Raw genomic sequence first — 56,365 nt, 5'->3', positions numbered from 1 at the left:
TTACCTGCGCCAGATCGCCACCGCGGCGGACGATCTCGGCTACGACGGCCTGCTGATCCCGACCGGCAGCGGCTGCCTCGACCCCTGGGTGGTGGCGGGCAGCGTCGCCCAGGCGACGCGCAAGCTGAAGCTGCTGGTGGCCCTGCGCACCGCGCTGACCAAGCCGGCCGCCGCCGCGCGCATGGCAGCCACGCTCGACCAGGCCACCGGCGGGCGCCTGCTGCTGAACGTGGTGGCGGGCGGCGACTCGTCCGAACTGGCCGGCGACGGCATCTTCCTCGGCCACGATGCGCGCTACGACGAAGCCGACGAATTCCTCTCCATCTGGCGCCGCCTGCTGCAAGGCGAGACGGTCGACCATGAAGGCGAGCACCATCGCGTGCACGGCGCCCGGCTGCTGTTCCCGGCGGTGCAGAAGCCCTATCCGCCGCTGTACTTCGGCGGCTCCTCGGACGCCGCCCACGAGCTCGCTGCCGAGCACGTCGACGCCTACCTGACCTGGGGCGAACCGCCCGCCGCGGTGGCGGAGAAGATCGCCGACGTGCGCGCCCGTGCCGCCCGGCGCGGGCGCAAGCTGCGCTTCGGCGTGCGCCTGCACGTGATCGTGCGCGAAACCAACGAGGAAGCCTGGGCCGCCGCCGACAAGCTCATCAGCCGGCTGGACGACGACACCATCGCCAAGGTGCAGGCCCGCTTCGCCTCGATGGACTCCGAAGGCCAGCGCCGCATGGCCGCGCTGCACGGTGGCAGCCGCGACAAGCTCGAAGTCAGCCCCAACCTGTGGGCGGGCGTGGGCCTGGTGCGCGGCGGCGCAGGCACGGCGCTGGTCGGCGACCCGCAGACCGTCGCCGCGCGGCTGAAGGAATACGCCGACCTCGGCGTCGACACCTTCGTGCTGTCGGGCTATCCGCACCTGGAAGAAGCCTGGCGCTTCGCCGAGCTGGTGTTCCCGCTGCTGCCGGGCAAGAAGCCGGTGACGATCCAGGACCAGGTGATCACCGGCGGTCCCTTCGACACCAGCACGATAAAAGTACCCGCTGAAGCAGCCGCTTGAGCGACACCGGCTCGCCTGGCCAGCATCACCGTTCGTCTCCACCCGCGGCAATTCCGACCCTCCCCCTCGCTTTGCCGCCTTCCCCCTCGTGCCCGGCACGAGGGGATTTTCTTGCCGGTACGGCCCTCCCGAAGGACAGCCCCATGTCACGACTGCCCCTGCAAACGCTCGAAACCGCCCCTGAAGCAAGCAAGCCGTTCATCGAGCGAGCCCTCGCCAACAACGGCTTCGTGCCGAACCTGATCGGCGTGCTGGCGAATGCCCCGGCCGCGGTGGAAACCTATTTCACCGTCGGCGAGATCAACGGCCGCGGCAGCCTGACGCTGGCCGAACGCGAAGTCGTGCAGATCACCGCCGCCAGCGTGCATGGCTGCGAATTCTGCGTCAGCGGCCATTCAGCGCTCGCGCTGAAGAAAGCCGGGCTGGACCGCAGCACCGTCATCACGCTGCAGCAGCGCGGCACCACCGGCAATGCGCGCTACGACGCCCTCGTCGCCTTCACCCGTGCCCTCATCGCCAGCCGCGGCGCGGTCGGCGATGGTGAGCTGAAGGCTTTCGTCGACGCCGGCTTCACCCCGGCGCAGGCGCTGGACGTCGTGCTCGGCATCAGCCTGGCAACGCTGTGCAACTTCGCCAACAACCTGGCCAGGAGCGAAATCAATCCGGAGCTTCTGGATTTCCGCCCCGGAGTGCTGCAGCCATGAGTGCAGATACCGGCAAGCACATCGACACTTCCTGGCTCGTGGACGATGCCGAAGACCATGATCGCGGCACGACCGACGCCGATCGCCTGCTGACCGCGCTTGGCGAACGCGGCCTGTTTCGCATCGGCGTGCCGCAAAGCCAGGGAGGTTCCGGCGGCGGCACCTATGACGGCGTGGAAGCCATTGCCGCCATCGCCGAACGCTCGTTGACCGCCGCCTTCGTCTTCTGGGGTCAGCGCACCTTCATCGAATACCTGCTGCAGTCAGCCAACACGACGCTGCGCGAGCGCTGGCTGCCCGCGCTGCTGGCGGGCGAATTCGCCGGCGCCACCGGCCTGTCGAATGCGATGAAATTCCTGTCGGGCATCGAATCGCTGCAGATCACCGCAACGCCATGCGATGGCCGCTGGTGGCTGGACGGTTACCTGCCCTGGGTCACGAATCTGCGCAAGGCCGGCTTCGTCTTCGCAGCCGCGGTGGCGAACGCCGGCGACGCTTCGCCGATGGTGGTCGCCATCTCCGACGATCAGGCCGGCGTCATCCGCGGTGACGATCTCGATCTGATCGCACTGCGCGGCAGCAACACCGCCGCGATCGACGTCCAGGCCGTCGACATCGGCCCCGAACACATCCTGCACGAAGATGCGCGCATTTTCTGCCCCGAGCTGCGGCCGGCCTTCCTGTCGCTGCAACTCGGCATGTCGATCGGGCTTGCACGCGTTGCGCTGCGCTCTGCTTCCACACAGGGTCAGGGCGCACGCCGCATCCTGCTGCCGCGCATCGACGGCATCTCGAGGGAACTGGAAAATCTGGCCGGCGCCCTGCGCAGCGGCCTGGCGGACCGCCGCTTCGCCACCGACCCGGCAGCGCTGTTCCGCATCCGCATCCGCCTCGCCGAGATCGTGCAGATCGCGCTCGGCCTGGAACTCGAGGCCAGCGGCGGCAGCGCCTACCTGCGCGACAAGAGCCTCGGCTTTGCCCGCCGCTGGGTGGAAGGTGCATTCATTCCGGTGATCACACCCAGCCTGACCCAGTTGCAGGGCGAACTCGCCAGGCATGTCGGAGCCTGCACCGCATGAGCGTCCGCCCGGCGGCCGCAGCCGCGCCCGACATGGTGCTCAGCGCCGAAGGCCTGTCCTTCGCCTATGCGACGTCGGGCACGACCTTCTCCGGCGTTTCGCTCGGCATCCGCCGGCGGGAGATCGTCAGCCTGCTTGGTGGCAGCGGCTGCGGCAAATCGACCCTGCTGCGCGTGCTCGCCGGTCTCGAGCCGGCGAGCAGCGGCACGCTGAGCTTCCTCGGCCAGCCGCTCGGCCGGCCCCACCCGCGCAGTGCGCTGGTGTTCCAGCAGGCGAGCCTGCTGCCCTGGCTGAACGTATTCGACAACGCCGGCTTCGGGCTCGATTTCAGGCACCAGCCCCGGATCGATGCGCACGCACGCAAGATCCGCGTGGAAGACGCACTGGCAGCCGTCGGCCTGGGCGGACGCGAACACGCCTGGCCGGCCGAGCTGTCCGGCGGACAGGCGCAACGGGTGACGCTCGCACGGGCATTGGCGCGCGAGCCGGAACTGCTGTTCGCCGACGAGCCGTTTTCCGCCCTCGACGCCATCACCCGTGCCGAGATGCAGATCTTGCTGGTGGACCTGGTGCATCGCTGGCACACCGCGGTGCTGCTCGTCACCCACGACATCGACGAAGCCATCCTGGTCGCCGACCGCATCCTGCTGATGGCCGGCAGGCCCGGCCGCATCCAGCGCGAGTGGAACGTCGCAATCCCCCATCCGCGCGAAGAGCACCCCGAAGCCGTCACCGCACTACGACTGCAGATACTGGCCGCGCTGCGCGACACGCGTGCCGACGCCGCTGCAACATCCCCTTCCTGAACAGGAGCAAGCATGGATTCCAGACCCGTCTCCCGCCCGCACATCTGCCAGTCGCCCGCTTGCGGCTGCGGCCTGAACCGCCGCGACTTCCTGCGCCTGTCCGCACTGACCGGCGCCAGCCTGGCGGTGCCGATGCTGCGCGCCGGCGACGCCGCGGCACAGAGCGCCAGAGGCGACGACGTGCCGGTGAAGATCGGCTACCTGCCGATCACCGACGCCACGCCGCTGCTCATCGCCCACGCGCGCGGGCTGTTCGAGGCCGAGGGCCTGCGCACCGAAGCACCGCGCCTGTTCCGCAGCTGGGCGCAGATCGTCGAGGCCTTCGTCGCCGGCCAGGTGAACGTCATCCACCTGCTGTCGCCGACCACGCTGTGGGTGCGCTACGGCACGAAATTCCCGGCCAAGGTCGTGGCCTGGAACCACATGAACGGCTCGGCGCTGACCGTCGCCCACGACATCGGCAGCGTGGCCGATCTCGGCGGCAAGACGGTGGCGGTGCCGTTCTGGTACTCGATCCACAACATCCTGCTGCAGAAGCTGCTCGTCGCCAGCGGCCTGACGCCCGTCACCCGGCCGCGCAATACGGCGATTGCCGCCACCGAGGTGAACCTGATCGTGCTGCCGCCGGCGGAAATGGTCTCGGCACTGGCCGGCAAGGGCATCGCCGGCTTCATCGTCGCCGACCCGTTCAATGCCGCCGCCGAACTCAACGGCATCGGCAAGATCCTGCGCTTCTCCGGCGACGTGTGGAAGGACCACGCCTGCTGCGTGACCTTCCTCGCCGAGCGCGACATCGCCGAACGGCCGCAATGGGCGCAGCGCGTCACCGACGCCATCGTCAAGGCCCAGTTGTGGACGCGCGGCAACCAGCTCGACGCCGCCAAGCTGCTCGCCGCCACCGGCGACAAGCGCTACACGCCGCATTCGGTCGAAGTGCTGGCGAAGGTGCTGTCCGCCACCGACTACGCCGGCTACGAAGCGAGCGGCGTGGCCCGCAACAAGGGCTGGCACCAGCGCCGCATCGACTTCCAGCCCTATCCCTTCCCGTCCTACACCGAGGAGCTGGTGCGCAGCCTGCTCACCACCAAGGTCGAAGGCGACGCGTCCTTCCTGTCCAGTCTCGATCCGGCCTTCGTCGCCCGCGACCTGGTCGACGACCGCTTCGTGCGCGAGGCGATCGCCAAGCTCGGCGGCCCGCGCGTCTTCGGCCTGCCCGACGATCTGCTGCGGCAGGAAACCATCGTCGTCTGAAACCCGTGCCTGCCAAGCTCATCCTGCCCGCGCTCGGGCTCGGGCTGGCCGCCGCGCTGTGGGCGGTCGCCACGCTGCTGCTGGCGCACGAGACGCCGATCCTGGCCAACTTCGCGCCCGCCGAGGCCTTCCGCGCCCTGTCGCGGCTGGCCGTCGATCCGTTGATGTGGGAACACATCGGCACCAGCCTGCAGCGGGTGGCCGTCGGCCTCGCCGCAGCGCTGGCGATCGGCGTGCCGGCGGGCGTGCTGACCGGGGTGTCGCGCGTGTTTGCGCAGACGACGACGCCGCTGTTCCAGTTCCTGCGCATGATTTCGCCGCTGTCGTGGATGCCGATCGCGGTGATGGTGCTCGGCGTCGGCGACGCCCCGGTGTATTTCCTGCTCGCCTTCGCCGCGGTATGGCCGATCCTGCTCAACACCGCCGCCGGCGTCACCCAGCTCGACCGCAACTGGCTGATGCTCGCCCGCAGCCTGTCGGCGACGCGCGGCGAAACCCTGCTGCGCGTGGTGCTGCCGGGCATCGTCGCCCACATCCTCAGCGGCGTGCGGCTGGCGATCGGCATCATCTGGATCATCCTGGTGCCGGCAGAGATGCTCGGCGTATCCGCCGGACTCGGCTATTTCATCCTCGACGCCCGCGACCGCCTCGCCTACCCCGAGCTGATGGCCGCGATCCTCATCATCGGCGCGCTGGGATTCCTGCTCGATTACGCTGCGCGCTGGCTGTACCAGCGGTGGCTGCATGCGCGTTGAGCGTAGCCGCACCAGCGGTAGAGCGCCACGAAGTGCCATCGCATCTGCTATCCTTCTGACCAATTAGTCACGAGAGCAGAATCATGCGAACGCTCACACTTGCGGAAACGAAGTCACATTTCTCCGCCGTCGTCGACCAGGTCGTCGCCGGCGAGGAAATCGTCATCACCCGCCGCGGCCAACCTGTCGCCCGCATCATCCCCGAGCGCAGGAAATCACCGCCCGAAGTGGCGGCGATCGTCGAGGAGTTGCGCGCCTTCCTCGCAGCCCAGCCTGCCCAATCCCGCCCGGCCACGGAGCTGGTGCGCGAAGTACGGGACAGCGAGCGCTACTGATGGTCTGGTATGCGGACACCTGTGTCCTGCTGTCCCTTCTTTTTCAGGATCGGGGTAGTCAGGCCGCGCTGGCCTGGCTCGAAGCTGCGGGTAGCGAAACGATCGCGATCACACCCTGGACGCGCACCGAGTTCGCCAGTGCGGCGGGCATCATGGCGCGCAGGGGAGACATTTCCGCCGGCCTTCATCGCGACGGACTCGCACGCTTCGACCGTCTGATCGACACTCGACTCGCCGTGGAAGCAATCGACACCACGGATTTCGATCGGGCCAGAGCATGGCTTGCCGACTACCGCTCCGGCCTGCGGGCGGGCGATGCGCTTCATCTTGCCGCATGCGTCCGCCTAAACGCCCTGCTCTGCACAGCCGACGAAACCCTCGCCAGGACGGGGCTCGCCGTCGGCGTGGCGGTTCACATGCTGCGGACGCCGGACTGACGTCCCTGCGCACCCCAGCCACTCAGCCCGCAGCCGTCCCGAACCGCTTCGCCACCCGATTGGCACACAGCTCCAGCGTCGAGCAGAAGACGTAATACACCAGCGCGACGAACAGGAAGATTTCGGTCGGGTAGACCATCTCGCGGTTGCTGACCTGGGTGGCGACGAAGGACAGTTCGCCGACGCCGATGACGTAGGCGAGCGAGGTGTCCTTGATCAGCGCCACCCACTGGTTGATGAAGGACGGCACCATGATCGGCAGCGCCTGCGGCAGGATCACCAGGCGCAGCGCCTGGCCGCGGCTCAGGCCGAGCGCGGCGGCGGCCTGCCACTGGCCCGGCGGCAGGCTGGCGATGCCGGCGTGCACCGAATGCGCCAGATAGCTGCCGCCGATCAGCGACAGCGCCACCACCACGGTGCCGGTGCCCGGTACGTCGATGCCGAACAGGATCGGCAGCAGGAAATAGGTCCAGAAGATCAGCATGATCACCGGGATGGCGCGGAAGAAGCCCAGCCCCATCAACAGCACGCTGTGCGCGGCGCCGCGCGTCATCGCCAGCGCGACGCCGAACACCAGCCCGAGCACGCCCGAAGCAATCGCCGACACCACGCTCAGCACCAGCGTCAGCGCGGCGCCGCCGAGCGGGCCGTTGGGCCAGGCGCCCAGCATGAAATAGCTGAAATTGTTGGCGACGACGCTGAAGTCCATGATGCGGAACCGCTCTCAGTGACTGGCGCCGGGTGCGGGCTTCCTGCGCTGCAGCCACTGCCCGGCGAGTTCGATGACGATGATGGTGAGGATGTACAGCGTGGTGGCGATACCGAAGGCCTGGAAGGTCTTGAAGGTTTCGGTTTCGACCTGGCGCGAGGCGTAGGACAGTTCGGCCAGCCCGATCGCCATCGTCAGCGAGGAGTTCTTGACCGCGTTCATGTACTGGCCGAGCAGCGGCGGCAGCGAGATGCGGAAAGCCTGCGGCATCACCACGTTCAGCCACACCTGCAGCGGTGTGAAGCCCAGCGCCTGCGCGGCGGCGATCTGGCCGGCGGGCACGCCGCGCACGCCGGAACGGAATTCCTCGGCGATGAAGGCCGCGGTGTACAGCGTCAGGCCGAAGAAGCCGGCGATGTATTCGAACGAGGGCCAGCGCACGCCGAACAGCTTCAGGTCCCAGACGTGCGGCGTGTTCAGCCAGATCAGCAGCTTCTCCGGCATCAGCGCACTGGCGCCGAAATACCAGAAGAACAGCTGCACCAGCAGCGGCGTGTTGCGGAACACCGACAGCCAGGCACGCGCCGGCCACGACCACAGCGGCGACTGCGCGACGCGGGCCAGGCACAGGCCAAGGCCGAGCACGGTGGCGGCGACCGACACCAGCGCCGACAGCAGCAGCGTGACGCCGAAACCTTCGATCAGCCAGCCCAGGTATTTCGGTGCGAGCAGTTCATCGAGCATGGTCGGCAGTCATGGCGAAACGGGTACGGACAATGGAAATGCCCCCGCCGGCCGGCGAGGCGGGCGGGGGCCGAAGCAGAAACGGCAGCAGCTTACCTGTCACCGATACGGAAGATGCGCGTCAGCGGCGTCCTGGAATCGGGGCCGAACCAGGTGTCGTAGATCGCCTGCGCCCGGCCGCTGGCTTCCAGCTCGCGCAGCGAATCATTGACGAACTCGGTCAGGCGCTGCTCGCCCTTGGGCAGGCCGGCGCCGATCAGGTCGTCGGAGATCGAGAACGGCGGAATCTCGTACTTGTCCCGATCCGGCACGTTGGCGAGCAGGCCGACCAGCTTCGGCCCGTCCTGGGTGATCGCCTGCACGTTGCCGTTGCGCAGCGCGGTGAAGGCGAACGGCGTGTCATCGTAGGCGACCAGCTTGGCGCTCGGGTACTTCTCTCGCAGCACGATCTCGTTGGTCGTGCCCTTGTCCACGCCGATGCGCAGGCTGCCGAGCTGCTCCGGCGAACTCAGCGTGCCCTTGCGGGCGATGAACTGCTGGCCCGAAGCAAAATAGGGAATGCTGAAATTGACCTGCTTGGCGCGCTCTTCGGTGATGGTGAAGTTGGCCAGCACGACGTCGACCTTGTTGGCGGTCAGCAGCGGGATGCGGTTGGCCGGATTGGTCGGAACCAGTTCGAGCTTCACGCCGAGGCGGTCCGCCAATTCCTTGGCGTAATCGACGTCCAGGCCGGCGATCTGGCGGGTCTGCGGATCGATGAAGCCGAAGGGCGGGTTGCTGTCGAAGGCGGCCACGCGCAGCACGCCGTTCTTCTTGATGTCGTCCAGGCGATCGGCCTGGGCGAGGCCGGACAGCAGGGACAGGGCGAGCAGGGTCGCCAGGCGCAGTTTCTTCATGTCGGGGACTCCGGATACGGTGGAAACATTCGGTCCGTCGGCCGTACATGGCCGAGGAGAGGCGCCGAGATTAATCGGCGCACTCCGGATATCCAACGAACAAGAAGTGATATGGATATGCGCGCCGACGCTTTCAGCCCGCCAGCGCCTGGCGCAGGTCGGCCAGCAGGTCGTCTGCCGGCTCGATGCCCACCGACAGCCGCAGCAGATCGGACGGGCAGCGCGTGCCCTCGCCCTCGACACTGGCACGGTGCTCGATGAGGCTTTCCACCGAACCGAGCGAGGTCGCGCGCTTGAACACTTGCACACGGGCGGCAACGTCGCGGGCCTTGGCCTCGCCGTCCTTCAGGCGGATCGACAGCATGCCGCCGAAGCCGCCGCTCATCTGCGCCGCGGCCACCGCATGGCCCGGATGCGAGGGCAGCCCGGGATAAAGCACCTGCGAGATGGCTGGGTGGGCTTCGAGCTCGGTGGCGAGCCGCAGCGCATTGGCGCAGGCGGCGCGCACACGCAGATGCAGGGTGCGCATGCCGCGCAGCAACAGCCAGGCCTCGAAAGGCCCGAGGATGCCGCCGCCGAGGTTGCGCATGGCGCGGATGCGCTGCCACAGCGGCGAATCCTCGCGCGTGGCCAGCGCACCGGCGACGACGTCGGAGTGGCCGTTGAGGTACTTGGTCGCCGAGTGCATGACGATGTCGGCACCGAGCGCCAGCGGCTGGCACAGCACCGGCGTCGCCACGGTCGAATCGACCACCGTCATCGCCCCATGCTCACGGGCGAGCGCCACCGCCGCACGAATGTCGGTGACTTCCCAGGTCGGGTTGGCCGGCGTCTCGATCCACAGCAGGCGGGTCGGCGCGGCGGCGAGTTGGGCACGCAGGCCATCCAGGTCGGTGTTGTCGTAGAAGGCGAGCTGAATGTAGCCGTGCTCGGCCCGGTCCAGCAGCCACTTGCGCAGTGCCCAGTACATCGAATGCGGCGCGACCACGCGCTCACCCGCATCCAGCGCCTGCAGCACCGCCGTCGCCGCCGCATGGCCGGACGCGAACAGCAGCGCCTGCGTACCGCCTTCGAGCTGGCGCAGCACCTCTTCCGCTTCGATGTAAGCCGGGCTGCCGTCACGCGCGTACAGCCGCCCGCCCGGATAGCTGCCGTCGGCCGCGCGCTCGAAGGTGGTGGCGAGGTGGATGGGCGGCACGATGTCGCGGTAAGGCTCGGCGACCTGACCGAGGCCATGCACGGTGAGCGTTTCGAGTGAGCGCATGTCGGGTTCCTGTCGGTAGGGCTGCGGCACGCGGCCGCGAACCCGGAAGGCTAGCGCTTCGTCCGGCGCACGCCAAGTTCAGCAACGCATCCGTGCATATCGAATGCATGAAATCTTGGTTTGCTGGAATAGCTCCCGCCGCTATGGTGGCAACGCCGAACTTTTGGACCCCGCATGACCTGGAGACTGCCGTGCCCCTGACCGAACTGGTGCACTATTTCAACAAGCACAGCCCCTTCGCACTTGCCGACAGCAATGCCGACTGCCTCGAATTCGACGGCAAGCGTGCCCGCGCCCACTTCGCCGGATACGTCCTGGATAGCCTTTTCCAGCCACTGAAGGACAGTGCCGGCGGCCGCGTGATCGGCCATGAAGCCCATCTGCGGATCTGCACGGATGCCGCACCGAAGCTACCCGCGCAGGCCGTCTTCCTCGAGGCGCGCACCGACACGGAACTGGTGCGCCTCGATCGCCTGGCCCGCACGCTGCATGCGCTGAACTTCCTGCTGCAGCGCGACCAGACGGACGGCACGCTGTGGCTCAACGTCCATCCCCGCCTGATCCGTGCCGTGCCCGAACAGCATGGGCAGATCTTCGAAAGCGTGCTGTCGCGCTGCGGCCTGACGCCCGAGCGGGTCGTACTCGAACTCACCGACGACGGCCTTGCCGATCCGGCGCCGCTGACCGCAGCCATTACTGAATACAAGGAAAGAAACTACCGCATCGCGATCGACAACTTCGGCCGCCATTCGAACGATCTCGACCGTCTGGCCGCCCTCGGCCCCGACATCGTCAAGCTCGATCGCAGCCTGTCCCGACGCGCCCAGGCTGCCCCCGCAGCAGCGAACCTCGTCGCCGGGTTGCGCCGCCGCAGCATCCGGGTCGTCGCCCAGCACGTCGAAACCGCCGAGCAGGCTCGGCACGCGAAGGAACTCGGCGTGGACTGGCTGCAGGGCTCCCTGCCCGGCGAGCCTGCGCCGGATTGCCGACCCATCGCCAGGCCAGGCAGCCACAGGCCGGACCGGGCCATCCTCGATCGCGCCGCACCCGGTCTGGCGAGGCCCGGCCTGGCGCGGCCCGGCAGGCTTCCGGTCGCAGCCTGAGCAAGCCCGAACAGCCGCAAGCGAGGGATTCCAGCGCATGTGCCAGCTACTCGGCATGAACAGCAACAAGCTCGCGAGCGTGCAGTTCTCGCTCGAAGGCTTCATCCGCCGCGGCGGCGAAACCGACGAGCATCGGGACGGCTGGGGCATTGCCTATTTCGAAGGCAACGCACACCAGTTGCTCCATGATCCCCTGCCGGCCTCGATCTCTCCTCTTGCCGAAACCATGCGCCGGCTGCCGGTCCGCTCGCGCAACATCATCGCCCACATCCGCAAGGCCACCCAGGGCGCGGTGGAACTTGCCAACTGCCACCCCTTCGTCCGCGAACTGTGGGGCTCGAGCTGGGTATTCGCACACAACGGCAACCTGGCGGCGCACGAACTACCGCTCCAAGGCCGCTTCAGCCCGGTCGGCACGACCGACAGCGAACATGCCTTCTGCTTCATGCTGCAGGAGCTGGAGCGACGTTTCGGCATGCGCCAGCCGAACATCGAGGCATTGCATGAAGCGCTCGAGGAACTGAATCGGCAGATCGCCGCGCTGGGCAGCTTCAACTATCTGCTGTCATGCGGCCAGGGGCTGTTCGCCCACTGCTCGACTTCGCTGTACCACGTCGAGCGCGCCTACCCATTCGCACAGGCCAGCCTGATCGACTGCGACCTGCGTGTCGACTTCGGCCGCCTCAACCATCTCGACGACAGCATCTGCGTGGTCGCGACCAAGCCGCTGACCACCGACGAGCGCTGGATCGCTTTCGAAGCGGGCGAGCTGCGCTACTTCAGAGGCGGCAGCTTCGCACCGGGTGGCCGCCTGCAGCAGCGACTTAATCTGGCCATTTAGTAAACAAGGGGAATCAGGTTTTAGTCCAAAAAAAGAATTTTGCATTGGACAGCGCCTTATATGCGCTTCAGCATAGGATGCAGGAATATCTTCGTTATCGCAAAAACCACCCCGCCCTAGAATTGGTCATGGATTTCAAAAAAGGAGTATTTCCATGTCCAATTCCGATTCTTCTACCGTTGCCGCAACGGTTGCCCTGGCAGAGCCAGGACGTGATTTTCGTGATGGCTTGATTCGGTGGCTGCCGTGGCTGGCACTAGTATTGGCTGCGAGCGGAGGCATTAGCTATTGGACAATACCCGACAGCGCCTGGGTGGAAATCGGTGAAGGCCTGTCTTCCAAAGGATTCTGGACAGCCGCGGCAGTCGGCCTGGCGGCACAGATCGTCGATGGGGCACTGGGCATGGCTTATGGCGTCACATCCACGACCTTCTTGCTCTCGACCGGCGTTCCGCCTGCGGCGGCATCGGCGTCCGTGCATATTGCCGAGATTTTCACCACCGGCTTTTCCGGGCTTTCGCATTGGAAGCTGGGCAATGTCAACAAGCAATTGTTCAAGCGGCTGCTTATTCCCGGCATCATCGGCGGCGTGACCGGCGCTTATATCGTCACGTCCATCGATGGCGACACACTCAAGCCATGGATTTCGGCGTATCTGCTGCTGATCGGCTTGTACATCCTGTCGAAGATCTGGGGGCAATTGCGCGTCAAGACCGAGCCGCCCACTTATGTGGCTCCGCTGGCTTTGACCGGCGGTTTCGTCGATGCCATCGGCGGTGGCGGCTGGGGGCCGGTTGTCACCACATCGCTGCTGGGCAGTGGGCAAGACCCGCGCACCACCATCGGGTCGGTCAATGCCGCCGAGTTCTTCCTGGCCATTGCCGGCGGCATCTCCTTTACGCTGCTGGGCGGATTCACGCATTGGACCGTAATTGCCGGTCTGGTATTCGGCGGCCTGTTCGCCGCACCATTTGCGGCAGTGCTGACAAAATACGCCCCGCCGAAAATCCTGCTGGCTATCGTGGGGACATTGATCACCCTGCTCAGCACATACAACCTGTACACGGCTTTTGCCTGATTCCGGACAATGATCCTGCGATTTCCGGTGAATGTTTCCGGAAAAAACGTAGTTCCTTGATGTCAGGATTGCTGACGGCCCGCCGCTTCTCGGGGGGCTGTTTTTTTTCGATCTCGTTTCAGGGCGTCAGAGAGCTTTCGGCACCGGCAACTCCAGGATGAGCACTGCTAAGCAAATGAAGAATGCTTCGTTTGGCCGGATCTTCCTGGTGCATACAATTCCCCGAACCGAAACCGCTTCAAGGATATTTCCATGTCCCGTTTTTCCTTCCGGCACGCCGCTGCAGCCCTCCTGCTCAGCCTGTCCGCGCTGCCAGCCTGGTCGCAGGCCTCCGCCCCCGAAGTACGCCTGGCCTGGGCCGGTGGTCCGCGCGTATGGGTTCTCGGCAAGATCGACGGCTCCTTCGACAAGGCCTTCGGCACGGAGACCAAATGGGTCCAGTTCGCCTCTGGCGCCGATGTGCTGAGCCTGTTCGCGGCAAAGGAAATCGACATCGCCCGCTTCGGCTCCAGTCCGGCAGCCGCGGGAATTGCGCGCAAGCTGCCGATCGAGCTCATCGGCACTCCCGAGATCATCGCCACCGCCGAACGCCTGATCGCCCGCGAAGGCATCCACGATCTCAAGGGGCTGGAAGGCAGGACGGTGGCCTACCCGGCCAATTCCACCGCGCAATATGCCTTCGAGCAGGCCATCAAGCAGGCCAAGGTGGATCGCAGCAAGATCAAGGCCCTTACCCTCAAGCCCGCGGAGATCGTGGCCGCCTGGCAGCGTGGCGACATCGACGCAGCCTATGTCTGGGGCCCCTTCACTCAGCAACTGGAAGCCAACGGCGGCAGGCAGCTCTACGCCACCAAGGATCTGCAGAAGCACGACGTGCTGGTATTCAACAACTTCGTCGTACGCAAGGAGTTCGCCGAGCAGCACCCCGAGCTGGTGGCCAGGTTCCTGCGCGTGGTGCAGGACAAGGTGGAGCAGTACAAGAACGACGAGGAAGGCTCGGTGCAGGCCATCGCCAAGCATCTGGACATCCCGGCGGATACCGTGCGCAGCACACTGGGCGGGCTGGAATACCCCTCGCTGCAGGAGCAGCTCACGCCTGCCTTCATCGGTGATGAAAAGACCAAGGACAGCAGCCTGATCGCCAAGGCCTACAAAGACTCGGCCGAGTTCCTGGCCTCGATCGGCGAGCTGCGCAAGCAGGAAATCCCGGCGAATTATGGCCCCCATATCAACACCACCTACCTGCAGCGCGCTGCGGCCGGCAAGTAAGCGCACCACCATGGCTGCACAGTCGCAACGACTTCGCCTGCAGCCGGCAGCCGCGCTCGCGACCGAGGCGCCGGCCGCCGTGGCGGCCGCGCCACGGCGCAGCCTCACTTCGGCCCGGCTGTCACTGGTGAGCGCGGCCGCGGTGCTGGGGGTGCTGCTGCTGTGGCAGGCCGGCGCCAGCCTCGGCTGGGTGGATCCGCTGATGCTGCCCTCGCCCATCGATCTGTGGCACACGGCGGTGGAGCTGGCCGAGGACGGCTATCGGCAGACGCCGCTGTGGCAGCACGTGCTCACCAGCACCTTGCGCGCGCTGGCGGCGTTCGCGGGCGCCGTCGTCGTCGGCGTTCCGCTCGGGCTGGGCATGGGGCTGTCTCCCACGCTGTCGGCGGCGCTCAATCCGTTCGTGCAATTCCTGCGGCCGCTGCCCAAGATTGCGCTGGTGCCGCTGGTGATCGTCTGGTTCGGCATCGGCGAAGGGGCCAAGTTCTTCCTGATCTTCATCGCCACGGTGCTGAGCATCGTCGTCGGCGGCGCTGCGGCAGTCGGCAACGTCAGCCAGGCCCGGCTGCGCGCGGCGCAGACACTGGGCGCCAGCCGCAGGCAGATATTCACGCACGTGGTACTGCCCAGTGCCGTACCCGAGCTGTTCACCACCGTGCGCCTGGCCATCGGCATCGGCTGGACTTCGCTAATCGCGGCCGAGATGGTGGCCGCCACCTCCGGCCTGGGCTGGATGGTCATCAATGCCGGCAGCTATCTGCGCACGGACGTGGTGATGCTGGGCATCCTGCTGCTGGGCCTGATCGGCTACCTGTTCGACTGGGGCCTGGTGCTGCTGCAGCGCCGCCATGCGCCCTGGGCGGGGAAAGACGCATGAACTCCGATGCACGCATCCAGCTCACGGGCGTGAGCAAGCAGTTCGCCCGCCAGGGCGAGGCGGATTCGCAACGGGTGCTGAACGATGTCTCGCTGGAGCTCCGGCATAGCGAATTCGTCTGCCTGCTGGGGGCCTCGGGCTGCGGCAAATCCACCCTGCTCAACCTGGTGGCGGGTTTCGAGCGGCCCGACCAAGGCCATCTGCTGTGCGATGGCCGCCCCATCACCGGCCCGGGGCCGGAGCGGGGCATGGTGTTCCAGCAGCCCACGCTGTTTCCGTGGCTCACCGTGCGGGAGAACATCGGCTTCGGCCCCCGCATGGCGGGCCAGCGTGAAGCGGACTATGCCGGGCGTGCCGACGAGTTCCTGCGCCTGGTGGGGCTGGCCGACTTTGCCGACCACCATCCCTGGCAGCTTTCCGGCGGCATGCGCCAGCGGGCGGCGCTGGCCCGTGCCTGGCTGCCCGAACCCGAAATCCTGCTGATGGACGAGCCCTTCGGTGCCCTGGACGCGCAGACACGGCTGGCCATGCAGGAGTTGCTGACCGGCATCTGGCAGCAGAAGCGCACCACCATCCTGTTCGTGACCCATGATGTGGACGAGGCGCTGTTCCTGGCCGACCGTGTGGTGATCCTTTCTTCGCGCCCCGGTCGGGTTCGCGAGGACTTGCGCGTTCCTTTCGAGCGCCCGCGCAGCTTCGAAGACCTGGTGGCCGATCCGCGCTTTGGCGAACTCAAGCGCGACATCCTGCATGTGGTGCGCGAGGAAGCCGCCAAATCCCTCCATGCCGCGGCTGCATGAACCGTGGTTTTCCAAAGGACATCCTGATGAGCCTCGCCTCCTTTGCCCGCGTGCGCTTCACGCAAGCGCCCACTCCGCTGCACCTGCTGCCCCGCCTGAGCGCGGAACTGGGCGGGCCCGACATCTACATCAAGCGTGACGACAACACCGGCCTGGCGCTGGGCGGCAACAAGACGCGCAAGCTGGAATTCCTGATCGGCGACGCGCTGCAGAAAGGCGCCACCCACATCGTCACCCAGGGCGCCACGCAGTCCAATCACGTGCGCCAGACCATTGCCGCCGCCAACCGCCACGGCCTCCGGACCACGGTGCTGCTGGAGGAGCGCGTGAGCGGCGCGCACGAGGACTACTACCGCAATGGCAACGTGCTGCTCGACCAGATCCTGGGCGCCGCCGCCATCGAGACCCGGCCCGCCGGCCTCGACATGAATGCCGAACTGCTCACCGTCGGCGAGCGCCTGCGCGCAGCAGGAGAGCTGCCCTACCTGATTCCCGGCGGCGGTTCCAACGCCATCGGCGCACTGGGCTATGTGGTGGCCGCGCACGAGATCATCGAACAGGCCGATGCCGCTGGGCTGCGGATCGATCAGGTGGTGCACGCCACCGGCAGCACGGGCACGCAAGCAGGGCTGGTGGCGGGGTTCGAAGCGGCCAACAGCCATATCCCCGTACTGGGCATCAGCGTGCGCGCGCCCCGCGACCGGCAGGAAGCCAACGTGCGCAAGCTGGCGCGCGAGACCTGGGCGCTGCTGCATGCACGCGGCGAGTTTCCCGACGACGCCGTGCAGGCCAACGCCGACTACGTGGGTGGCGGCTACGGCGTGCCTACCGAAGCAATGGTCGATGCCGTGCACCTGCTCGCTCGTACCGAAGGCATCCTGCTGGACCCGGTGTACAGCGGCAAGGGCTTTGCCGGGCTGGTCGATCTGGTGCGCAAGGGACGTTTCCGCAAGGGCCAGAACATCGTCTTCGTGCACACCGGCGGTGCCGTGGGGCTGTTCGCCTACCGCGACACCTTCGCGCCTGCACCCGCGTTCTGAGCATGGGCGGTACACCCCGCTTGATCGGCGTGCTGGGTGGCATGGGCCCACTGGCGACGCTGGATTTCCTTCACAAGCTGCTGCAGGCACGCGCTGCCCTACGCGACCAGGATCACGTACCTACGGTGACCTGGAACGTGCCGCAAATCCCGGACCGGCAGCAGGCGCTGGCGGGCAGAGGCGAAGACCCGCTGCCTGCGATGGCCGAGGGCGTGGCACGGCTCAATGCCGCGGGCGCCACCTGCATCGCCATCCCCTGCAATACCGCCCATGCCTGGCACAGTGCGCTGAGCGCGCGCAGCCGTGTGCCCATTCTCCATATCGTGGATGCCACGGTGCAGACTCTGCTCGCCGGCCATCGAGGTGGTGGGCACATCGGCCTCATCGCTACACGGGGTGCGCTCGACCAAGGTCTCTACCAGTCGCGACTGGAAGCCGCCGGGCTGGACTACCTCATCCCGACGCCGCAGGACCTCGACACCCTGTTCACACCCGGCTGCTACGCCATCAAGGCCAACGACATCGCCACAGGCGGCCGCCTGCTCGCGCGGTCTGCGCAGGCGCTGCTGGATCGCGGCGCGACACGGCTGGTTCTGGCCTGCACCGAAGTGCCCATTGGTCTGCAGCATGCCGCACCGCAACTGCTGGCGATCAGCGTCGATCCAGCCATGGCGCTGGCACAGGCGTGCATCCGGCATTGGGAATGGGGTGACACCTGAACCCGGTTCAACGTGCGAACCGGTCCAGCACGTAGCGTTCGGCACGCAGGATCGCAGCACGCTGCACCGGCAGGCCATAGGCGTAGCCCTGCAGCAGCAAGCCATCGGGCAGTTCGCCTTCCAGCTTGCGTTCGAGCCGGGTGGCGATGATCGTGGCACCTTCACGCAACCCTTCCAGCCAGTCCAGGCGACTGCGCCAGTCGTCGGCAAACAGCAGCCTGGCGCTATCGATCTTGACGAACTGGGCCGGCACCCGGCTGGCAAGCCATTGCCACTGCGCCGGCGAGTCGACGTTGATCGCGACCTGGAAGCCGTTGTTGCGGTAATTGCGCAGCACGAAGCCCAGCAGTTCGGGCTGGCTGCTGGCTTCGAGCGGGGTTTCGATGACGACGCGCTCGGGCGGCAGGCCGAGGGCGTCGAGTACCTTGCGAAAGGCCGCGCCGTGGTCGCCGGCGACTGCTGCCAGCAGGCGGCCATGCACGTTGAGGAACAGCAGGCTGTCGTCTTCGACCGAGGACAGGAAGTTCAGTGCATGGACGGTGCGCGCCAGGCGGTCGAGTGCGACCAGGCGGCCGTCGTCAGCGTTGGCCGAGAACAGTGTCCACGGCGACAGCGCGCGCTCGCCGCTGCCCAGGATGCGCAGGAAGGCTTCGAAGCCGACGATGCCGCCGGGCGGCGATACGATCGGCTGGAACACGCTCGACAGTTCGCAGCCGAACCAGTCCCCCACCACGCCGCCCTCCGCCAGACGGCGCAATTGCTTGCCGCCCTCGCGTTCGAGCGGCAGGCGGTCGAGAAACGCGCGTGCCCGCTCGGCGAGCGGGCGCTGGGAAAGTTTTTGCTGGGGCATGTCCTTCTCCGTCCTCTGCCGGTCCGGTCGAATGGAACCGAGTGTCGGATGCTCATGCATCCGGAGCAGAAAACGAACGAAGAAAAACTGCTTAGAAATCCATCGCCTGCGATTAAGGCGGGATGTGCGGGCAATCCGCCCATTCATGCATGCGGCGCAATGCCGGCATGGCCAACGGCCGTAGCGCCATCACGGCACGGACGCCTCGTCGGAGAGGCGCCCGCGACACTCAACTCAGTTCTGGATGGCTTCGAGGCTGATGCTGATCGTCACTTCGTCGCCGACGTTCGGGGCGTACTTGCCGGCGTTGAATTCGCTGCGCTTGACCACCGTGGTGGCGTTGGCGCCGATCGCGTCCTTCTTCATCATCGGGTGCGGCATGTTGGCGAAGTGCGTCACCTGCAGCGTCACCGGCTTGGTCACGCCCTTGATCGTCAGGTCGCCTTCGATGCTCACCGGCTTGTCGCCTTCGAAGTTGACCTTGGTCGACTTGAAGGTGGCGGTCGGATGGTTGGCGGTATCGAAGAAATCCGTGTCCTGGATGTGCTCGTTGAAGGTCTCGTAGCCGGTGTTGACCGACTTCATGTCGATGGTGATGTCGACCGCGCCGGTCTTGGCTTCCTTGTCCAGCGTGACGGTGCCGGTGGTCTTGTCGAACTTCGAGATCTGGGTCGACATGCCGAAGTGGCTGTACGAGAAGCTCGGGAAAGTATGGGTGCTGTCGATGGTATAGGTCTGCGGTGCGGCCAGCACCGGGGTGGCGGCAGCGGCGGAAACGGCCAGGACGGCGGCGAGCTTGGCGATTTGCTTCATGGGTTGGTTCTCCTCGGTTGGAAAGTACAGGAACTCATGCAACTCATTGTGCGGCAGCAGCGATGCGGAAGTTGATGCTGACATCATTGGCAACGATATCGAAGGCTTTCCAGGCGCCTTCGCCCACCGAGAAGTCGCCGCGCTTGATCGTCAGCGTACCGTCGAACACACCGGTGCCGCCTTGCTCGGTAAAGGTCGCGGGGACGACGACGTCACGGGTCGTGCCCTTGATCGTCAGCTTGCCCGCCACTTCGTAGCTGTTGCCGCCGAGCGCCTTGACACCGGTGGATTCGAAGCGCGCCTTGGGGAAGGCCGCGGTATTGAACCAGGTCTTGGCTGCGACTTCCTCGTCGCCTTCGTCGCTGCCGGTGTCGATGCTGGCGAGCTCGACCTCGACGACGGCCGAGGCCGCTTCCGGTGCGGCGGGGTCGAAGCGGAGCTGGCCGTCGAACTGCTTGAAGCTGCCGTCCATCGACACCCCCATCTGCTGGTAGCCGAAGCCGATCCGGCTCTGCTCGAGCAGCACCTTGCCGTATTCGGCCGCATGGGCGGCGGTGGCGAAGGCGAGGGTCGAGAACAGCGCGACTGCGAAACGTTTCATGATGGATAATCCTCTGGAGTCGGGGTGGGAATCACGGACGACTGCGCGGCAGCATGCGCGTCAGCACGTCGTCCTTGTCGAAGAAATGGTGCTTCAGCGCTGCCCCGATGTGGCCGAGCAGCACCGCGATCAGGATCAGGTTCAGGCTCAGATGCATGGTCTGCAGCAGGTCGCCCAGCGCCTTGTCCTTGTCCAGCAGGTCGGGCAGCGGCAGCACGCCGAACCATACCGTCTGGATGCCCTTGGCCGAACTCATCAGCCAGCCGGACAGCGGAATCGCGAGCATCAGCACGTATAGCAGATGATGACCGGCATGCGCGGCAAAACGTTCGATCGCGCCCATGTGCTGCGGCAGTTCCGGCGGGCGATGGCCGATACGCCAGGCCAGGCGGAACAACACCAGCAGGAAGATGGTGACGCCCGCCCACTTGTGCCACGAATAGATTTGCAGCTTGGTGGGCGACAGCGACAGGCCGGTCATGTAGAAGCCGAGACCGAGCATGCCGAAGATCAGCACGGCGATGCCCCAGTGCAGGGCTTTGGCAGTGGCGGTGTAATGTGTATTCATGTTCGGAGCCATGTCGGGATTCATCCGGAAGCGGAATCTGTTCGCCGCGGAATTCGCACTTTAGGCGTGTCGGGCGTGATGAAACAGCCCTCCATCGGCAAATCATTGTTGCTCGATATGGAACAATTAGCCTGTTTCCACCCCATTCATCCCTGCCACGGATTCATCCCGGCATGTCGCCCCATTTCCGCTGCGCCACGTATTCGGAAATGAACTCGGCGAAGGCCTGCGCGGCAGGCGAGATCACGCGGTCCCGCCTGGACAGCAGGTGGAACTTGCGCCGCACCACGGGCGCGCACAAGGGCTGAATCCGGAGCCCGTAGAGGTCCACCAGCGAGCGGGCATACGGCAGCGAGACCGTCACGCCGAGGCCGGCGCCGACCATGCTCAGCGCCGTCGTCATGAAGGCCACCTCCTTCTGCGGCGCGAAGTGCAGGTTCTCCGACGCGGCCTGCAGCTCACGGCGCAGTATCTGCGTGTATTCGCCCTGCAGCGAAATGAGCGGATGGCGCAGGAGCTCCGACCAGGCCAGCGGCCCGGCGCCCGCCAGTGGGTATTTCGACGGCAGCACCGCCATGAAGGGCATGTCGAACAGCAGCCGCGCGGCCACGTCCTGCTGCGCCGGGCGCTCCGGGCCGATGCCGAAGTCGACTTCGCCGCTATGCACCTTGGGCAGCACGTCCTCCACGACGCAATCCGACAAGCGGACTTCGACGCCCGGATACTCCTCGGCGAAAGCGCCCACGACTTCGGGCAGCAGCGTACACGCCATCAGTTGCGGCACCGCGATCCGCACCACGCCGGACTTCAACGCCTTCAGATCGGCGATCGCGCGGAAAGCTTCGTCCAGGTCCTGCAGGATGCGCGCGGTCAGCGGCAGGAACTCCCTGCCCACGCCGGACAGTTCCACCTTGCGCGTCGTGCGGTGGACGATCTGCACGCCCAGCGCCTGCTCCAGTTCCTTGATCAGGCCGCTCAGCGTCGATTGGGTGATGTGCAGGTCGGCCGCCGCGTCGGTGAAGCTGCCCGACTGGGCAAGGGCAACGAATGCTCGCAGTTGGCGCAAGGTCACGTTCATCGGAAACCCCCATGAATTGATCGAAATATTCCGTTTGTACGATAAGAGTATTGGATGTTCAATCCCCTGCACACAAGAAAAAAACCAGGAGACAAGAATGTTCGATCACCCGCATCGGGGTGTGTTGCCGTCCGTCCGTGCAGCGCACCGCCGCCTTTCCCGCCGGTCCCCGGATGCCGCCGCATCCGGCCTCGTTGGAGGGCTCGCGTCATGAGCGCCGCCAACACCATCAACATCGCCGAGGTCATCGACAACAACAGGCTCAGCCGCACCCAATTGTGGGTGCTGATCATGGTGGGCATCACCGTGGTCATGGACGGCTTCGACGTGCAATCCATCGGTTATGTGGCACCGGCGATCATCGCCGACTGGGGCATCAGCCGGGCGGAGCTCGGCCCGGTGTTCGGCGCCGGGCTGTTCGGCATGCTGGTGGGTTCGCTGACGCTCAGCATGCTGGCCGACAAGCTCGGCCGCCGGCCGGTGCTGATCTGGGCAACCGTGTTCTTCGCCGTCTGCATGCTGATCACGGCCTATGTGAACACCATCTTCCAGTTGCAGGTCATCCGCTTCATCACCGGCCTCGGTCTCGGCGCCATCATGCCCAACGCGATCGCGCTGGTCGGCGAGTTCAGTCCCAAGCGCAAGCGGGTGACGCTGATGATGCTGGTCTCCTGCGGCTTCACCGTGGGCGCGGTGCTGGGCGGCCTGGTGTCGGCCTGGCTGATTCCGCACTTCGGCTGGCGCTCGGTGTTCATTCTCGGCGGCGTCATCCCGATCGCCATGGCCATCCTGATGTACTTCTTCGTCCCGGAGTCGCTGCAGTTCCAAGTGCTCAAGGGCAAGAAGCTCGACAAGGTCAGGAAGACAGTGCGCGAGATCGATCCGACGCTCAGCATCGACGACGACACCCGCTTCGTCGTGCCCGAGACCAAGCAGGGCGGCGCGCCGGTGATGGAGCTGTTCCGCGACGGCCGGGCCAGGGCGACGCTGTTCCTGTGGGTGGTGAATTTCATGAACCTGCTGAACCTGTATTTCCTGTCGAGCTGGCTGCCGACCATCGCCGCCAGCGCGGGCCTGGACACGCGCACGGCCGTGATGGTGGGTACCGCGCTGCAGGTCGGCGGCGTGCTCGGAACGCTGCTGATGGGCCCGGTGATCGACCGCATCGGCTTCTTCAAGGTGCTCGTTCCCTGCTTCGTGGTTGCCGGCGGCACGATTGCGATGATCGGCCAGCCCACGATCGCGCTGCCGCTGTTGTTCGTCGTCGTGGCGATAACGGGTTTCTGCATCATGGGCGGCCAGCCGGCGGTCAATGCCCTCGCAGCAACCTACTACCCGACCACGCTGCGCTCCACCGGCGTGGGCTGGAGCCTGGGCATCGGCCGCTTCGGCTCCATCGTCGGCCCGGTGCTGGGCGGCGCGCTGATCCAGCTCCAGTGGAGCAACGCTTCGATCTTCATCGCGATGGCCATTCCCGCGGTGATCTCCGCCGTGATGCTGCTTCTCTTCGCCGGCGCCAGCAGGGGCGCCTCGTCCAGGCCCGGCGGTGACGTCGATATCCCGCACTGACGGGCAAACCGGACGCCCCCGCCCGTCGGCGGGGGAACATCATTGACTACAAGGAGTTGGAACATGACCGTGACGACCGAAGTCGAGTTCGGCAAGCTGAGCTACCTGAGCGGCTGGGGCAACGAATGCTCCAGCGAGGCCCTGCCGGATGCGCTGCCGACGGAACAGAACTCGCCCCAGCAATGCCCCTACGGCCTGTATGCCGAACAATTCTCGGGCACCGCGTTCACCGCGCCGCGGCACGCCAACCGGCGCTCGTGGCTGTACCGCATCCGGCCCACCTCGCTGCACCAGCCCTTCGAGCGCATCGACAACGGCAGGCTGGTCAGCGATTTCAGCGGCGTCGAGCCCTCGCCGAACCAGTTCCGCTGGAACCCGATGCCGATTCCGGCCGAGTCCACCGATTTCCTCCAGGGCCTGGTGACGATGGCCGGCAACGCCGACGTCGCCATCCACCTGTACGCCGCCAGCCGCTCGATGGGCCGGCGCGTGTTCTACAACGCCGATGCCGAGATGCTGATCGTGCCGCAGCAGGGACGGCTGCGCTTCACCACCGAGTTCGGCCTCATCGACGCCGAGCCGCAGGAAATCGTGATCATCCCGCGCGGCATCCGCTTCCGCGTCGATCTGCCCGACGGCAGCGCACGCGGCTACGTATGCGAGAACTTCGGCGCCGGGCTGCGCCTGCCCGACATGGGCGTGATCGGTTCCAACGGCCTGGCCAATGCACGCCATTTCGAGATTCCGGTAGCCTGGTACGAGGACGTGGACGGCGATCACGAACTGGTGGCCAAGTTCGGCGGCAACCTGTGGCGCGCGAAGATGGGCCATTCGCCCTTCGACGTCGTCGCCTGGTACGGCAACCATCTGCCGTGCAAGTACGACCTGCGCCGCTACAACACGATCGGCTCGATCAGCTACGACCACCCCGATCCCTGCATCTTCCTGGTGCTGCAGTCGCCGTCGGCGGTGCCCGGCGTGGACTCGCTGGACTTCGTGATTTTCCCGCCGCGCATCCTGGCGATGGAGCACACCTTCCGTCCGCCCTGGTTCCACCGCAACATCGCGGCCGAGTTCATGGGCCTGATCCACGGCATCTACGACGCCAAGGCCGAAGGCTTCGCGCCGGGCGGCTGCAGCCTGCACAACAGCTTCACCGGCCACGGCCCCGATGGCGACACCTTCGACAAGGCATCCACCGCCGACACGAGCAAGCCGGATTACATCCGCGATACGATGGCCTTCATGTTCGAGACCAAGGACGCGCTGGTCGCCACCCGCCAGGCGCTCGAATCGCCGCAACTGCAGCAGGGCTACGCGCAGTGCTGGCAGAACCTGAAGAAGAACTTCAACCCGAACCGCAAGTAAGAACACACGGGGCGCCCCGGAGCCGGGCCGGCGCCGCCCGGCTCATGCCGCAAGGACATCATATGAGCACACTGAACGAAACCCACGACCCCTCGCTCAAGAGCTGGGTCGAATCCGCCAACCGGGAAGACAGCGACTTCCCGATCCAGAACCTGCCCTTCGGCGTTTTCCGCCGCCGCGGCACCGCAGAAGCCTGGCGCGGCGGCGTCGCCATCGGCGATCAAATCGTCGACCTGGCGGCGGCATATGCCGCCGGCGTGTTCGATGCCGCCATCGCCCCGGCCGCCGCGGCCTGCGGCGAAGCCTCGCTGAACAGCTTCATGACGATGGGCCCGGCGGTCTGGTCCGGCCTGCGCCTGGCGCTGTCGCGCGCGCTGCGCGAGGGCTCGGCCCGGGCCGGCGTGCTGCGCGGCTGCCTGGTGGCGCAGGCCGATGCCGAATACACCGTGCCGGCGTCGGTGGGCGACTACACCGACTTCTACACCTCGATCCACCACGCCACCAACGTCGGCCGCCTGTTCCGCCCCGACAACCCGCTGCTGCCCAACTACAAGTGGATTCCGATCGGCTACCACGGCCGCGGCTCGACGCTCGGCGTGTCGGGCCAGGCCTTCCCGCGCCCGCGCGGCCAGCTCATGCGCCCCGGCGCGGCGGCGCCGGTGCTCGCCCCCTGCGAACGCATGGACTACGAACTGGAACTGGGCATCTTCATCGGCACCGGCAATGGCATCGGCCAAGCGATCCCGATCGGCGAGGCCGAATCGCACGTGTTCGGCCTGGCGCTGTTCAACGACTGGTCGGCGCGCGATTTCCAGGCCTGGGAATACCAGCCGCTCGGCCCTTTCCTGTCGAAGAACTTCGCCAGCACGCTGGCGCCGTGGATCGTGACGATGGAAGCGCTGGCGCCCTACCGCAGCGCGTGGACGCGGCCGGCCTCGGACCCCCAGCCCCTGCCCTACCTGGACGGCGCCAGGCTGCGCGAGCAGGGCGCGATCGACATCGCGCTGGAAGTGCTGCTGCAGACGCAGCGCATGCGCGATGCCGGCCAACCCGCCACGCGGCTGTCGCTGGGCAATTTCGCCGATTCGTACTGGAGCGTGTCGCAGATGGTGGCGCACCACACCGTCAACGGCTGCGCGCTGAACCCCGGCGACCTGTTCGGCAGCGGCACGCAGTCCGGACCGAAGCCCGAGCAGGCCGGCTCGCTGCTGGAACTGAGCCTCAACGGCAAGCAGCCGCTGACGCTGCCCAACGGCGAGCAGCGCACCTTCCTGGAAGACGGCGACACCGTCGTGATGCGCGCCTGGTGCAGCAGGCCCGGCGCCGCGCGCATCGGTTTCGGCGACTGCGCCGGCACCGTGCTGCCGGCCCTGGCCTGATCGTCCGCGGAGTCCCACCAGTGTTCAAGCTCTACACGTACTTCCGCAGTTCGGCGTCGTATCGCGTGCGCATCGCGCTGAACCTCAAGGGCCTGGCCTACGAGGCGATTCCGGTGCATCTGGTGCGCGACGGCGGCCAGCAGCACGCCGCCGGGTTCAGCGCGCTGAACCCGAGCGAGCTGGTGCCGGTGCTGCAGCACGACGACGCGGCGCTGCCGCAGTCGCTGGCGATCATCGAGTACCTGGAAGAACGGCACCCGCAGCCCGCGCTGCTGCCGACCGACGCCGTCGGCCGGGCGCGCGTGCGGGCGCTGGCCCAATACATCGCCTGCGACATCCATCCGCTGAACAACCTGCGCGTGCTGCGCTACCTGGAACAGCAGCTCGGCCTGGATGCCGAAGCGCGCCAGGCCTGGTACCGGCACTGGGTCGAGACCGGCTTCGCCGCCCTCGAACGCATGCTGGCCGAATCGCCGCAGACCGGCCGCTTCTGCCACGGCGACACGCCCGGCACCGCCGACTGCTGCCTGGTGCCGCAGGTTTTCAACGCCGAGCGCTTCGGCGTGGCGATGGCCCCCTATCCGACCATCCGGGCGATCGCCGAACACTGCATGACGCTGGAGCCATTCCGCCTTGCTGCGCCGCCGGCACAGCCGGACGCCGAATGAGCCCGACAACGGGAGGAGACCGAACAATGAAGACCATCTCGCTCAAAGGCCAGTCCGCACTGGTCACCGGCTCGTCCAGCGGCATCGGGCTGGGCATCGCGGCGGCGCTTGCCGAAGCCGGCGCCGACGTTATGCTCAACGGCAGCCGCGACGGCTCCGCCATCGAGCCCATCCGCGCCGCGCTGGCCGAGCGCCATGGCGTGCAGGTGCGGTATGCCCGCGCCGACATGTCCAGCCCGGAACAGGTCACCGCCCTGGTGCGCGAAGCCGAAGAGCGCTTCGGCCGCCTGGACGTGCTGGTCAACAACGCCGGCATCCAGTTCGTGTCGCCGGTCGACGAATTCCCGGCCGAGAAATGGGAGCAGATCCTGGCGATCAACCTGTCGTCGAACTTCCACGCGATCAAGGCCGCGCTGCCGGGCATGAAGGCGCGCAACGCCGGGCGCATCATCAACATCGCCTCGGCCCACGGACTGGTGGCCTCGCCGTTCAAGTCCGCCTACGTCGCCGCCAAGCACGGCGTGCTGGGGCTGACCAAGGCGGTGGCGCTGGAAGTGGCCGAAACCGGCATCACCTGCAACGCCGTCTGCCCCGGCTACGTGAAGACGCCGCTGATCGAAGGCCAGATCGCCGACCAGGCGAAGGCGCACGGCATGTCCGAGGACGATGTCGTGCGCAAGGTCATCCTGGCCTCGCAGCCCAACAAGCGCTTCGTCGAGGTCGAGGAACTCGGCGCGCTGGTGGTCTTCCTCAGCTCGCCGGCGGGCGCGTCGATCACCGGCATCTCGCTGCCGGTCGAAGGCGGCTGGACGGCGCGTTGAGCATGGAACCGCACGCCCTTCAAACCCCGGCGGCCCCGCTGCAGGCTTCCGAACGCGGCAAGATCGTCTCCGCGCAGGAGGCGGTGCGCCTGGTCCGTGACGGCGACACCATCGCCACCAGCGGCTTCGTCGGCATCGGCTTCGCCGAAGAACTGGCCATCGCGCTGGAACAGCGGTTCCTGGCCGAGAGCCAGCCGAAAGGCCTGACGCTGGTCTACGCCGCCGGCCAGGGCGACGGCAAGGAAAAAGGCCTGAACCACTTCGGCCATGCCGGCCTCGTCAAGCGCGTCATCGGCGGCCACTGGGGGCTGGTGCCCAAGCTGCAGCGGCTGGCGGTCGGCGGCGAGGTCGAAGCCTACAACCTGCCGCAAGGGGTGATCAGCCAGCTCTTCCGCGACATCGCCGCGGGCCGGCCGGGCCACCTGTCGCGCGTCGGCATGGGCACTTTCGTCGATCCGCAGCATGGCGGCGGCAAGCTCAACGGACGCACCACCGAAGAACTGGTCGAGCGCGTCGCCATCGCCGGCCAGGAATACCTGTTCTACAAGGCCTTCCCGATCCACGTCGGCATCATCCGCGCGACCACCGCCGACCCCGACGGCAACCTGACGATGGAGAAGGAGGCGCTGACGCTGGAGGCGCTGGCGATCGCAATGGCGGTGCGCAACTCCGGCGGCATCGTGCTGGCCCAGGTCGAGCGCATCGCCGAGCGCAACACGCTGAACCCGCGCCAGGTCAAGGTGCCGGGCGTACTGGTGGACTGCGTCGTGCAGGCCCGGCCGGAGAACCACTGGCAGACTTTCGCCGAGCCCTACAGCCCGGCCTTCGCCTCCGAGATCCGCGTCCCGGCCAGCGCCATCGAGCCGATGGCGCTGAGCGCGCGCAAGATCATCGCCCGCCGCGCAGCGCTGGAGCTGCGGCCCAACAGCGTGGTGAACCTGGGCATCGGCATGCCGGAAGGCATCGCCAGCGTGGCCGCCGAAGAGAAAGTCATCGATCTGATCACGCTGACCGCCGAACCCGGCGTGATCGGCGGCATCCCGGCCGGCGGCCTGGACTTCGGCGCCGCGGTCAACACCCAGGCGGTGATCGACCAGCCCTATCAGTTCGATTTCTACGATGGCGGCGGACTCGACGTGACCTTCCTCGGGCTGGCGCAGGCCGACGCCCAGGGCAACCTGAACGTCAGCAAGTTCGGCCCCAAGCTGGCCGGCGCCGGCGGCTTCATCAACATCAGCCAGAACGCCAAGAAAGTGGTCTTCGTCGGCAGCTTCCTGGCCGGCAGCATGGCGTTGAGCGTCGCCGACGGCCAGGTGCGGATCGGCAGGGACGCCACCGTGCACAAGTTCGTGCGCGAGGTGGAGCACCGCACCTTCAGCGGCCCGGTCGCGGCCGCGCGCGGCCAGCCGGTGCTGTACATCACCGAGCGCTGCGTGTTCACGCTGACGCTCGAAGGGCTGGAACTGAGCGAAGTGGCACCCGGCGTCGACGTCCAGCGCGACATCCTGGACAAGATGGATTTCGCGCCCATCGTGCGCCAGCCGCGCCTGATGGACGCGCGCATCTTCCGCGACCAGCCGATGCAGTTGCGCCGCCAGTTGCTGGCCGTGCCGCTGGAGCGGCGCTTCAGCTACGACCCACAGCAGAACCTGTTCTTCATCAACTTCGAGGGCCTGGCGGTCAACAACCCGGCCGACGTGGCGGCGATCCAGGCCCAAGTCGAGAAGCATCTGGCCGGGGTCGGCCGGCGCGTGCGCGCGATCATCAACTATGACAACTTCACCATCGCGCCCGATGTGCTGGATGCCTATTCCGACATGGTGCGCGGCCTGATGCAGGGCTTCTATTCGAGCGTGACACGCTACACCACCAGCGCCTTTCTGCGCAGCAAGCTGGGCGACGCACTGGAGCAACGCGCCGTCGCCCCGCATATCTACGAAAGTGCGGACGAAGCCCAGGCCCATCTGCACAGGCTGGGGAGCGCGGAACGCTGAATCCGCGGCAAGCAACAAGCGCATAACAAAATCGAATGGAGACGCATCATGGCAGATAACCTGAGAGACGCCGCACTCGAATACCACCGGCTGCCGACACCGGGCAAGATCTCGGTGACGCCGACCAAGGCGATGATCACGCAGCGCGACCTCGCGCTGGCCTATTCGCCGGGGGTGGCCGAAGCCTGCATGGCGATCGTCGACGATCCGGCGCAGGCCCGCGAGCTGACCGCGCGCGCCAACCTCGTCGCGGTGGTCACCAACGGCACCGCGGTGCTGGGCCTGGGCAACATCGGCGCGCTGGCCGGCAAGCCGGTGATGGAAGGCAAGGGCTGCCTGTTCAAGAAGTTCGCCGGCATCGACGTGTTCGACATCAAACTGGACGAGCTCGATCCCGACGCGCTGGTCGACACCATCGCACGCATGGAGCCGACCTTCGGCGGCATCAACCTCGAGGACATCAAGGCACCGGAGTGCTTCTACATCGAGAAGAAGCTGCGCGAGCGCATGAAGATCCCGGTCTTCCACGACGACCAGCACGGCACCGCGATCGTCGCCGCAGCGGCGATCCTGAACGGCCTGCAGCACGTCGGCAAGGACATCGGCGACGTCCGCCTGGTCGTTTCCGGCGCGGGTGCGGCGGCGCTGGCCTGCCTCGACCTGCTGGTCAGCCTGGGGCTGAAACGGCACAACATCACCGTCGCCGACAGCAAGGGCGTGATCTACGCCGGCCGCAGCGTGGCGATGGACGAAAGCAAGGAACGCTACGCGGTCGAGACCGAGGCGCGCACGCTGGCCGATGCAATGCCCGGCGCCGACATCTTCCTCGGCCTGTCGATGGGCGGCGTGCTGAAAGCCGGCATGGTCGAGGGCATGGCGCGCGACCCGCTGATCTTCGCGCTGGCCAACCCGACGCCCGAAATCCTGCCCGAAGAGGCGCTGGCCGTGCGGCCCGACGCAGTGATCGGCACCGGGCGCTCGGACTATCCGAACCAGATCAACAACGTGCTGTGCTTCCCGTTCATCTTCCGCGGCGCGCTGGACTGCGGCGCGACGACGATCAACGAGGAGATGAAGCTCGCCACCGTGCGCGCCATCGCCGCGCTGGCGCATGCCGAGATCCCCGAAGTGGTGGCGCAGGCCTACGGCGCCAGCGGGCTGCACTTCGGCCGCCACTACCTGATCCCCAAGCCCTTCGATCCGCGCCTGATCGAAGCAGTGGCGCCGGCGGTGGCGAAGGCGGCCGCCGACAGCGGCGTCGCACAGCGCCCGATCGCCGACATGGAGGCCTACCGGCAGCACCTCGGCAACTTCGTGTACCAGTCCGGCAACACGATGCAGCCGATCTTCGCCATCGCCAAGCGCAATCCGAAATCGGTGGTCTATGCCGAGGGCGAGGACGAGCGCGTGCTGCGCGCCGCCCAGGTGGTGATCGACGAAGGCATCGCGCGCCCGCTGCTGCTGGGCCGCCCCGAGGTCATCGAAAAGCGCATCGCCGAATACGGCCTGCGGCTGCGCCCCGGCGAGAACTGCACACTGCTGGACATGCACGATCCCGCAATCTACGGCGACGCGGCGGACGCCTACTACGAGACCCACAAGCGCGCCGGCGTATCGCGCACCATGGCACGTGCCGAGATGCGCAGCCGCAATACGCTGCTGGCGTCAATGCTGCTGCACAAGGGCAGCGCCGATGCGATGCTGTGCGGCACCTTCGGCCGCACCTCGGACCACCTGCAGGCGCTGCGCGAGGTCGTCGGCCTGCGCGACGGTGCCACGACGCTGGCGATGATGCAGATGCTGATGCTGCCCGAGCACCAGCTCTTCATCTGCGACACGCATGTCAACCGCGACCCGAGCGCCGAGCAACTGGCGGAAATCGCCCTGCTCGCGGCCGAGGAAGTCCGCCGCTTCGGCCTGGTGCCGCGGGTGGCGATGCTGTCGCATTCCAGCTTCGGCAGCTCCGACGCCCCCGAGGCGTGCAAGATGCGCGATGCCGTCCGCCTGGTGCATGCGCGCGATCCCGAACTGATGGTGGAAGGCGAGATGCGCGGCGACGCGGCGCTGTCGCCGTCGATCCTGGACCACGAGATGCCCGACTCCGGCTTCGCCGGACCGGCCAACATCCTGGTGATGCCGAACATCGACGCGGCCAACATCTCCTACAACCTGCTGCGCATGGCTGCAGGCAACGGCATCATGGTCGGCGGCATCCTGCTCGGCGCCGCGCGCGCCGCACACGTGCTGACGCCGTCGGCGACGGTGCGCCGCATCGTCAACATGACGGCGCTGGCCGTGGTCGACGCCGGCTCGCAGCCGGGACGCTGAGCCGGCCGACGCAGCGCCGGGCACGGCCCCACCCTCTGGGCCGTGCCCGGCGGGCAGCCAGCACTTCCGAACCTCCATCGGAAGCTGCCGCCGCCCGCCCGAAGCTAGATGGCATTCGCAGGCAAGAAGGCGAACCAAGGCCGAAACCACCGCAAGGCCGGTGCCCTGCCTCCGCGAGCTGTCCAGCAAACACCCCTCGAACGGCGCCCCGTCTTTCAGCCTCGGCAAAGCTCGAATTCCGCTAAGCAATCCAGTCTGCCCCGAATAAACAGCGCGGATTTTCTTCGTTCGTGATCGGACGGCGATGTGGCCTCATTGCGCCACCGGCCGGCGGCGAATGCCGGCTTTTCCGTCCTCTCACTCTGTTTCCATTCCGAGGCATCCGACCATGATCGTCACTCGCCGTTCCGCATTGAAGGGGCTGCTCGCCGCCGCCTCCATCCCCCTGTCGCTGTCATCCCCCCTCGCCCTTGCCGATTCGCCCGCGATCCGCATCGGCTGGCAGAAAGGCTCCACGCTGTCGATCGTGAAGGCGCGCGGCAATCTCGAAGCGCGCCTGAAAGCCGAAGGCGTCAAGGTGACGTGGACCGAGTTCCCCGCCGGGCCGCAGATGCTCGAAGGCCTGAACGTCGGCAGCATCGACATCGGCGTGGTCGGCGAAACGCCGCCGGTGTTTGCGCAGGCGGCCGGCGCCGACCTGGTGTATTTCGGCAACGAACCGCCGGCGCCGCGGGCGGAGAAGATCCTGGTGCCGAAGGATTCGCCGATCAGGACGCTGGCCGATCTGAAGGGCAAGCGCGTGGTATTGAACCGCGGCTCCAACGTGCATTACCTGCTGGTCAGGGCGCTGGAGTCGGCCAATCTGAAATACAGCGACGTCGAGGTCGCCTACCTGCCGCCGGCCGACGCCCGCGCCGCCTTCGAGCGCGGCTCGCTCGACGCCTGGGCGATCTGGGATCCGTTCGGCGCCGCCGCCGAAGCGCAGGTCGACGCCCGCATCCTGGCCGACGGCACCGGCATCGCCAACAACTACAACTTCTACATCGCCGCGCGGCCCTTCGCGCAGAAGTATCCCCAGGTTCTCGCTTCGGCGCTCGAAGCCATCAACGAGACCGGCGAATGGGTCGGCCGGAACCAGAAGGAAGCCGCCGCCATCGTCGCGCCGCAGATCGGCCTGCCGGTCGAGATCGCCGAAGTCTCGATATCGCGCTACGGCTACGGCGTGAAGCCGCTGAGCGACGAAGTGATCCGCCACCAGCAGCAGATGGCCGACACCCTGGCCGAACTGAAGCTGATCCCGAAGAAGCTCGACGTGGCTTCGGTCGTGTGGCGCCCGGCGCACTAAAGGAAACCCGTCATGAGCACACGCAAACCGCTCGACATCTTCTGGTTCCTCCCCACCCACGGCGACGGCCGCTATCTCGGCTCCCCGCTGGGTGCGCGCGCGGTGGATCACGACTACCTGAAGCAGATCGCACAGGCCGCCGACAGCCTCGGCTACGGCGGCGTGCTGATTCCCACCGGCCGCGCCTGCGAGGACGCCTGGGTGGTGGCGTCCAGCCTGATTCCGGTGACCCGCAAGCTGAAGTTCCTCGTCGCCCTGCGCCCGGCGACGACTTCGCCGACGGTGGCGGCGCGCCAGGCCGCGACTTTCGACCGCCTGTCGGACGGCCGCCTGCTGATCAACCTGGTGGCCGGCGGCGACACTTCGGATCTGGAAGCCGACGGCATCTTCCTCGGTCATGACGAGCGCTACGAGCACGCCGACGAATTCCTCGAGGTCTGGAAGCGGCTGCTGGCCGGCGAGCAGGTCGATTACGAAGGCGAGCACGTCAAGGTCAAGGACGCGCGCCTGCTCTTCCCCGCGGTGCAGCAGCCGCATCCGCCGCTGTACTTCGGCGGCTCGTCGAACCGCGCGCACGACACCGCGGCCAGGCACGTCGAGCTTTACCTGTCCTGGGGCGAGCCGCCGTCGGAAGTGGCGCGCAAGTTCGCCGACGTGCGGCGGCGCGCCGAGAAGGAGGGCCGCCAGGTGCGCTTCGGCATGCGCCTGCACGTGATCCCGCGCGAAACCGAGGCCGCGGCCTGGCAGGCGGCGGAAGAACTGATCAGCCAGCTCGACGACGACACCATCGCCAGCGCGCAGCAGTCGCTCGGCAAGATGGATTCAGAAGGCCAGCGCCGCATGCGCGAACTGCACGGCGGCGACCGCAGCAAGCTCGAAGTCGCGCCCAACCTGTGGGCCGGCGTCGGCCTGGTGCGCGGCGGCGCCGGCACCGCGCTGGTGGGCGACGGCAAGATCATCGCCGAGCGCATCGAGGAATACGCCGCGCTGGGCGCCGACACCTTCGTGCTGTCGGGCTATCCGCACCTGGAAGAGGCCTACCGCTTCGCCGAGCTGGTGTTCCCGCACCTGAGCGTGGCCGGCCGCGACGCCCCCGCCAACGACGCGCACCAGCCCGCCCGCCGCCGCGTCGCGCCGATCGGCGAGATCATCGGCTACGCCCAGGCTCCCAAGGCGGCGCAAAGCTGAAGGGAGCACATCCATGGCACATTCGAACGACACCTCGCGCACCGGCTGGCAGGGCCGCATCGGCCCCTGGCTGGTGCCGGCCGCGATCCTCGCCGGCTGGCAGATCGCCGCCCAGACCGGCTGGCTATCGACACGCATCCTGCCGGCCCCTTCCGCCGTGCTGGCCGCGCTGTGGGAGCTGGCAAGCTCGGGCGAACTGCTGACCCATCTGCAGGCCAGCTTCGCCCGCGCCGCGATCGGCTTCGCCATCGGCGGCGGCATCGGCTTTTTCTTCGGCCTGATCAACGGCTGCTGGCGGGTGGCGGAAAACCTGTTCGACACCACGCTGCAGATGGTGCGCAACGTACCCCACCTGGCGCTGATCCCGCTGGTGATCCTGTGGTTCGGCATCGACGAGGGCGGCAAGCTCTTCCTCGTCGCCCTCGGCGTGTTCTTCCCGGTGTATCTGAACACCTTCCACGGCATCCGCTCGGTCGATGCCGCGCTGGTGGAGATGGGCCGCTCCTACGGCCTGTCGGGCTGGGCGCTGTTCCGCCACGTGATCCTGCCCGGCGCGCTGCCCAACATCCTGGTCGGCGTGCGCTATTCGCTGGGTTTCATGTGGCTGACGCTGATCGTCGCCGAGACCATCGCCGCCAGTTCGGGCATCGGCTACATGGCGATGAACGCGCGCGAATTCCTGCAGACCGACGTCGTCGTGCTGGCGATCCTGCTGTACGCGGTGCTCGGCAAGCTGGCCGACGTCGCCGCCCGGCTGCTGGAACGCCGCCTGCTGCGCTGGAACAACGCCTATGCCGGCGCCTAGGCGGCGCTTCACATCCTCACGATCCGGAGAACAGCCGATGGGCTTCATCAACCTGAAGGAACTCGCCGAACTCGGCGAACAAGTCGCGCTCGGCCAACCCGTGCCGCCGGCCGAGCCGAGCCGCACTGCGCCGGATTCCGGTCGGCCACGCGACAGCGGCGTGCCCATCGCGCTGCGCGGGCTGGGCAAGGCCTATGGCGCACGCACGGTGCTGTCGTCGATCGACCTCGACGTCGCCGCCGGCGAATTCGTCGCCATCGTCGGCCGCAGCGGCTGCGGCAAGAGCACGCTGCTGCGCCTGCTCGCCGGGCTGGAGGCGCCTAGTCAAGGCAGCATCGCGCTGGACGGCCAGGCGCTGCGCGACACCCACGACGAGCTGCGCCTGATGTTCCAGGACGCGCGCCTGCTGCCGTGGAAGAGCGTGGCCGACAACGTCGCCCTCGGCCTGCCCGGTTCGGCGCGGGAACGGCGCGAGGCGGCACTGGCCGCGCTGGCCGACGTCGGCCTCGCCGACCGTGCCGACGAGTGGCCGGCGCGCCTGTCCGGCGGCCAGCGCCAGCGCGTCGCCCTGGCCCGCGCGCTGGTGCACAAGCCCCGCCTGCTGCTGCTCGACGAGCCGCTGGGCGCGCTCGACGCCCTGACCCGCATCGAGATGCACGCGCTGATCGAACGCCTGTGGCGCGAACAGGGCTTCACCGCGCTGCTGGTCACGCACGACGTCGCCGAGGCCATCGCGCTGGCCGACCGCGTGCTGCTGATCGAGGACGGCAGCACCGCGCTCGACCTGCGGATTGCGCTCGAACGCCCGCGCGACCGGACCAGCGCCGGCTTCACCGCACTGGAAGACCGGGTGCTGCGGCGGGTATTGCGGCATCCGCCGCTGGAAGAAGCACACGCCCCCGCTGCTGCCGCAGCGCCGTTCATCCAATGGCGCTGGGCGGCCTGAACCGGCCGTGCCTCACCGGCCGTACCCAATCAACTAAGCATAACCAGGCGCCTCCGGCCACACCTCGCCGGAGGCGCCTGGCCTGCCGGGGACTGCCCCGGGACCAGCCCCCCGATAGCAGAAAATCGAATAAGCAACGCTGGTTTCATTATTTCCACTGCGCGAGCGCCATCCCTAGACTCGCCCGCACATCACCCGTCCACCGGAGCCCGCAGTGAACACTTCTTCCCGCCAACCGAACGCCATCCGCCGCCTCCTGGCGACCCTCGTCCTGTCGCTGTCGGCATCCGCCGCGCTCGCCGACATCACGCTGCTGAACGTGTCCTACGACGTCTCGCGCGAGCTGTACAAGGACATCAACCCGGCCTTTTCCGCGCACTGGAAAGCCCAGGGCGGCGAGGCGGTCAGCGTCAACCAGTCGCACGGCGGTTCGAGCAAGCAGGCGCTGTCGGTGGCGGCCGGCCTCGACGCCGACGTGGTGACGATGAACCAGTCGCCGGACATCGACATCCTGGTCGAGCGCGGCGGCCTGGTCGCGGCGGACTGGCGCCAGCGCCTGCCGCACGAAGCCACGCCCTACACCACCACTTCGGTCTTCCTGGTGCGCAAGGGCAATCCGAAGAACATCAAGGACTGGGACGACCTCGCTCGCGACGGCCTGCAGGTGATCGTGCCCAACCCCAAGACCTCGGGCAACGGCCGCTACACCTACCTGGCGGCCTGGGGCTACGCGCTCGACAAGAGCGGCAGCGAAGCCGGCGCACGCGAATTCGTCGGCAAGCTGTTCGCCAACGTGCCGGTGCTCGACGGTGGCGGCCGCGGCGCCACCACCACCTTCACCCAGCGCGACGTCGGCGACGTGCTGGTGACCTTCGAGAACGAGGCCATCCTGATCGCCCGCGAACTCGGCGACAACAAGTTCGACGTGGTCTATCCCTCGCTGTCGATCGACGCCTCGGCGCCGGTGGCGGTGGTGAAGTCGGTGACGGAGAAGCGCGGCACGGTGAAGGCGGCCGAAGCCTATCTGGAGTTCCTGTTCTCCCCCGAAGGCCAGGCGATCATCGCCAAGCACAACTTCCGCCCGCGCGACGCCGCGGTGCTGGCACAGAACGCGGACAAGTTCCCGCCGATCCGCACCTTCACCGTCGATGAGAAACTCGGCGGCTGGCCGGCAGTGCAGAAGACGCACTTCGCCGACGGCGGCATCTACGACCAGATCATCGAGAAGCGCTGATCATCGGCGCTGGTGGCGCAGACCGATTCGCAAGAAGGCTGATCCGAACGTTTTCACGCCGCACCTTCATGGACGAGGTGCTGCGGGATCAGCAATCGATCTCTGGGCAAGACAGGCAAAAAGCCTCGCAAGATTTTCTTGCGAGGCTTTTTTTTTTCACTGGTACCCGCTTCCGGGCCAGCGCTACGGTCTCCGCGAGAGGAGCAAAACGCAGCCGCCATTGCTGCCGGTCCCCGAAAGAATGAAGCCGGCAGCGCGGCTGCGCCCGTTGGCTGTCTGTTTCTGCGGCTTGCCATTACACTGCCATTCGGCCCGGTCCATGAAGGGGCCAGCGCCGTGCGCTTCACCAGCGGCTCGGCGGTAAAAACAACAATCATCGGACGGGGCATGCCCCGAATATTCCCCGAGTGGATAAAGGAGACTGAAGTGAGGAAATCATTCCTGATCGCGTTTGCTTGCACGTTTGCCGTTCCCCAGGCGTCGGCCCAGGAAAAACCGACGGTGCAGTTGATTGCAACCGGAGGGACCATCGCCATGAAGATCGATCCGGTCAAGCAGGCACCCGTACCTGCAATTTCCGGCGAGGATTTGATGGCGACCGTGCCGAAGGTGGGGGAATACGCAAACATCGAGGTCAACAATCTTTCGAATGTGCCGTCCGACTACATGGACCCGGCCCGCTGGACGTCGCTGAGCAAGGCGGTGGCGGAAGCCTTGGCACGCCCCGAGGTTTCCGGGGTAGTGGTGTCGCATGGCACGGACACCCTGGAGGAAACGGCTTTCTGGCTGGATACGACGATACAGTCGGAAAAACCCATCGTTCTGATCGGTGCGCAGCGCAATGCCTCGGCGTCGGATTTCGACGGCCCCCGCAATCTTCTCGGCGCAGTGCGTATCGCGATCGATGAGCAGGCCAGGAACAAGGGCGCCATGCTTGCCATGAATGATCAGATCCATGCGGCCCGCTATGTCACCAAGACCCACACGGCGGCAGTGCAAACCTTCCAGTCCGGAAATTACGGCCAATTGGGCGAGGTCTATCCGGATCGGGTCGTGCTGGATCGCACGCCGGTCCGCCGCCAGCATATCCCCATCGTCGCCGACGAAATGCCCAAGGTGGAGATCGTCGCCATGTATGGGGGCGCGGACGGCAGCCTGCTGCGCAGCGCCGTGGATCAGGGTGTGAAAGGAATCGTGGTGCAGGCCCTGGGAATGGGCAATATGAACGTGCCCATGTTCGAAGCCGTGAAGTATGCCTTGTCCAAAAACGTGCCCGTGGTGATTTCGACCAGGGTGCCGAACGGACGGGTCTTGCCGAACTATGGTTTTGAAGGTGGAGGGAAGACTCTGGCGGACGCGGGCGCCATCATGGCGGGAGACCTGAGTCCCCAGAAGGCGCGCATCCTGCTGATGCTATTGCTGCAACAGGGCGTCACGGAAAAAACGAAGATCCAGCAAGCGTTCGATCTTTGACTTCCAGCCAGGGCCTGGCTCCCTGCAGTGTGCGCCGCATGCCCGCATCATCGTCACAAGGATGAATCCGGGCATGCGGCAGAAAACAGCTCGACTCGAAGGCGGAACGTATCTCTGCACCTCGACGTCGGCATCGTCGAACGGGAACCGCGCCATTTGCTCCGCCACGCATTTGAGGGCGCGGGCATAGGACAGCTTCAATCGCAAGCACATTCCGCCCGCGCGACGCCGCAGTGCTGACACAGAACGCCGGCAACCACCTGCGCAGTCCGGACCGGATCAATAAAGAATCACTCCCCGAACGCAGCCAGCGCCGCACGCAGCGCGGCCTCGTCCACACCTTCGGCCAGCGCCGCGACCTTCGCGCCATCCAGCCACAGCGTCTCGCCCTTCAGTTCGAAGGCGGCACCCTGCTTCAGCGCCGACACCACCGTACCGGCATCGCGCGGCGAGGCGAAGCCTTCGCCCTGCAGCAGCAGGCTGCCGCCGGCATCGACCAGCTTGAAGTGGAAGCGGCCGTCGGCCTCGCGGTATTGCTTGAACTGCGGTAGCGCAGCCTTGGCCTTTTCCGCCGCGGCCGCCGGACGGGCGATGTCGGACAGATTGCGCAGGCCGACGGCGTGGCGCAGCTCGGTGATGAAGGGCGTGGCGATCGCGCGCGCCTTGGCTGCGCCTTCGAGCAGCAGCTTTTCGATCTGCGAGGGGTCGGCGACCAGGGACTCGTATTTCTCGCGCATCGGCGCCACGCTGGCCTCGATCTTGTCGAACAAGGCCTGCTTGGCCTCGCCCCAGGCGATGCCTTCCTCGAACGCGGCGCGCATCGCGCGCGTTTCCTCGGCACTGGAGAAGGCCTGGTAGAGTTCGAACAGCGCGGAACCGTCGGCGTCCTTGGGCTCACCGGGCGCCTTCGAGTCGGTGACGATGGCGTAGATCACCTTCTTCAGCTCCGCCGGGCTACAGAACAGCGGAATCGTGTTGTCGTAGCTCTTGCTCATCTTGCGCCCGTCCAGCCCCGGCAGCGTGGCGACCGAGGCATCGATGGCCGCTTCGGGCAGCACGAAGTGCTCGCCGTACAGGTGGTTGAAGCTGCCGGCCATGTCGCGCGCCATCTCGATGTGCTGGATCTGGTCGCGCCCGACCGGCACCGTGTGCGCCTTGAACATCAGGATGTCGGCGGCCATCAGCACCGGGTACATGTACAGGCCCATGTTCACGCCGGCGTCCGGATCGACGCCTTCGGCGGTGTTCTTGTCGACCGCCGCCTTGTAGGCGTGGGCACGGTTCAGCAGGCCCTTGCCGGCGACGCAGCTCAGCAGCCAGGTCAGTTCGGGAATCTCGGGGATGTCGGACTGGCGGTAGAACCACACATGGCTGGTGTCGAGCCCGGCGGCGAGCCAGGTGGCGGCGATCTCCAGCGTCGAGCGCTGCACGCGCAGCGGGTCGGTGGTGCTGATCAGCGCATGGTAGTCGGCCAGGAAGTAGAAGCTCTCCACCCCCGCCTGGCGGCTGGCGGCGATGGCCGGGCGGATGGCGCCGGCGTAGTTGCCGAGGTGGGGCGTGCCCGAAGGCTTGATGCCGGTGAGGACGCGCTGGACGGAAGGCTGGCTGGCGGACATGGATCGCTCCGGCGGAAACGGGACAAAGACCGCGAGTTTAACGGCTTCCGCACACGGCTTGTAACGTGCGCCAGCCGCGAGCCTGCGATAAGGTAAGGCCCCTGCGGCAAGACTGCCGCCCCCAAACGCAGACGCAAACCCCTCCCCGGATAACAAAAAGGACTTCCCCACCCATGTTCGACCGACTGGCCCATCTCGACTGGATCCAGACCTACGCCCTGCCCTGGAGCATCAACCTGCTGTTCGCCATCGGCACCTTCGTCATCGGCCGCTGGATCGCCGGCGGCATCGTCGCGGTGGCGCGCAGGCTGCTGACACGCGCCCGCCTCGACGGCATCCTGGTGAATTTCATCCTGTCGATCCTGCAGGGCGTGCTGCTGCTGGTCGTCGTCATCGCCGCACTGAACCGCCTCGGCATCGACACCACCTCGCTGGTGGCGCTGATCGGCGCGGCCGGCCTGGCGGTCGGCCTGGCGCTGCAGGATTCACTGAAGAACTTCGCCACCGGCGTGATGCTGATCCTGTTCCGCCCCTTCAAGGCCGGCGACTTCGTCGAGGCCGGCAGCACCTCGGGCACGGTCGAAAAGATCAACATCTTCAGTTCCACATTCCGCACCGTCGACAACCGCGAGATCATCATCCCCAACGGCGCGATCTACGCCGGCGTGATCACCAACTACTCGGCCCGCCCGACGCGCCGCATCGACCTGCTGCTGCGCATCAGCTACGACGACGACATCCGCCGGGTCAAGGCGATCATCGGCCAGGTGCTGAAGAACGATGCGCGGATACTGGCCGATCCCGAACCCTTCGTCGGCGTGGCCGACCTCGGCGAACACAGCGTGAACCTGCACGTGCGCCCCTGGGTCGCCACCGCCGACCACTTCGCGACGATGTGCGACCTGAAGGAAAGACTGAAGATCGCCTTCGACGAAAACGGCATCACCATCCCCTATCCGCAGATGGACATGCACCAGCGCCTCGTGCAGGTGCCGGCCAACGACACGAAGGGGGCCTGACGAGGAGGACGCCGGACGCTGCCGAACCGACGGGCGAGGCGGCCTCCGGCAAATGGGCAGCACGGACCAGGCCGCAGCCTCCAGCAATCAGTTTCTGCGGCCGGGCGATCGATCAGGCGCCTGAGGCTGCGCCGCTGCAGACGGCTTCTTGTCAGCGTCGCACCGCTCTTTCAGCTTCCTTACTTCCGGGTAGGCCACATCGCTGACATATCGGTCCGTATCCGCCAATTGCTCGCAGGTCTCGGGGATCTCCTTTTCGTCGTCTTCATGCGCGCCGGGGTGGGCCATGGCGAACGGCGACGCGAGCGATGCGCCGGCCATGGCGGCGATCAGGAACGGACGAATCTTCATTTCACTATCTCCTGGTGGTAAAGCCCGATTCGCACGCCGGGCCGGGGAGGCCTTCGGCCGTCAGCCATACGCTCGGGGCCGGGAATCCCTTCGTGCCCGACAGAAGGGTCACGGAACACGCTTCATTTCCATGTACTGGCCACGTGCGCGCACGGTCACCGTCACATCGGCATCTCCGCGATTCCGCCAGAACCAGCCGTGGTTGCCGTCGAACGCGGCCTCGATGGTGCCGTCCTTCGCTGCTGCTGCGCGCCCTTTTTCATAGCTGATCGACTGTTCGCCGCCGTCATCGCCATGCAGGTCGAAATTCACCACGCCGCCCTCGGCAATCCAGCTGAACTGCGCCTGTTCGCCAGCCCGCATGCTCAGCTTTATCTCGGTCCCCTGGCCGGGCGCAAGCACCACTTGCATCTCGTCGCGCCAGGCAGAAGCGTCTGCCACCCGCGATGCCGCTCCGGGCTGCGCAGCCGCAGCAGCTCCCGCCGCTGGCGCGGCATTCGCATTCCGCGCGGCGTCGGCGGCGGCTTCATCGGCCAGTTGTGCCTTGATCTCCCCCATCTCCGTCAGCCCCAGTACGCGGCCGACCCCAGTGGGGTCGATCGCATATTCGGCGGGCAGAACGATGGTGACCAGAATCGCGATCGCGGCGGCGAATGCGACAAGCGTCGAGCGCAGCAATTGCCTCGAAGTGGGCAGTTCGTCGAGCGTCGGTTTGGAAACGTTGTACATGAGGTGCATTCTCCGCGTGCAAGTTCAGGCGACGAAATAGCCGGTGAGCTGGTAGCCGGTGAGGACGAATCCGGCACACATCAGCACGACGTTGGCGGCATAGGCATGGCGCCAGAAGCCCGCTGTCCGGCGCCAGAAGCCCATTACGATGAGAATCGCGCCGAGCGCGAGCAACTGCCCGATCTCGACGCCGACATTGAATGCCAGCAGATTCGGCATCAGACCGTCCGGCGAGATGTCGTATTCGATGATCTTCGTCGCCAGGCCGAATCCATGACAGAGTCCGAAAACGACCGTCGCGGCTCTGGTGTCGGGTTGAAACCCGAGCCAGCGCTGAAACGCACCGATGTTGTCGAGCGCCTTATAAACAACCGAAAGGCCGATGATCGCGTCGATGAGGTAGCTGTTGATCCCGATATTGAAATACACGCCGAGCAGCATCGTGGCCGAGTGGCCGACGGCAAACAGGGTCACGTACAGGGCGATGTCCTTCATCCGGTACAGGAAGAAGATCACGCCGAGCAGGAACAGAATATGGTCGTACCCTGTCGCCATGTGCTTTGCCCCCAGATACATGAAGGGCGCCGGATGGATGCCGAGGATCTCCTGGATGTAGCCCTTGTCGCCTTCGGCGACTGCATGGGCCAAAGCCCGATCGGTGCCCACGAGCAGGAAAAGTGCAACTACGAGCAACGGGAAAACCCGGCTCCAGGCCGGCCAATGGCAACCGGATGCCATTTCGGCAAACCTTCCATGCATCTGTGTCATGCCTCGCTACCCTTCGGAAACCCCGGTCGAACGGGATTCGTACGCGACCTCATCCACCGGAGCAACGATGAAGATTCGGCCAGAACGTGCGGCCTGCCGGGCGACAGGCCGCAATCAACAGGGCATGCGGAGATGCCGGCATGAAGCCGGCCAAGGATGCAAGCCGAAGCAGGAGGCCAAGCGTCGACATGGCGCCTGAATCGGTTTCCAGGCGCTTTCGAGTACGGCGATTTCCAGATCGCCCAATGCCGGTACGCTGCGATTGGTCAAGCAGATGGCTCCAGGTCAAGGCCAGCGCCCGGCAGTATCCGTTGCCGGGAAACCGATCGTCAATCGGTTTTCGAGCCGATCCACTGCCACCTCGAAGCCTGCACCCACCCGGCGAACCGGCTACCATTGCGCCTGCACCAAACGGGGGCGCCGCCCCCGCCCGCTCCAAACCCACCCGCATCGATCCCATCGTGAGCCTGCCCACACCCGAACGCCCCAGCGTGCCGACCATCACCGTCGGCCTGCGCCCCCACCCCTCGACAACGCCGGCCGACCCTGCGGATTCCGCCTCGCCGGTCGGCATGCTGCTGGCCACGATGTATGCCCCGCCGGAAGGCGGCGCGGTGTTCGAGTTCAAGCTCGAAGACAGCCGGTTCGACGCCATCCGCATCCCGCCCGAGGCCGAACCCGGCGCCGCGGACGAGTTGTGGAAGCACACCTGTTTCGAAGCCTTCGTCGGCGTCCCGGGTGAAGCGGGCTACCGCGAATTCAACTTTTCGCCATCCGGCCAGTGGGCGATCTACGACTTTCACATCCCGCGCGAGCGCAACGTGGACTTCCGGGCCGACGCCGGCCCATCAATCCGCTTCGCGCGGGACGGCGACGCCGCCTGGCTTGAAGCGCGCGTGCCCGCCGCCGCGCTGCCCGCGGCAGCGCCCGGCGCCGATCTCGAAATCGGCCTGGCCGCGGTCGTCGAACGCAGCGACGGCGAACTCGAATACTGGGCGGTGAGCCATCCCGCGCCGCAGCCCGACTTCCATGCCCGCAACGGCTTCGTGCTGGCGCTGAAGACCTGGGCCGCCGACACGCACGGGAAGCGCTGATGGGCGCAATCCGCTTCGGCCTCGACCGCCTGCTGACCGACGCCGCGCTGCGCCGCCCTCTGGCCGGCCGCCGCGTCGCCCTGCTCGCCCATCCCGCCTCGGTGACGCGCGGGCTGGCGCATTCGCTCGATGCGCTGGCCGCGCTGCCCGACCTCCGCCTGTCCGCCGCCTTCGGCCCGCAGCACGGCCTGCGCGGCGACAAGCAGGACAACATGGTCGAATCGCCCGACTACACCGACCCGCTGCACGGCATCCCGGTGTTCAGCCTGTACGGCGAAGTGCGCCGGCCCACGGCGGCGATGATGGACGGCTTCGACGTGCTGCTGGTCGATCTGCAGGACCTCGGCTGCCGCATCTACACCTTCATCACCACGCTGCGCTACGTGCTCGAGGAAGCCGCACGCCACGGCAAGTCGGTGTGGGTGCTCGACCGCCCCAACCCCACCGGCCGGCCGGTGGAAGGCACGCTGCTGCGCGCCGGCTGGGAGAGCTTCGTCGGCGCCGGCCCGCTGCCGATGCGCCACGGCCTGACGATGGGCGAACTGGCACGCTGGTTCGTCGCCACGCTGAAGCTCGACGTCGATTGCCAGGTGATCGGGATGGAAGGCTGGCAGCCCGACGACGCCCCCGGCCACGGCTGGCCGCTGGGGGAGCGCAGCTGGATCAACCCCAGCCCCAACGCCCCCAACCTGTCGATGGCACGCGCCTATGCCGGCACCGTGATGCTGGAAGGCACGACGCTGTCCGAAGGCCGCGGCACCACCCGCCCGCTGGAGCTGTTCGGCGCACCCGGGCTCGACGCCCGCGCCATCATCGCCGAGATGCACGCACTCGCGCCCGACTGGCTGCGCGGCTGCGTGCTGCGCGACTGCTGGTTCGAGCCGACTTTCCACAAGCATGCCGGCAAGCTGTGCAACGGCGTGCAGATCCACGTCGACGACCCGGTCCACTACGACCACACCGCCTTCCGTCCGTGGCGGCTGCAGGCGCTGGCCTTCAAGGCGATCCACCGGCTGTGGCCGGACTACCCGCTGTGGCGCGACTTCGGCTACGAGTACGAGTTCGAGCGCCTGGCGATCGATCTCATCAACGGCTCGCCGCTGCTGCGCGAATGGGTGGACGACCCCGCCGCCGCGCCGGCCGACCTCGACGGCCCGGCGCGCGCCGACGAAGCGGCCTGGCTCGAAACCCGCCGGCCTTTCCTGCTCTATCCCGCCTGAACGCCCCGCCATGCCCATGCACGCATACGACCGCTCCGCCATCATCGGCTTCGGCTTCAACCCGCTGGACCGCCTGTCCGACAAGCGCCAGGACGAAGACTACGTCCGCCAGGCCAGGCAGGCGGCGGCTACGCGCTTCGTCGTCCATGGCGGCGACGAGCCCCTGCTGATGCAGCGTGACGCGGCCTGCGACGCCTTGTTCGGCGTGCCGCAACTGGCCGCGCTGCAGGCGGCGCTGCCGCCCGGGCAGCATGAACCGGTCTGCGAAGTCTTCCTCGGCCGGCTGCCGGACGGCGCAGCGCTGTTCGCGCTGGATTTCGGCGCCGGGCTGGCCGATGCCGTCGCCGGCCTGCCGGGGCTGGCACTGCGCAGCCTGCGCACGGTGGCGATGCAGGGCGAACTGGACCACGCGCTGCTGGGCGAGCTCGGCGGCGCCAAGGCGGTGCTCGACTGGCACCGCCGCCACCGCTTCTGTGCCCAGTGCGGCGCGCCCAGCCGCATGGTCGCGGGCGGCTGGCGGCGCGACTGCGATGCCTGCGGGGCGCAGCATTTCCCGCGCGTCGATCCGGTGGTGATCATGCTGGCGATCGACGGCGAACGCTGCCTGCTCGGCCGCCAGCCGCGCTTTGCGACCGGCATGTATTCGACGCTGGCCGGCTTCGTCGAACCGGGCGAGACGATCGAGGACGCGGTGCGCCGCGAAATCCTCGAAGAAGCCGGCGTGCCCTGTTCCACGGTGCGCTACTTCGCCTCGCAGCCCTGGCCCTTCCCCTCGTCGCTGATGATCGGCTGCTTCGCTCAGGCGCAAGGCACGGCAATCACCATCGACACCACCGAACTGGACGACGCCCGCTGGTTCAGCCGCGCCGAAGTCGCCGAGATGCTGGCCGGCACCCACGTCCAGGGCTTGTCGGCGCCGCTGCCGTACGCGATCGCGCATCACCTGATGCGGGTTTTCGTGGATGAAGGCGAGGCCTTGTTGCGGTAGATCGTAGCCCGCCCCCCGCCACCATTTCGCTACTCCGCCGACTGCACCCGCCAGCGCCGCAACTGCTCGCGGATCGGCGCCGGCGCGGCGATCACCGGGCGCGAGTGCTCCTCTTCCGCCAGTTCCTCGCCCGCGCCGCCTTCGCCCTGGATGCCGGCGATGTCCTCGCGCTCCCAGGTTTCCACCAGCCCGCGTGCCTTGTCGAAGGCGTCGATGAAGGACACGCCGGGCGCGAGCGATTCCTTGAAGTAGGCGCGGCCGAAATAAGTGAAGTCGTTGTCGTCGGCGCAGCCGAACGAAGTCCGGTCGTGGCGGGCGGAAGTGATGACCAGCGTGCCTTCGTCGCCGATCGCGTCGACGAAGCCGCCGGAGTAGCAGGCCGACACCACCACCACTTTCCAGCGGATGCCGCTCTCGCGCAGCATCTCGCCCAGCGCTGCGGCCGGCAGGTCGGGCATGTCGACGCCGGCGAGCTTGAAAGTCAGTTCGTGCGCGTCGGAGCCGTGGCTGGTCAGGAAGAGGAACAGGATGTCCTGTTCCACATCCATGCTGTCCGCCACTGCGCGCAGCGCCCGGCGCAGGCTGGTCTGGGTCGCCAGCGGCACGGCATCGACGCTGCTGCGGCTGTTGACCAGGGTCAGCGAGCGGCCGGCCGTGCCGAAGTCGCGGTCGAACTGGCTGCGCACGAACTCGACTTCGCGGCGGAACACTTCTTCCCGGCCGTCGCCCGCCACTGCCAGCAGATAGAGGTCGATGCGCGCCGGATCCTGCGGCTGCAGGGCTTGCAGCTGGCGTTCGAGCAGGGCCGGCTGGGCGTACAGCGCGGTTTCGACGTTGCGCTGGCGCAGCGCCTCGGCCGCCGGATCATGCAGTTTGCCGCGCCGCCAGGTGCCGCTGTCGCGCGTGCGTCCGTCCGGCTTGGGCCGCGCATACGTCATCGTGCCTTCGCCGTCGTACAGGCCCCAGGCGAAGCCGCCGCGGTATTCGTCGCCGTCGGCATTGCGGAACATGCCCTGGCCGTGGAAGCGCCAGTTGTCGAAGTCGCCCTCGTAGCGGGCGCCGTTCTTCATGCTCGCCCTGCCCTTGCCTGTGAGCGCGCCGGCGACGAAACTGCCTTCGAAGACGTTGCCCTGGGCGTCGGTGAAACGGCCTTCGCCGTTCGGCTCCCAGTCGGCGAGCTCGCCTTCGTAGCGGCGATCGTCGTGGATGACCAGCATGCTGCCGACCGGCTCGTCGTCCTCGAAGCGGCCGATGTAGATGCGGCCGTCGGCCAGCTCCAGGCGGCCTTCGCCATGGAAGCGGCCCTTCCTGAAGCTCCCTTCGTAGACTTCGCCATTGGCGCGGACGTAGCGCCCGTGGCCGTCGAACTCGTCGGCGCGGAATTCGCCTTCGTATTCCGAGCCGTCGGCGAAGCGCATCCGCCCCTTGCCCTGCATCAGGCCGTTGTCGAAGCCGCCTTCGTAGCGCCAGCCCGACGCGCCGGCCGCCACCCCCACGCCATGCGACAGCCCTTCGACGAAAGCGCCTTCGCGATAGGCGCCGTTGCGCCACTCGATGCGGCCCTGGCCGTGCAGCTTGCCGTCGCGCAGGCCGCCGCGATAGACGCCGCCATCCGGCGTCACCGCGTCGGCCGCACGCACGGGCGTGGCTGCAGACAGCAATGCGGCAAGGAGCAGGCCGGCCAGCGCCGAACGGCGAAAGGGTGCGTGCCGGGCAGAAGGAGAAGCGGCCGAGACGGTGGCGGCAAACGGAACGGACATCGGCAAGGTCTGGCTGGAAAATCGATCCAGCCGGCATCCTACCCGCCGCGCCCCCTTCCCCCAAGACCCGAGTCGGAGTAAAAGAGGGCGCGCCGACGCATGCTGCCCACACGCAGCCGCGCCCCCGATCCACCCACACAAGCGAGACATCCCGTGATCGACCACGGCCTACAGATCTTTGCCGGCAACGCCAGCCGGGAACTTGCCGGCGAAATCTGCCAGCGGCTCGGCATCCGCCCCGGCCGGCTCGACATCTCCCGTTTCTCCAACGACAACCTGCGCGTGCAGATCCAGGAAAACGTGCGCGAACGCGACGTGTACGTGGTGCAATCCTTCACCGAGCCGGTGAGCGAGCACATCATGGAACTGATGATCACGCTCGACGCCATGCGCAGCGCGTCGGCCCGCCGCATCACCGCGGTGATTCCGTACTATTCCTACGCCCGCTCGGACAAGAAGGATGCGCCGCGCATCTCGATCACCGGCCGGCTGATCGCCGACATGCTGAAGACCGCCGGCGCCGACCGCGTGCTGACGATGGACCTGCACGCCGACCAGGTGCATGGCTTCTTCAGCGTGCCGGTCGACCACCTGACCGCGGTGCCGGCCATCGCCGAGCATTTCCGCCGCCACTACGACTTGTCGAACATGGTCGCGGTGGCGACCGACGCCGGCGGCGCCAAGCGCGTCGGCCGCTTCTCAGAGCGGCTGGGCATTCCGATGGCGATCATCGACAAGCGCCGCGTCAGCGACACCGACGTCAAGCACGGCGAAGTGGTCGGCGACGTGCGCGGACGCGACGTGGTGATCTTCGAGGACGAGATCTCGACCGGCGGCACGCTGGTGTCCTCCGCCGCGACGCTGCGCGCCGCCGGCGCGCGCAGCGTGCATGCCGGCGCGACGCACGGCGTGCTGTGCGGCCCGGCGATCGAGCGCCTGCGCGACGCGGCGATCGACTCGGTGGTGGTCAGCAACACCGTCGCCCTGGCGGTACACAAGCGTCTGCCCAAGATCACCTCGCTGAGTGTCGCGCCGCTGTTCGCCGCGGCGATCGAGCGCATCCACGGCGGCCAGAGCGTGGGGGCGCTGTTCGAATAGCGGCCCGGCGGCACCGAAGAAAAGAGGCCACCCGGTATGCAAGACAAATCCGCAGGCAAAGGACTAGAATGCCTCAGCCCTGATGCCTGTCGCATTGGCGGCACATAACCATAACTTTCCCCAAGCAGTGGCCCCGTGATGTCGAAGCTCCACACCAAGCCCGAAATCGATCGGCGCATGCTGGATGCCGCTGCGCTTTTCGGAGATCTGACGTGATATCCAAACTGGTGTGGTTGATCGTCGCCCTGGTCGGGGCGGCCGGCTTTGCCATGCTTGCCCTGAGCCGGGGCGAACATGTGAATGCAGCATGGCTGATCCTGGCGGCACTGTCGTGCTATTCCATCGCCTATCGCTTCTACAGCAAGTTCATCGCCGAGAAGGTGTTCGAACTCGATGACCGGCGCATGACGCCGGCCGTGCGGCGCAACGACGGCCTGGACTACGTGCCGACCAACAAGTGGGTGCTGTTCGGCCACCACTTCGCCGCGATCGCCGGCGCCGGTCCGCTGGTCGGCCCGATCCTGGCGGCGCAGATGGGCTTCCTGCCCGGCACCATCTGGATCCTGGTCGGCGTGATGCTGGCCGGCGCGGTGCAGGATTTCCTCGTGCTGTTCATCTCGGCCCGCCGCGACGGCCGTTCGCTGGGCGAGATGGCCAAGCAGGAGCTCGGTTCCTTCGCCGGCGTGATCGTCATGCTGGGCACGCTGGGGGTGATGATCATCATCCTGTCGGCGCTGGCGCTGGTGGTGGTCAAGGCGCTGGCCGAAAGCCCGTGGGGCACCTTCACCATCGCCGCGACGATCCCGATTGCGATCTTCATGGGCGTCTACATGCGCTTCATCCGTCCGGGGCGCATCGCCGAAATCTCGGTGATCGGCTTCGTGCTGATGATGGCCGCGATCATCTTCGGCGAGGACATCGCCCACCACGAGTACTGGGGCCCGTTCTTCACCATGACCGGCCCGCAGCTGACGCTGGCGCTGGTGATCTACGGCTTCGTCGCCTCGGTGCTGCCGGTGTGGCTGCTGCTGGCGCCGCGCGACTACCTGTCGACCTTCCTGAAGCTGGGCGTGATCATCGGCCTGGCGATCGGCATCCTGGTGTCGCTGCCCGACCTGAAGATGCCGGCGATGACCCAGTTCGTCGACGGTTCCGGCCCGGTGTTCTCCGGCAGCCTGTTCCCCTTCCTGTTCATCACCATCGCCTGCGGCGCGATCTCGGGCTTTCATGCGCTGGTGTCCTCGGGCACCACGCCCAAGCTGGTCGAGCGTGAATCGCACATGCGCGTGATCGGCTACGGCGCGATGATCGGCGAGTCGCTGGTCGCCATCATGGCGATGATCTGCGCCACGATCCTCGACCCGGGCATCTACTTCGCGCTGAACTCGCCGGCCGCCGTCATCGGCACCACGGTCGAATCCGCGGCGCAGGTGATCAACGGCTGGGGCTTCACGGTGACGCCGGAAATCCTCGCCCAGATGGCCAAGGACGTCGGTGAGCACAGCATCCTGTCGCGCGCCGGCGGTGCGCCGACTTTCGCCGTGGGCATGGCGGTGATCATCACCGACCTGTTCAACAGCAAGGCGATGATGGCGTTCTGGTATCACTTCGCGATCCTGTTCGAAGCGCTGTTCATCCTCACCGCGGTCGATGCCGGCACGCGTGCCTGCCGCTTCATGGTGCAGGATCTGGCCGGCACCTTCATCCCCGGCATGAGCCAGACCCGCAGCCTGGCCGGCAACCTGCTCGGCACGGCGGTGGCGGTGTCGGGCTGGGGCTACTTCGTCTATCAGGGCACGGTCGATCCGCTGGGCGGCATCAACACGCTGTGGCCGCTGTTCGGCATCGGCAACCAGATGCTCGCCGCGATGGCACTGCTGCTGGGCACCGCGGTGCTGTTCAAGATGAAGAAGGAGCGCTACGCCTGGGTGACGGTGGTGCCGACGGTGTTCCTGCTGATCACCACGATGACCGCCGGCTGGCTGAAGATCTTCAGCCCGGATCCGAAGGTCGGTTTCCTCGCGCTGGCCAACCGCTTCAACGAAGCTGCGGCCCAGGGCACCATTCTGGCACCAGCCAGGAGCATCGAGGAGATGTCGCGCGTCGCCTTCAACAACCAGATCAACGCGGCGCTGTGCGCTTTCTTCATGATCGTGGCGGTGGTGATGCTGGTGGCGGTGGTCATCAACATCCGCAAGGCGCTGGCCAGCACCACGCCGACGGCGAACGAAGTGGCGCCGGCCTACCAGGCCGAGCCCGCTCGTGCTTGATCTTTCCTACCTCACCGGCCGCAAGCCGGCCGGCGCCGCCGAGGCGCCGGCCGCGGTTGGAGCGGCCGCGGCGGAAGCGGGGCTGGACGACGCCTATGCGCGCTACGTCGCCGAGACGCGCGCGCAGCAGGCGGATGCGGTGCCGATGTCCGAAGCCGAGTTCGAACGCTACAGCCTGGGCTCGAACTGGCTGTCGGGCCTGCGCGACGCCGCGCGCAAAGTGGTGCAGACCTGCCGTCTCGTGATCGGCATCCACGACTACGAGTACTACCTGGACCACATGCGCTCGCGCCATCCCGAGGCGACGCCCTTCACCCGCGAGGAGTTCTACCGCTACTGCCTGGAGGCGCGCTATCCCAGCGCCGAACGCAGCGGCAGCCGATGCCCCTGCTGAAGACCGGCAACGGCGAGACGTAAAAAACGGCGGCCCGGACATTTTCCGGAGCCGCCGTTTCCTTGTGCACCACGGGCAGCGCGCCGCCCACGGCGCAGGCTTCAGCCCTGCTGTTTCTGCTGCTCGGCGATCTCCGCCCGCACCTGATCCATGTCGAGGCCGCGCACGCCGTCGATGACCTGCTTGAGCGCGCTGGCCGGCAAGGCGCCCGACTCGCGGAACACCATGATGCCTTCGCGGATCACCGCGATGGTCGGAATCGAGCGGATCTGGAAGGTGGCCGCCAGTTCCTGCTGGGCTTCGGTGTCGATCTTGCCGAAGACGATGTCGGGGTTCTCGTCGGACGCCGCCTCGTAGGTCGGCGCGAAACTGCGGCAGGGACCGCACCAGGCCGCCCAGAAGTCGATGAAGACGATCGGATTCTGCTCCAGCACGTCGTTGAAGTTGTCGGCGGTGAGTTCGAGGGTGGCCATGTCGGCGGACTCCGTTGGATCGAGGCTGCCGATGCTACCGGACTGTGGCGTCCCGCCCAAGCACGAAACACCGGCGACGGCCCGCGGCGATGCTCAGCTTGCCACCCGGCCGCCGGCCTTGAGCACGGCTTCGACCCGCTCGTACAACAGGCCGATGTTGAGCGGCTTGGTCAGGAAGTCGTCCATCCCCGCGGCCAGGCAGATCTGGCGATCTTCCTCGCGCGCACTGGCCGTCATGGCCAGGATCGGTATCCTCGGCCGCCCGGTTTCGCGCTCGTGGGCACGAATCCGCCGCGTCGCCTCCAGGCCGTCCATCACCGGCATCTGCAGGTCCATCAGCACCAGATCGAAGTTGCCGCCAATCACTTTCTCCAGCCCCTGCCGGCCATCCTCGGCAACCGTCAGGTCATAGCCGCGCCGTGTCAGCAGCGCCACCGCGAGCTTCTGGTTGATCGGGTTGTCCTCGACCACGAGGATGGCTGCGCCCTTGCCCAGCACAGGCGCGGGCGGCGCATCGGCGGCGGGCGCTGCCTTGGCCGCTTCGGCATCCGGCGCCGCGTATTCGAAGCGCAGCGTGAAGAAGAAGCGGCTGCCCCGGCCCGGCTTGCTGTCCACACCCAGCATACCGCCCATCAGCTCGACCAGGCGGTAGGAGATCGACAGCCCCAGGCCGGTGCCGCCGAATCTGCGCGAAGTCGAGGTATCCGCCTGGGCGAAGGCATCGAACACCATCGCCTGCACCTGGGGATCGATGCCGATGCCGGTATCCTTGACCGAGAAGACGACGTCGGCCATGCCGCCACCCCTACCGCTCACCGAAGCCGACACCACCACTTCGCCCTGCTGGGTGAACTTGATCGCATTGCCGATCAGGTTGGTCAACACCTGCTTGAGCCGCAGCGCGTCACCGAGCACCCTGCGCGGCAGGTCCGGCGGCAGTTCGAGCCTCAGCTCCAGCCCCTTGGACTTGGCCGGCGCGGACAGCACGCGGGTGGCGAGGTCCAAGGTCTCGTGCAGATCGAAAGGCTCGTGTTCGATATCGACCTTGCCGGCCTCGATCTTGGAGAAGTCGAGGATGTCGTTGAGGATGCGCAGCAGCGAATCGGCCGAAGCCTGGATCATGCGCAGATGCTCGGGCACCTCGGGGTCCTGCGGGTCCATCAGCGCAAGCTCGGTGAGGCCGATGATGCCGTTCATCGGCGTGCGGATCTCGTGGCTCATGTTGGCCAGGAACTGGCTCTTGGTGCGGTTGGCGATTTCCGCCTGATCGCGCGAGGCTTCGAGTTCGGCAATCATGCGGCTGCGCTCGCGGCCGAGCTGGATCGACTCGATCAGCATCGAGCTCAGGTTGTTCGAGCTGTTAATGATGGTGATGCTGAAGACCGGAATCAGCACGATCAGGATCAGGTCCGGAATGCCCTGGTAGTCGAGCGCGGCGATCAGCGCGACCGGCAGCACCGACAACACGGTGTAGCTGGCCAGTGCGGTGCGGGAAGGCGCGAGCGTCGGCATCGCGCCGGCGATGGTGGCGGCGATGATGCCGGCGGTGAAGAAGCGCGCATCGTAGCCGGCGCCGATCATGAACAGCGCCGCCCCGGCCGCCCAGCCCGTCGAGGCCAGCAGCGCGCCGAGCATGTAGCGCCTGAACCAGGTGCCGACTTCATCGACCGAAGGCGCGCGGGCAAAGAAGCGGCGCACCGACAGCACGCGGATGAAGGCCAGCAGCGCCATCGCCCCGGCCCAGCCGAGCGCCGGCACCATCGCCGCACCGAAGACGATGTTGCCGACCGCCAGCATGACGGCCACCGTCACCAGCGATATCTGGGCCGGAATGGAATTGCGGTACAGCAGATAGACCGCCTGATGCCAGGAGGCGGGGTCAACCCGGTCATCGGTCAGGCGGGGAAACTTCACGGCACGTATATCCGCTACGCATCAGAACGTGGCGAGATTAGCATGGCCGCATTGGCCGGAGCGTGACCCATTCCGCTCCGGCACACGTTTATAGCAAGGGTGCCAGCCAGCGCGCAGCCTCATCCACTTCCATGCCGGTGCGGCGCGCCCAATCTTCCAACTGGTCGCGGCCGATCTTCGGCACGGCGAAATAATGGCTTTCCGGGTGGGAGAAATAGAAGCCGCTGACCGCCGCCGCCGGCATCATCGCGTAGCTTTCGGTCAGTTCCATGCCGGCGCGCTCGCGAGCGCCGAGCAGCTCGAACAGCGGCCCCTTCACGGTGTGGTCCGGGCAGGCGGGGTAGCCCGGCGCCGGGCGGATGCCGCTGTAGCGCTCGGCGATCAGCGCATCGTTGTCGAGCGCCTCGTCGGCAGCGTAGCCCCAGCATTCCTTGCGCACGCGCTCGTGCAGCCATTCGGCGCAGGCTTCGGCGAGGCGGTCGGCGAGGCTCTTGAGCATGATCGCGTGGTAGTCGTCATGCACCGCCTCGAACTCGGCGAGCTTGCCCTCGATGCCGAGGCCGGCGGTGACGGCGAAAGCGCCGATCCAGTCCGGCACGCCGGAGTCCTTCGGCGCGATGAAATCGGACAGGCACCAGTGCGGCTTGCCCGCCGGGCGCTCGTGCTGCTGGCGCAGGCCGTGCCAGACCATCGCCAGCTGGCAGCGGTCCTCGCCGGTGTAGATCTCGACGTCGTCGCCCACCGAATTGGCCGGGAACAGGCCGAACACCGCCCTGGCCTGCAGCCAGTTTTCATCGACGATCCGCGCCAGCATCGCCTGGCCGTCCTTGAACACGTTGCACGCGGTTTCGCCGACGATCTCGTCGTCGAGGATCGCCGGGAAGCGGCCCGCCAGGTCCCAGGTCTGGAAGAACGGACCCCAGTCGATGTAATCGACCAGGTCGGCCAGCTCGACCTCGATCGCCTGCACGCCGCGCGTGTTGGGCATCGGCGGGCGATAGTCGGGCGCGATGCGGAAGGCGTTGGCGCGGGCGGCTTCGACGCTGACCAGTTGCACACCTTTCTTGTTGGCGTGCAGCGCGCGGATCTTTTCGTAGTCGGCGGCAACTTCGGCCTTGAACGCGTCGCTCTGCCCTTCGGACAGCAGCGCCGTGACCACGCCCACGGCGCGCGAGGCGTCCGGCACATAGACCACCGGCTGGTCGTAGTGCGGCGCGATCTTGATCGCGGTGTGGTTGCGGCTGGTGGTGGCGCCGCCGATCAGCAGCGGCACCTCGAAGCCCTGGCGCTTCATCTCGGCGGCGACGTGGGCCATTTCTTCGAGCGAGGGCGTGATCAGGCCGGACAGGCCGATCGCCTGCGCGCCGTGCTCCTTGGCCGCCTCGAGGATCTTCGCCGCCGGCACCATGACGCCGAGGTCGATGATCTCGTAGCCATTGCAGCCCAGCACCACGCCGACGATGTTCTTGCCGATGTCGTGCACGTCGCCCTTGACCGTGGCGATGACGATGCGGCCCTTGCTGGCGGCGCCGGTGCGCAGCTTCTCGGCTTCGATGTAGGGAATCAGGTGGGCGACGGCCTGCTTCATCACCCGCGCCGACTTCACCACCTGGGGCAGGAACATCTTGCCGGCGCCGAACAGGTCGCCGACCACGTTCATGCCCGCCATCAGCGGGCCTTCGATGACCGCCAGCGGCGGCCGGCCTTCGGCCTCCAGCTTGGCCCGCACCTCCTCGGTGTCGGCGACGACGAACTCGGTGATGCCCTTGACCAGCGCGTGCGACAGGCGCTCTTCCACCGGCCAGGCGCGCCAGGCGAGGTCGGGGCCGGATTCCTTGGCCTGGCCCTTCACCGACTGCGCCATCTCGACCAGCACTTCGCC

53 protein-coding genes (2 of these 53 running past the window's edge) are annotated in these 56,365 nt (G+C 66.9%); 36 read left to right on the top strand and 17 right to left on the bottom strand.

What is annotated here, in order from left to right; all coding sequences use genetic code 11:
* The 8 genes from ssuD (NX068_RS06545) to NX068_RS06510 all read left to right on the top strand — a co-directional run.
* A protein-coding gene (gene ssuD, locus NX068_RS06545) for an FMNH2-dependent alkanesulfonate monooxygenase (RefSeq protein ID WP_263460481.1) crosses the window boundary here: on the top strand, window positions 1-1,054 show its 3' portion. It extends 89 nt beyond the left edge of the window; only the last 1,054 of its 1,143 coding nucleotides appear in the window; its start codon lies beyond the left edge, outside the window; the stop codon is at window positions 1,052-1,054.
* 143 nt (window positions 1,055-1,197) lie between these two features.
* Window positions 1,198-1,758, top strand: coding sequence for a carboxymuconolactone decarboxylase family protein (locus tag NX068_RS06540; protein WP_263460480.1), 561 nt, complete (start codon window positions 1,198-1,200; stop codon window positions 1,756-1,758).
* Window positions 1,755-2,837 carry an acyl-CoA dehydrogenase family protein gene (locus NX068_RS06535; protein ID WP_263460479.1) on the top strand — a complete coding sequence of 361 codons (1,083 nt, stop codon included), beginning with the start codon at window positions 1,755-1,757 and terminating at the stop codon, window positions 2,835-2,837. The genes NX068_RS06540 and NX068_RS06535 overlap by 4 nt, the downstream gene beginning before the upstream one ends.
* Window positions 2,834-3,643: an ABC transporter ATP-binding protein gene (locus tag NX068_RS06530; RefSeq protein WP_263460478.1), complete on the top strand. Its 810-nt coding sequence runs from the start codon at window positions 2,834-2,836 to the stop codon at window positions 3,641-3,643. Before NX068_RS06535 ends, NX068_RS06530 begins: the two co-directional genes overlap by 4 nt.
* Before the next feature lie 12 nt (window positions 3,644-3,655).
* Entirely contained in the window at window positions 3,656-4,894 is a 1,239-nt protein-coding gene (locus NX068_RS06525; protein ID WP_263460477.1) for an ABC transporter substrate-binding protein, read from the top strand.
* A 5-nt stretch (window positions 4,895-4,899) separates the two neighbouring features.
* On the top strand, window positions 4,900-5,649 hold the full coding sequence (locus NX068_RS06520; protein WP_263460476.1) for an ABC transporter permease: 750 nt from the start codon (window positions 4,900-4,902) through the stop codon (window positions 5,647-5,649).
* 83 nt (window positions 5,650-5,732) lie between these two features.
* Complete coding sequence (locus NX068_RS06515) at window positions 5,733-5,984, top strand: type II toxin-antitoxin system Phd/YefM family antitoxin (protein ID WP_263460475.1); 252 nt, start codon at window positions 5,733-5,735, stop codon at window positions 5,982-5,984.
* Window positions 5,984-6,421 carry a type II toxin-antitoxin system VapC family toxin gene (locus NX068_RS06510; protein WP_263460474.1) on the top strand — a complete coding sequence of 146 codons (438 nt, stop codon included), beginning with the start codon at window positions 5,984-5,986 and terminating at the stop codon, window positions 6,419-6,421. The genes NX068_RS06515 and NX068_RS06510 overlap by 1 nt, the downstream gene beginning before the upstream one ends.
* A gap of 22 nt (window positions 6,422-6,443) precedes the next feature.
* On the opposite strand, the gene NX068_RS06505 is transcribed toward NX068_RS06510, so the two are convergent.
* The 4 genes from NX068_RS06505 to NX068_RS06490 form a co-directional block, all read right to left on the bottom strand.
* A complete protein-coding gene (locus NX068_RS06505) occupies window positions 6,444-7,130 on the bottom strand; it encodes an amino acid ABC transporter permease (RefSeq protein WP_263460473.1) in 687 nt (228 codons plus the stop codon).
* 15 nt (window positions 7,131-7,145) lie between these two features.
* Window positions 7,146-7,874 (bottom strand): amino acid ABC transporter permease, encoded by a 729-nt coding sequence (locus NX068_RS06500; protein WP_263460472.1) that lies wholly within the window; start codon window positions 7,872-7,874, stop codon window positions 7,146-7,148.
* 92 nt (window positions 7,875-7,966) lie between these two features.
* A complete protein-coding gene (locus NX068_RS06495) occupies window positions 7,967-8,770 on the bottom strand; it encodes an ABC transporter substrate-binding protein (protein ID WP_263460471.1) in 804 nt (267 codons plus the stop codon).
* 133 nt (window positions 8,771-8,903) lie between these two features.
* Window positions 8,904-10,034 carry a trans-sulfuration enzyme family protein gene (locus NX068_RS06490; RefSeq protein WP_263460470.1) on the bottom strand — a complete coding sequence of 377 codons (1,131 nt, stop codon included), beginning with the start codon at window positions 10,032-10,034 and terminating at the stop codon, window positions 8,904-8,906.
* A 191-nt stretch (window positions 10,035-10,225) separates the two neighbouring features.
* Here NX068_RS06490 and NX068_RS06485 point away from each other — a divergent pair, with 191 nt between their 5' ends.
* From NX068_RS06485 to cuyB, 8 genes are all read left to right on the top strand, one after another.
* Entirely contained in the window at window positions 10,226-11,137 is a 912-nt protein-coding gene (locus NX068_RS06485; RefSeq protein WP_263460469.1) for an EAL domain-containing protein, read from the top strand.
* Window positions 11,138-11,174: 37 nt separating this feature from the next.
* On the top strand, window positions 11,175-11,978 hold the full coding sequence (locus tag NX068_RS06480) for a class II glutamine amidotransferase (RefSeq protein WP_263460468.1): 804 nt from the start codon (window positions 11,175-11,177) through the stop codon (window positions 11,976-11,978).
* Between the two features lie 154 nt (window positions 11,979-12,132).
* Window positions 12,133-13,056, top strand: a complete 924-nt coding sequence (locus tag NX068_RS06475) for a sulfite exporter TauE/SafE family protein (protein ID WP_263460467.1) — start codon at window positions 12,133-12,135, stop codon at window positions 13,054-13,056.
* Between the two features lie 252 nt (window positions 13,057-13,308).
* Window positions 13,309-14,325: a taurine ABC transporter substrate-binding protein gene (locus tag NX068_RS06470; RefSeq protein WP_263460466.1), complete on the top strand. Its 1,017-nt coding sequence runs from the start codon at window positions 13,309-13,311 to the stop codon at window positions 14,323-14,325.
* 10 nt (window positions 14,326-14,335) lie between these two features.
* The gene (locus tag NX068_RS06465) at window positions 14,336-15,202 is read left to right on the top strand and encodes an ABC transporter permease (protein ID WP_263460465.1); all 867 of its coding nucleotides are present in this window, start codon (window positions 14,336-14,338) and stop codon (window positions 15,200-15,202) included.
* Entirely contained in the window at window positions 15,199-16,002 is an 804-nt protein-coding gene (locus NX068_RS06460) for an ABC transporter ATP-binding protein (RefSeq protein WP_263460464.1), read from the top strand. Before NX068_RS06465 ends, NX068_RS06460 begins: the two co-directional genes overlap by 4 nt.
* A 26-nt stretch (window positions 16,003-16,028) precedes the next feature.
* Window positions 16,029-17,042 carry a D-cysteate sulfo-lyase gene (gene cuyA, locus NX068_RS06455; protein ID WP_263460463.1) on the top strand — a complete coding sequence of 338 codons (1,014 nt, stop codon included), beginning with the start codon at window positions 16,029-16,031 and terminating at the stop codon, window positions 17,040-17,042.
* Window positions 17,043-17,044: 2 nt separating this feature from the next.
* Window positions 17,045-17,761, top strand: coding sequence for a cysteate racemase (gene cuyB / locus NX068_RS06450; RefSeq protein WP_263460462.1), 717 nt, complete (start codon window positions 17,045-17,047; stop codon window positions 17,759-17,761).
* 7 nt (window positions 17,762-17,768) lie between these two features.
* Here cuyB and NX068_RS06445 read toward each other — a convergent pair whose 3' ends face one another.
* The 5 genes from NX068_RS06445 to NX068_RS06425 all read right to left on the bottom strand — a co-directional run bounded on the left by NX068_RS06445 (window position 17,769) and on the right by NX068_RS06425 (window position 21,671).
* Entirely contained in the window at window positions 17,769-18,611 is an 843-nt protein-coding gene (locus NX068_RS06445; RefSeq protein WP_263460461.1) for an EAL domain-containing protein, read from the bottom strand.
* 234 nt (window positions 18,612-18,845) lie between these two features.
* A complete protein-coding gene (locus tag NX068_RS06440) occupies window positions 18,846-19,424 on the bottom strand; it encodes a YceI family protein (RefSeq protein WP_263460460.1) in 579 nt (192 codons plus the stop codon).
* 43 nt (window positions 19,425-19,467) lie between these two features.
* Window positions 19,468-20,025, bottom strand: a complete 558-nt coding sequence (locus NX068_RS06435; protein ID WP_263460459.1) for a YceI family protein — start codon at window positions 20,023-20,025, stop codon at window positions 19,468-19,470.
* 31 nt (window positions 20,026-20,056) lie between these two features.
* Window positions 20,057-20,593: a cytochrome b gene (locus tag NX068_RS06430; RefSeq protein WP_263460458.1), complete on the bottom strand. Its 537-nt coding sequence runs from the start codon at window positions 20,591-20,593 to the stop codon at window positions 20,057-20,059.
* A 163-nt stretch (window positions 20,594-20,756) separates the two neighbouring features.
* Window positions 20,757-21,671, bottom strand: a complete 915-nt coding sequence (locus NX068_RS06425) for a LysR family transcriptional regulator (RefSeq protein ID WP_263460457.1) — start codon at window positions 21,669-21,671, stop codon at window positions 20,757-20,759.
* A 210-nt stretch (window positions 21,672-21,881) separates the two neighbouring features.
* On the opposite strand from NX068_RS06425, the gene NX068_RS06420 reads away from it, so the two are divergent.
* The 13 genes from NX068_RS06420 to NX068_RS06360 all read left to right on the top strand — a co-directional run bounded on the left by NX068_RS06420 (window position 21,882) and on the right by NX068_RS06360 (window position 38,789).
* Complete coding sequence (locus NX068_RS06420; RefSeq protein WP_263460456.1) at window positions 21,882-23,240, top strand: MFS transporter; 1,359 nt, start codon at window positions 21,882-21,884, stop codon at window positions 23,238-23,240.
* Window positions 23,241-23,303: 63 nt separating this feature from the next.
* A complete protein-coding gene (gene hmgA, locus NX068_RS06415) occupies window positions 23,304-24,608 on the top strand; it encodes a homogentisate 1,2-dioxygenase (protein WP_263460455.1) in 1,305 nt (434 codons plus the stop codon).
* A 62-nt stretch (window positions 24,609-24,670) separates the two neighbouring features.
* Window positions 24,671-25,987 carry a fumarylacetoacetase gene (fahA, locus tag NX068_RS06410; protein ID WP_263460454.1) on the top strand — a complete coding sequence of 439 codons (1,317 nt, stop codon included), beginning with the start codon at window positions 24,671-24,673 and terminating at the stop codon, window positions 25,985-25,987.
* A 20-nt stretch (window positions 25,988-26,007) separates the two neighbouring features.
* Window positions 26,008-26,655 (top strand): maleylacetoacetate isomerase, encoded by a 648-nt coding sequence (gene maiA / locus NX068_RS06405; protein WP_263460453.1) that lies wholly within the window; start codon window positions 26,008-26,010, stop codon window positions 26,653-26,655.
* A gap of 26 nt (window positions 26,656-26,681) precedes the next feature.
* Window positions 26,682-27,476, top strand: a complete 795-nt coding sequence (locus tag NX068_RS06400; protein WP_268740059.1) for a 3-hydroxybutyrate dehydrogenase — start codon at window positions 26,682-26,684, stop codon at window positions 27,474-27,476.
* A 2-nt stretch (window positions 27,477-27,478) separates the two neighbouring features.
* Entirely contained in the window at window positions 27,479-29,470 is a 1,992-nt protein-coding gene (locus NX068_RS06395) for an acyl CoA:acetate/3-ketoacid CoA transferase (protein WP_263460452.1), read from the top strand.
* Window positions 29,471-29,518: 48 nt separating this feature from the next.
* The gene (locus NX068_RS06390) at window positions 29,519-31,798 is read left to right on the top strand and encodes an NADP-dependent malic enzyme (RefSeq protein ID WP_263460451.1); all 2,280 of its coding nucleotides are present in this window, start codon (window positions 29,519-29,521) and stop codon (window positions 31,796-31,798) included.
* 388 nt (window positions 31,799-32,186) lie between these two features.
* On the top strand, window positions 32,187-33,143 hold the full coding sequence (locus NX068_RS06385; RefSeq protein ID WP_263460450.1) for a sulfonate ABC transporter substrate-binding protein: 957 nt from the start codon (window positions 32,187-32,189) through the stop codon (window positions 33,141-33,143).
* Between the two features lie 12 nt (window positions 33,144-33,155).
* Complete coding sequence (gene ssuD / locus NX068_RS06380; protein ID WP_263460449.1) at window positions 33,156-34,331, top strand: FMNH2-dependent alkanesulfonate monooxygenase; 1,176 nt, start codon at window positions 33,156-33,158, stop codon at window positions 34,329-34,331.
* A gap of 13 nt (window positions 34,332-34,344) precedes the next feature.
* Window positions 34,345-35,136, top strand: a complete 792-nt coding sequence (ssuC, locus tag NX068_RS06375) for an aliphatic sulfonate ABC transporter permease SsuC (RefSeq protein ID WP_263460448.1) — start codon at window positions 34,345-34,347, stop codon at window positions 35,134-35,136.
* A 37-nt stretch (window positions 35,137-35,173) separates the two neighbouring features.
* Window positions 35,174-36,082 (top strand): ATP-binding cassette domain-containing protein, encoded by a 909-nt coding sequence (locus NX068_RS06370; protein ID WP_263460447.1) that lies wholly within the window; start codon window positions 35,174-35,176, stop codon window positions 36,080-36,082.
* A 214-nt stretch (window positions 36,083-36,296) separates the two neighbouring features.
* Entirely contained in the window at window positions 36,297-37,316 is a 1,020-nt protein-coding gene (locus NX068_RS06365) for a sulfate ABC transporter substrate-binding protein (protein WP_327084805.1), read from the top strand.
* A 336-nt stretch (window positions 37,317-37,652) separates the two neighbouring features.
* Window positions 37,653-38,789 carry an asparaginase gene (locus tag NX068_RS06360; protein ID WP_263460446.1) on the top strand — a complete coding sequence of 379 codons (1,137 nt, stop codon included), beginning with the start codon at window positions 37,653-37,655 and terminating at the stop codon, window positions 38,787-38,789.
* Between the two features lie 290 nt (window positions 38,790-39,079).
* Here the strand turns inward: NX068_RS06360 and NX068_RS06355 are convergent, their stop codons facing one another.
* On the bottom strand, window positions 39,080-40,405 hold the full coding sequence (locus NX068_RS06355; protein WP_263460445.1) for a tryptophan--tRNA ligase: 1,326 nt from the start codon (window positions 40,403-40,405) through the stop codon (window positions 39,080-39,082).
* 173 nt (window positions 40,406-40,578) lie between these two features.
* Here NX068_RS06355 and NX068_RS06350 point away from each other — a divergent pair, with 173 nt between their 5' ends.
* Window positions 40,579-41,424 carry a mechanosensitive ion channel family protein gene (locus tag NX068_RS06350; RefSeq protein WP_263460444.1) on the top strand — a complete coding sequence of 282 codons (846 nt, stop codon included), beginning with the start codon at window positions 40,579-40,581 and terminating at the stop codon, window positions 41,422-41,424.
* An 87-nt stretch (window positions 41,425-41,511) separates the two neighbouring features.
* Here the strand turns inward: NX068_RS06350 and NX068_RS06345 are convergent, their stop codons facing one another.
* The 3 genes from NX068_RS06345 to NX068_RS06335 form a co-directional block, all read right to left on the bottom strand.
* Complete coding sequence (locus tag NX068_RS06345) at window positions 41,512-41,775, bottom strand: hypothetical protein (protein ID WP_263460443.1); 264 nt, start codon at window positions 41,773-41,775, stop codon at window positions 41,512-41,514.
* A 108-nt stretch (window positions 41,776-41,883) separates the two neighbouring features.
* Window positions 41,884-42,504: a transmembrane anchor protein gene (locus tag NX068_RS06340; RefSeq protein ID WP_263460442.1), complete on the bottom strand. Its 621-nt coding sequence runs from the start codon at window positions 42,502-42,504 to the stop codon at window positions 41,884-41,886.
* A gap of 24 nt (window positions 42,505-42,528) precedes the next feature.
* Complete coding sequence (locus tag NX068_RS06335) at window positions 42,529-43,272, bottom strand: HupE/UreJ family protein (protein ID WP_263460441.1); 744 nt, start codon at window positions 43,270-43,272, stop codon at window positions 42,529-42,531.
* 461 nt (window positions 43,273-43,733) lie between these two features.
* Here NX068_RS06335 and NX068_RS06330 point away from each other — a divergent pair, with 461 nt between their 5' ends.
* The 3 genes from NX068_RS06330 to nudC are packed head-to-tail and all read left to right on the top strand — an operon-like array spanning window position 43,734 to window position 46,574.
* Complete coding sequence (locus tag NX068_RS06330; protein WP_263460440.1) at window positions 43,734-44,366, top strand: DOMON-like domain-containing protein; 633 nt, start codon at window positions 43,734-43,736, stop codon at window positions 44,364-44,366.
* Entirely contained in the window at window positions 44,366-45,586 is a 1,221-nt protein-coding gene (locus NX068_RS06325) for an exo-beta-N-acetylmuramidase NamZ family protein (RefSeq protein ID WP_442806697.1), read from the top strand. The genes NX068_RS06330 and NX068_RS06325 overlap by 1 nt, the downstream gene beginning before the upstream one ends.
* A gap of 10 nt (window positions 45,587-45,596) precedes the next feature.
* Window positions 45,597-46,574, top strand: coding sequence for an NAD(+) diphosphatase (gene nudC / locus NX068_RS06320; RefSeq protein WP_263460439.1), 978 nt, complete (start codon window positions 45,597-45,599; stop codon window positions 46,572-46,574).
* Window positions 46,575-46,603: 29 nt separating this feature from the next.
* Here nudC and NX068_RS06315 read toward each other — a convergent pair whose 3' ends face one another.
* Window positions 46,604-48,334, bottom strand: coding sequence for a C13 family peptidase (locus NX068_RS06315; RefSeq protein WP_263460438.1), 1,731 nt, complete (start codon window positions 48,332-48,334; stop codon window positions 46,604-46,606).
* A gap of 153 nt (window positions 48,335-48,487) precedes the next feature.
* On the opposite strand from NX068_RS06315, the gene NX068_RS06310 reads away from it, so the two are divergent.
* The 3 genes from NX068_RS06310 to NX068_RS21175 all read left to right on the top strand — a co-directional run bounded on the left by NX068_RS06310 (window position 48,488) and on the right by NX068_RS21175 (window position 52,096).
* On the top strand, window positions 48,488-49,432 hold the full coding sequence (locus NX068_RS06310) for a ribose-phosphate diphosphokinase (protein ID WP_263460437.1): 945 nt from the start codon (window positions 48,488-48,490) through the stop codon (window positions 49,430-49,432).
* A gap of 212 nt (window positions 49,433-49,644) precedes the next feature.
* Window positions 49,645-51,702, top strand: coding sequence for a carbon starvation CstA family protein (locus tag NX068_RS06305; protein ID WP_327084804.1), 2,058 nt, complete (start codon window positions 49,645-49,647; stop codon window positions 51,700-51,702).
* Complete coding sequence (locus NX068_RS21175; protein WP_263460436.1) at window positions 51,695-52,096, top strand: CstA-like transporter-associated (seleno)protein; 402 nt, start codon at window positions 51,695-51,697, stop codon at window positions 52,094-52,096. Before NX068_RS06305 ends, NX068_RS21175 begins: the two co-directional genes overlap by 8 nt.
* Window positions 52,097-52,197: 101 nt before the next feature.
* On the opposite strand, the gene trxA is transcribed toward NX068_RS21175, so the two are convergent.
* The 3 genes from trxA to metH all read right to left on the bottom strand — a co-directional run.
* Window positions 52,198-52,569 carry a thioredoxin gene (trxA, locus tag NX068_RS06295; protein WP_263460435.1) on the bottom strand — a complete coding sequence of 124 codons (372 nt, stop codon included), beginning with the start codon at window positions 52,567-52,569 and terminating at the stop codon, window positions 52,198-52,200.
* Window positions 52,570-52,662: 93 nt separating this feature from the next.
* Window positions 52,663-54,483: an ATP-binding protein gene (locus tag NX068_RS06290; protein ID WP_263460434.1), complete on the bottom strand. Its 1,821-nt coding sequence runs from the start codon at window positions 54,481-54,483 to the stop codon at window positions 52,663-52,665.
* Between the two features lie 88 nt (window positions 54,484-54,571).
* A protein-coding gene (gene metH / locus NX068_RS06285) for a methionine synthase (protein WP_263460433.1) crosses the window boundary here: on the bottom strand, window positions 54,572-56,365 show its final stretch. It continues 1,929 nt past the right edge of the window; the window shows 1,794 of its 3,723 coding nt (coding positions 1,930-3,723); the start codon falls outside the window, past its right edge; it ends in the stop codon at window positions 54,572-54,574.

Source organism: Thauera carbonicopians, from assembly GCF_025699485.1.
Lineage (GTDB): Bacteria > Pseudomonadota > Gammaproteobacteria > Burkholderiales > Rhodocyclaceae > Thauera.
This window is presented reverse-complemented; position numbering and strand designations above follow the sequence as displayed.

What these genes read in the sequence shown, in the direction of transcription:
- NX068_RS06540 (WP_263460480.1), top strand. Translation starts at nt 1,198, where the DNA reads ATGTCACGACTGCCCCTGCAAACGCTCGAAACCGCCCCTGAAGCAAGC.
- NX068_RS06535 (WP_263460479.1), top strand. Translation starts at nt 1,755, where the DNA reads ATGAGTGCAGATACCGGCAAGCACATCGACACTTCCTGGCTCGTGGAC.
- NX068_RS06530 (WP_263460478.1), top strand. Translation starts at nt 2,834, where the DNA reads ATGAGCGTCCGCCCGGCGGCCGCAGCCGCGCCCGACATGGTGCTCAGC.
- NX068_RS06525 (WP_263460477.1), top strand. Translation starts at nt 3,656, where the DNA reads ATGGATTCCAGACCCGTCTCCCGCCCGCACATCTGCCAGTCGCCCGCT.
- NX068_RS06515 (WP_263460475.1), top strand. Translation starts at nt 5,733, where the DNA reads ATGCGAACGCTCACACTTGCGGAAACGAAGTCACATTTCTCCGCCGTC.
- NX068_RS06510 (WP_263460474.1), top strand. Translation starts at nt 5,984, where the DNA reads ATGGTCTGGTATGCGGACACCTGTGTCCTGCTGTCCCTTCTTTTTCAG.
- NX068_RS06505 (WP_263460473.1), bottom strand. Translation starts at nt 7,130, where the DNA reads ATGGACTTCAGCGTCGTCGCCAACAATTTCAGCTATTTCATGCTGGGC.
- NX068_RS06500 (WP_263460472.1), bottom strand. Translation starts at nt 7,874, where the DNA reads ATGCTCGATGAACTGCTCGCACCGAAATACCTGGGCTGGCTGATCGAA.
- NX068_RS06495 (WP_263460471.1), bottom strand. Translation starts at nt 8,770, where the DNA reads ATGAAGAAACTGCGCCTGGCGACCCTGCTCGCCCTGTCCCTGCTGTCC.
- NX068_RS06490 (WP_263460470.1), bottom strand. Translation starts at nt 10,034, where the DNA reads ATGCGCTCACTCGAAACGCTCACCGTGCATGGCCTCGGTCAGGTCGCC.
- NX068_RS06480 (WP_263460468.1), top strand. Translation starts at nt 11,175, where the DNA reads ATGTGCCAGCTACTCGGCATGAACAGCAACAAGCTCGCGAGCGTGCAG.
- NX068_RS06475 (WP_263460467.1), top strand. Translation starts at nt 12,133, where the DNA reads ATGTCCAATTCCGATTCTTCTACCGTTGCCGCAACGGTTGCCCTGGCA.
- NX068_RS06470 (WP_263460466.1), top strand. Translation starts at nt 13,309, where the DNA reads ATGTCCCGTTTTTCCTTCCGGCACGCCGCTGCAGCCCTCCTGCTCAGC.
- NX068_RS06465 (WP_263460465.1), top strand. Translation starts at nt 14,336, where the DNA reads ATGGCTGCACAGTCGCAACGACTTCGCCTGCAGCCGGCAGCCGCGCTC.
- NX068_RS06460 (WP_263460464.1), top strand. Translation starts at nt 15,199, where the DNA reads ATGAACTCCGATGCACGCATCCAGCTCACGGGCGTGAGCAAGCAGTTC.
- cuyA (WP_263460463.1), top strand. Translation starts at nt 16,029, where the DNA reads ATGAGCCTCGCCTCCTTTGCCCGCGTGCGCTTCACGCAAGCGCCCACT.
- cuyB (WP_263460462.1), top strand. Translation starts at nt 17,045, where the DNA reads ATGGGCGGTACACCCCGCTTGATCGGCGTGCTGGGTGGCATGGGCCCA.
- NX068_RS06445 (WP_263460461.1), bottom strand. Translation starts at nt 18,611, where the DNA reads ATGCCCCAGCAAAAACTTTCCCAGCGCCCGCTCGCCGAGCGGGCACGC.
- NX068_RS06440 (WP_263460460.1), bottom strand. Translation starts at nt 19,424, where the DNA reads ATGAAGCAAATCGCCAAGCTCGCCGCCGTCCTGGCCGTTTCCGCCGCT.
- NX068_RS06435 (WP_263460459.1), bottom strand. Translation starts at nt 20,025, where the DNA reads ATGAAACGTTTCGCAGTCGCGCTGTTCTCGACCCTCGCCTTCGCCACC.
- NX068_RS06430 (WP_263460458.1), bottom strand. Translation starts at nt 20,593, where the DNA reads ATGAATACACATTACACCGCCACTGCCAAAGCCCTGCACTGGGGCATC.
- NX068_RS06425 (WP_263460457.1), bottom strand. Translation starts at nt 21,671, where the DNA reads ATGAACGTGACCTTGCGCCAACTGCGAGCATTCGTTGCCCTTGCCCAG.
- NX068_RS06420 (WP_263460456.1), top strand. Translation starts at nt 21,882, where the DNA reads ATGAGCGCCGCCAACACCATCAACATCGCCGAGGTCATCGACAACAAC.
- hmgA (WP_263460455.1), top strand. Translation starts at nt 23,304, where the DNA reads ATGACCGTGACGACCGAAGTCGAGTTCGGCAAGCTGAGCTACCTGAGC.
- fahA (WP_263460454.1), top strand. Translation starts at nt 24,671, where the DNA reads ATGAGCACACTGAACGAAACCCACGACCCCTCGCTCAAGAGCTGGGTC.
- NX068_RS06400 (WP_268740059.1), top strand. Translation starts at nt 26,682, where the DNA reads ATGAAGACCATCTCGCTCAAAGGCCAGTCCGCACTGGTCACCGGCTCG.
- NX068_RS06395 (WP_263460452.1), top strand. Translation starts at nt 27,479, where the DNA reads ATGGAACCGCACGCCCTTCAAACCCCGGCGGCCCCGCTGCAGGCTTCC.
- NX068_RS06390 (WP_263460451.1), top strand. Translation starts at nt 29,519, where the DNA reads ATGGCAGATAACCTGAGAGACGCCGCACTCGAATACCACCGGCTGCCG.
- NX068_RS06385 (WP_263460450.1), top strand. Translation starts at nt 32,187, where the DNA reads ATGATCGTCACTCGCCGTTCCGCATTGAAGGGGCTGCTCGCCGCCGCC.
- ssuD (WP_263460449.1), top strand. Translation starts at nt 33,156, where the DNA reads ATGAGCACACGCAAACCGCTCGACATCTTCTGGTTCCTCCCCACCCAC.
- ssuC (WP_263460448.1), top strand. Translation starts at nt 34,345, where the DNA reads ATGGCACATTCGAACGACACCTCGCGCACCGGCTGGCAGGGCCGCATC.
- NX068_RS06370 (WP_263460447.1), top strand. Translation starts at nt 35,174, where the DNA reads ATGGGCTTCATCAACCTGAAGGAACTCGCCGAACTCGGCGAACAAGTC.
- NX068_RS06355 (WP_263460445.1), bottom strand. Translation starts at nt 40,405, where the DNA reads ATGTCCGCCAGCCAGCCTTCCGTCCAGCGCGTCCTCACCGGCATCAAG.
- NX068_RS06350 (WP_263460444.1), top strand. Translation starts at nt 40,579, where the DNA reads ATGTTCGACCGACTGGCCCATCTCGACTGGATCCAGACCTACGCCCTG.
- NX068_RS06345 (WP_263460443.1), bottom strand. Translation starts at nt 41,775, where the DNA reads ATGAAGATTCGTCCGTTCCTGATCGCCGCCATGGCCGGCGCATCGCTC.
- NX068_RS06340 (WP_263460442.1), bottom strand. Translation starts at nt 42,504, where the DNA reads ATGTACAACGTTTCCAAACCGACGCTCGACGAACTGCCCACTTCGAGG.
- NX068_RS06335 (WP_263460441.1), bottom strand. Translation starts at nt 43,272, where the DNA reads ATGACACAGATGCATGGAAGGTTTGCCGAAATGGCATCCGGTTGCCAT.
- NX068_RS06325 (WP_442806697.1), top strand. Translation starts at nt 44,366, where the DNA reads ATGGGCGCAATCCGCTTCGGCCTCGACCGCCTGCTGACCGACGCCGCG.
- nudC (WP_263460439.1), top strand. Translation starts at nt 45,597, where the DNA reads ATGCCCATGCACGCATACGACCGCTCCGCCATCATCGGCTTCGGCTTC.
- NX068_RS06315 (WP_263460438.1), bottom strand. Translation starts at nt 48,334, where the DNA reads ATGTCCGTTCCGTTTGCCGCCACCGTCTCGGCCGCTTCTCCTTCTGCC.
- trxA (WP_263460435.1), bottom strand. Translation starts at nt 52,569, where the DNA reads ATGGCCACCCTCGAACTCACCGCCGACAACTTCAACGACGTGCTGGAG.